General features: G+C 70.9%; 50 protein-coding genes (2 of these 50 only partly in view). 26 read left to right on the forward strand and 24 right to left on the reverse strand.

The annotated features are described in order from the left end of the window. The 7 genes from ACFV9W_RS09465 to ACFV9W_RS09495 all read right to left on the reverse strand — a co-directional run. Positions 1-745, reverse strand: the 5' portion of a protein-coding gene (locus ACFV9W_RS09465; RefSeq protein WP_385757240.1) for an FAD binding domain-containing protein. 104 nt of this gene lie to the left of the window's left edge; only the first 745 of its 849 coding nucleotides appear in the window; it begins with the start codon at positions 743-745; the stop codon falls past the left edge of the window. Further along, entirely contained in the window at positions 708-2,156 is a 1,449-nt protein-coding gene (locus ACFV9W_RS09470; RefSeq protein ID WP_385757242.1) for an MFS transporter, read from the reverse strand. Before ACFV9W_RS09470 ends, ACFV9W_RS09465 begins: the two co-directional genes overlap by 38 nt. Before the next feature lie 190 nt (positions 2,157-2,346). Then, the gene (locus ACFV9W_RS09475; RefSeq protein WP_385757243.1) at positions 2,347-3,105 is read right to left on the reverse strand and encodes an aspartate/glutamate racemase family protein; all 759 of its coding nucleotides are present in this window, start codon (positions 3,103-3,105) and stop codon (positions 2,347-2,349) included. 79 nt (positions 3,106-3,184) lie between these two features. Then, complete coding sequence (locus tag ACFV9W_RS09480) at positions 3,185-4,606, reverse strand: alpha/beta fold hydrolase (protein ID WP_385757245.1); 1,422 nt, start codon at positions 4,604-4,606, stop codon at positions 3,185-3,187. A gap of 4 nt (positions 4,607-4,610) precedes the next feature. Beyond that, positions 4,611-5,261, reverse strand: a complete 651-nt coding sequence (locus tag ACFV9W_RS09485) for an isochorismatase family protein (RefSeq protein ID WP_385757247.1) — start codon at positions 5,259-5,261, stop codon at positions 4,611-4,613. A gap of 38 nt (positions 5,262-5,299) precedes the next feature. After that, on the reverse strand, positions 5,300-6,571 hold the full coding sequence (locus ACFV9W_RS09490) for an FAD-dependent monooxygenase (protein WP_385757248.1): 1,272 nt from the start codon (positions 6,569-6,571) through the stop codon (positions 5,300-5,302). A gap of 42 nt (positions 6,572-6,613) precedes the next feature. Beyond that, positions 6,614-7,645 carry a hypothetical protein gene (locus ACFV9W_RS09495; RefSeq protein WP_385757250.1) on the reverse strand — a complete coding sequence of 344 codons (1,032 nt, stop codon included), beginning with the start codon at positions 7,643-7,645 and terminating at the stop codon, positions 6,614-6,616. A 357-nt stretch (positions 7,646-8,002) separates the two neighbouring features. Here ACFV9W_RS09495 and ACFV9W_RS09500 point away from each other — a divergent pair, with 357 nt between their 5' ends. Continuing rightward, a complete protein-coding gene (locus tag ACFV9W_RS09500; RefSeq protein WP_385757251.1) occupies positions 8,003-9,217 on the forward strand; it encodes a beta-ketoacyl-[acyl-carrier-protein] synthase family protein in 1,215 nt (404 codons plus the stop codon). A gap of 196 nt (positions 9,218-9,413) precedes the next feature. Continuing rightward, positions 9,414-10,055 (forward strand): maleylpyruvate isomerase family mycothiol-dependent enzyme, encoded by a 642-nt coding sequence (locus tag ACFV9W_RS09505; RefSeq protein ID WP_385757253.1) that lies wholly within the window; start codon positions 9,414-9,416, stop codon positions 10,053-10,055. Between the two features lie 58 nt (positions 10,056-10,113). On the opposite strand, the gene ACFV9W_RS09510 is transcribed toward ACFV9W_RS09505, so the two are convergent. From ACFV9W_RS09510 to ACFV9W_RS09520, 3 genes are all read right to left on the reverse strand, one after another. Continuing rightward, entirely contained in the window at positions 10,114-11,466 is a 1,353-nt protein-coding gene (locus ACFV9W_RS09510; RefSeq protein WP_385757255.1) for a phosphatase PAP2 family protein, read from the reverse strand. Between the two features lie 142 nt (positions 11,467-11,608). Continuing rightward, positions 11,609-12,310, reverse strand: a complete 702-nt coding sequence (locus tag ACFV9W_RS09515) for a GntR family transcriptional regulator (RefSeq protein ID WP_385757257.1) — start codon at positions 12,308-12,310, stop codon at positions 11,609-11,611. Further along, positions 12,307-13,812, reverse strand: coding sequence for a chlorohydrolase family protein (locus ACFV9W_RS09520; protein WP_385757259.1), 1,506 nt, complete (start codon positions 13,810-13,812; stop codon positions 12,307-12,309). Before ACFV9W_RS09520 ends, ACFV9W_RS09515 begins: the two co-directional genes overlap by 4 nt. A 263-nt stretch (positions 13,813-14,075) precedes the next feature. Here ACFV9W_RS09520 and ACFV9W_RS09525 point away from each other — a divergent pair, with 263 nt between their 5' ends. The 7 genes from ACFV9W_RS09525 (at position 14,076) to ACFV9W_RS09555 (ending at position 21,598) form a co-directional block, all read left to right on the forward strand. Next, positions 14,076-15,113, forward strand: a complete 1,038-nt coding sequence (locus ACFV9W_RS09525; protein WP_385757529.1) for an ABC transporter permease — start codon at positions 14,076-14,078, stop codon at positions 15,111-15,113. Between the two features lie 27 nt (positions 15,114-15,140). Next, positions 15,141-16,883, forward strand: coding sequence for an ABC transporter substrate-binding protein (locus ACFV9W_RS09530; RefSeq protein ID WP_385757260.1), 1,743 nt, complete (start codon positions 15,141-15,143; stop codon positions 16,881-16,883). Positions 16,884-16,889: 6 nt separating this feature from the next. Continuing rightward, the gene (locus tag ACFV9W_RS09535) at positions 16,890-17,891 is read left to right on the forward strand and encodes an ABC transporter permease (RefSeq protein WP_385757262.1); all 1,002 of its coding nucleotides are present in this window, start codon (positions 16,890-16,892) and stop codon (positions 17,889-17,891) included. Then, a complete protein-coding gene (locus ACFV9W_RS09540) occupies positions 17,891-18,910 on the forward strand; it encodes an ABC transporter ATP-binding protein (protein ID WP_385757263.1) in 1,020 nt (339 codons plus the stop codon). The genes ACFV9W_RS09535 and ACFV9W_RS09540 overlap by 1 nt, the downstream gene beginning before the upstream one ends. Then, complete coding sequence (locus ACFV9W_RS09545) at positions 18,907-19,914, forward strand: ABC transporter ATP-binding protein (RefSeq protein WP_385757265.1); 1,008 nt, start codon at positions 18,907-18,909, stop codon at positions 19,912-19,914. The genes ACFV9W_RS09540 and ACFV9W_RS09545 overlap by 4 nt, the downstream gene beginning before the upstream one ends. Positions 19,915-19,974: 60 nt before the next feature. Then, the gene (locus ACFV9W_RS09550; RefSeq protein ID WP_385757267.1) at positions 19,975-21,189 is read left to right on the forward strand and encodes an amidohydrolase; all 1,215 of its coding nucleotides are present in this window, start codon (positions 19,975-19,977) and stop codon (positions 21,187-21,189) included. 232 nt (positions 21,190-21,421) lie between these two features. Beyond that, entirely contained in the window at positions 21,422-21,598 is a 177-nt protein-coding gene (locus ACFV9W_RS09555) for a hypothetical protein (protein WP_385757268.1), read from the forward strand. A gap of 17 nt (positions 21,599-21,615) precedes the next feature. On the opposite strand, the gene ACFV9W_RS09560 is transcribed toward ACFV9W_RS09555, so the two are convergent. From ACFV9W_RS09560 to ACFV9W_RS09570, 3 genes are all read right to left on the reverse strand, one after another. Further along, positions 21,616-21,936, reverse strand: a complete 321-nt coding sequence (locus ACFV9W_RS09560) for a DUF6191 domain-containing protein (RefSeq protein ID WP_385757270.1) — start codon at positions 21,934-21,936, stop codon at positions 21,616-21,618. 25 nt (positions 21,937-21,961) lie between these two features. Then, entirely contained in the window at positions 21,962-22,759 is a 798-nt protein-coding gene (locus ACFV9W_RS09565) for a thioesterase family protein (protein WP_385757271.1), read from the reverse strand. 133 nt (positions 22,760-22,892) lie between these two features. After that, the gene (locus ACFV9W_RS09570; RefSeq protein WP_385757272.1) at positions 22,893-23,642 is read right to left on the reverse strand and encodes a class I SAM-dependent methyltransferase; all 750 of its coding nucleotides are present in this window, start codon (positions 23,640-23,642) and stop codon (positions 22,893-22,895) included. Between the two features lie 220 nt (positions 23,643-23,862). On the opposite strand from ACFV9W_RS09570, the gene ACFV9W_RS09575 reads away from it, so the two are divergent. From ACFV9W_RS09575 to ACFV9W_RS09600, 6 genes are all read left to right on the forward strand, one after another. After that, the gene (locus ACFV9W_RS09575; RefSeq protein ID WP_385757274.1) at positions 23,863-24,684 is read left to right on the forward strand and encodes a metalloregulator ArsR/SmtB family transcription factor; all 822 of its coding nucleotides are present in this window, start codon (positions 23,863-23,865) and stop codon (positions 24,682-24,684) included. A 117-nt stretch (positions 24,685-24,801) separates the two neighbouring features. After that, positions 24,802-27,402, forward strand: a complete 2,601-nt coding sequence (locus ACFV9W_RS09580; protein ID WP_385757276.1) for a PEP/pyruvate-binding domain-containing protein — start codon at positions 24,802-24,804, stop codon at positions 27,400-27,402. 61 nt (positions 27,403-27,463) lie between these two features. Continuing rightward, on the forward strand, positions 27,464-27,829 hold the full coding sequence (locus tag ACFV9W_RS09585; protein WP_385757278.1) for a hypothetical protein: 366 nt from the start codon (positions 27,464-27,466) through the stop codon (positions 27,827-27,829). A gap of 99 nt (positions 27,830-27,928) precedes the next feature. Then, the gene (locus ACFV9W_RS09590) at positions 27,929-29,164 is read left to right on the forward strand and encodes a MalY/PatB family protein (RefSeq protein ID WP_385757280.1); all 1,236 of its coding nucleotides are present in this window, start codon (positions 27,929-27,931) and stop codon (positions 29,162-29,164) included. Positions 29,165-29,299: 135 nt separating this feature from the next. Then, on the forward strand, positions 29,300-29,605 hold the full coding sequence (locus tag ACFV9W_RS09595) for a WhiB family transcriptional regulator (RefSeq protein WP_385757531.1): 306 nt from the start codon (positions 29,300-29,302) through the stop codon (positions 29,603-29,605). Between the two features lie 163 nt (positions 29,606-29,768). Beyond that, positions 29,769-31,142: an MFS transporter gene (locus ACFV9W_RS09600; RefSeq protein ID WP_385757282.1), complete on the forward strand. Its 1,374-nt coding sequence runs from the start codon at positions 29,769-29,771 to the stop codon at positions 31,140-31,142. A 13-nt stretch (positions 31,143-31,155) separates the two neighbouring features. Here ACFV9W_RS09600 and ACFV9W_RS09605 read toward each other — a convergent pair whose 3' ends face one another. The 9 genes from ACFV9W_RS09605 to ACFV9W_RS09645 all read right to left on the reverse strand — a co-directional run bounded on the left by ACFV9W_RS09605 (position 31,156) and on the right by ACFV9W_RS09645 (position 41,755). After that, positions 31,156-32,025, reverse strand: coding sequence for a bifunctional methylenetetrahydrofolate dehydrogenase/methenyltetrahydrofolate cyclohydrolase (locus ACFV9W_RS09605; RefSeq protein ID WP_385757284.1), 870 nt, complete (start codon positions 32,023-32,025; stop codon positions 31,156-31,158). Between the two features lie 64 nt (positions 32,026-32,089). Further along, entirely contained in the window at positions 32,090-32,968 is an 879-nt protein-coding gene (gene purU, locus ACFV9W_RS09610; RefSeq protein ID WP_385757286.1) for a formyltetrahydrofolate deformylase, read from the reverse strand. A gap of 13 nt (positions 32,969-32,981) precedes the next feature. Then, entirely contained in the window at positions 32,982-34,361 is a 1,380-nt protein-coding gene (locus ACFV9W_RS09615) for an L-serine ammonia-lyase (RefSeq protein ID WP_385757287.1), read from the reverse strand. Further along, positions 34,361-34,990 (reverse strand): sarcosine oxidase subunit gamma, encoded by a 630-nt coding sequence (locus tag ACFV9W_RS09620; RefSeq protein ID WP_385757289.1) that lies wholly within the window; start codon positions 34,988-34,990, stop codon positions 34,361-34,363. The genes ACFV9W_RS09615 and ACFV9W_RS09620 overlap by 1 nt, the downstream gene beginning before the upstream one ends. Further along, a complete protein-coding gene (locus ACFV9W_RS09625; RefSeq protein WP_385757291.1) occupies positions 34,980-37,841 on the reverse strand; it encodes a 2Fe-2S iron-sulfur cluster-binding protein in 2,862 nt (953 codons plus the stop codon). The genes ACFV9W_RS09620 and ACFV9W_RS09625 overlap by 11 nt, the downstream gene beginning before the upstream one ends. Beyond that, on the reverse strand, positions 37,838-38,146 hold the full coding sequence (locus ACFV9W_RS09630) for a sarcosine oxidase subunit delta (RefSeq protein WP_267073367.1): 309 nt from the start codon (positions 38,144-38,146) through the stop codon (positions 37,838-37,840). Before ACFV9W_RS09630 ends, ACFV9W_RS09625 begins: the two co-directional genes overlap by 4 nt. 20 nt (positions 38,147-38,166) lie before the next feature. Continuing rightward, positions 38,167-39,396, reverse strand: a complete 1,230-nt coding sequence (locus tag ACFV9W_RS09635) for a sarcosine oxidase subunit beta family protein (RefSeq protein ID WP_385757293.1) — start codon at positions 39,394-39,396, stop codon at positions 38,167-38,169. Then, on the reverse strand, positions 39,393-40,694 hold the full coding sequence (gene glyA, locus ACFV9W_RS09640; protein ID WP_385757295.1) for a serine hydroxymethyltransferase: 1,302 nt from the start codon (positions 40,692-40,694) through the stop codon (positions 39,393-39,395). Before glyA ends, ACFV9W_RS09635 begins: the two co-directional genes overlap by 4 nt. A 155-nt stretch (positions 40,695-40,849) precedes the next feature. After that, positions 40,850-41,755 carry a LysR family transcriptional regulator gene (locus ACFV9W_RS09645; protein WP_385757297.1) on the reverse strand — a complete coding sequence of 302 codons (906 nt, stop codon included), beginning with the start codon at positions 41,753-41,755 and terminating at the stop codon, positions 40,850-40,852. A 160-nt stretch (positions 41,756-41,915) separates the two neighbouring features. Between ACFV9W_RS09645 and ACFV9W_RS09650 the strand changes: the two genes are divergently transcribed. Further along, positions 41,916-44,228, forward strand: coding sequence for an FdhF/YdeP family oxidoreductase (locus ACFV9W_RS09650; protein WP_385757299.1), 2,313 nt, complete (start codon positions 41,916-41,918; stop codon positions 44,226-44,228). On the opposite strand, the gene ACFV9W_RS09655 is transcribed toward ACFV9W_RS09650, so the two are convergent. After that, the gene (locus ACFV9W_RS09655; RefSeq protein ID WP_385757301.1) at positions 44,216-45,013 is read right to left on the reverse strand and encodes an IclR family transcriptional regulator; all 798 of its coding nucleotides are present in this window, start codon (positions 45,011-45,013) and stop codon (positions 44,216-44,218) included. The genes ACFV9W_RS09650 and ACFV9W_RS09655 overlap by 13 nt on opposite strands. Before the next feature lie 304 nt (positions 45,014-45,317). Between ACFV9W_RS09655 and ACFV9W_RS09660 the strand changes: the two genes are divergently transcribed. From ACFV9W_RS09660 to ACFV9W_RS09705, 10 genes are all read left to right on the forward strand, one after another. After that, positions 45,318-46,715 (forward strand): MFS transporter, encoded by a 1,398-nt coding sequence (locus ACFV9W_RS09660; RefSeq protein ID WP_385757303.1) that lies wholly within the window; start codon positions 45,318-45,320, stop codon positions 46,713-46,715. Positions 46,716-47,024: 309 nt separating this feature from the next. Further along, entirely contained in the window at positions 47,025-48,110 is a 1,086-nt protein-coding gene (locus ACFV9W_RS09665) for an S-(hydroxymethyl)mycothiol dehydrogenase (protein ID WP_385757304.1), read from the forward strand. Positions 48,111-48,204: 94 nt separating this feature from the next. Then, on the forward strand, positions 48,205-49,347 hold the full coding sequence (locus ACFV9W_RS09670; RefSeq protein WP_385757306.1) for an aromatic ring-hydroxylating dioxygenase subunit alpha: 1,143 nt from the start codon (positions 48,205-48,207) through the stop codon (positions 49,345-49,347). A 28-nt stretch (positions 49,348-49,375) separates the two neighbouring features. Further along, a complete protein-coding gene (locus tag ACFV9W_RS09675) occupies positions 49,376-49,696 on the forward strand; it encodes a bifunctional 3-phenylpropionate/cinnamic acid dioxygenase ferredoxin subunit (RefSeq protein ID WP_385757308.1) in 321 nt (106 codons plus the stop codon). Beyond that, on the forward strand, positions 49,693-50,886 hold the full coding sequence (locus ACFV9W_RS09680; protein ID WP_385757309.1) for an NAD(P)/FAD-dependent oxidoreductase: 1,194 nt from the start codon (positions 49,693-49,695) through the stop codon (positions 50,884-50,886). The genes ACFV9W_RS09675 and ACFV9W_RS09680 overlap by 4 nt, the downstream gene beginning before the upstream one ends. A gap of 111 nt (positions 50,887-50,997) precedes the next feature. Beyond that, positions 50,998-51,672 (forward strand): GntR family transcriptional regulator, encoded by a 675-nt coding sequence (locus ACFV9W_RS09685; protein ID WP_385757310.1) that lies wholly within the window; start codon positions 50,998-51,000, stop codon positions 51,670-51,672. A gap of 211 nt (positions 51,673-51,883) precedes the next feature. Further along, positions 51,884-52,969, forward strand: a complete 1,086-nt coding sequence (locus ACFV9W_RS09690; protein WP_385757311.1) for an S-(hydroxymethyl)mycothiol dehydrogenase — start codon at positions 51,884-51,886, stop codon at positions 52,967-52,969. 67 nt (positions 52,970-53,036) lie between these two features. Further along, a complete protein-coding gene (locus ACFV9W_RS09695; protein ID WP_385757313.1) occupies positions 53,037-55,496 on the forward strand; it encodes an FAD-dependent oxidoreductase in 2,460 nt (819 codons plus the stop codon). Between the two features lie 170 nt (positions 55,497-55,666). Continuing rightward, entirely contained in the window at positions 55,667-56,251 is a 585-nt protein-coding gene (locus tag ACFV9W_RS09700; protein ID WP_385757314.1) for a sigma-70 family RNA polymerase sigma factor, read from the forward strand. Next, a complete protein-coding gene (locus tag ACFV9W_RS09705; protein WP_385757316.1) occupies positions 56,248-57,003 on the forward strand; it encodes an anti-sigma factor domain-containing protein in 756 nt (251 codons plus the stop codon). Before ACFV9W_RS09700 ends, ACFV9W_RS09705 begins: the two co-directional genes overlap by 4 nt. Positions 57,004-57,050: 47 nt before the next feature. Here the strand turns inward: ACFV9W_RS09705 and ACFV9W_RS09710 are convergent, their stop codons facing one another. After that, positions 57,051-57,671, reverse strand: partial view of a DUF1295 domain-containing protein gene (locus tag ACFV9W_RS09710; protein WP_385757318.1) — the 3' portion only. 180 nt of this gene lie beyond the right edge of the window; 621 of the gene's 801 nt are visible here — the last part of the coding sequence; the start codon falls outside the window, past its right edge — the gene reads right to left on this strand; it ends in the stop codon at positions 57,051-57,053.

Here is a 57,671-nt window from a genome sequence, read left to right on the forward strand (position 1 = left end):
CGGCCGCCGCCTCCGCGCAGTCGGCGACGGTGCCTCCGTCCGCGAGCACCGCCTCGGCCTCCGGGACCCGGACCACCGAGGCCGCGACCCCGCCGAGCGCCACCCGGCCGCCGCGCACCGAACCACCCTCCACATCCAGGTCGACGGCCGCCGCGACCAGCGCGAAGTCGCCCTGGCGCTCGGCGAACTCGGTGAGCGCGGCGTGCGGCGCCGGGTGCGGGAAGACGACCTCGACCAGCAGCTCGTCGGGGTCGAGCACGCTGGTGTAGTAGCCGAGGAAGAAGTCCCCGGCCGCGATGCGGCGCTCACCGCGCGGGCCGCGGGCCACGAACTCCGCCCGCAGTACGAGGGCGAGAAGACACCACTCGGCGGTGGCGTCGGCGTGCGCGATGCTGCCGCCGATGGTGCCGCGCGTACGGATGGGCAGGTGCCCGATCCACCGCATGGACTCGCGCAGCACCGCGAACTCCCGGCCGAGCACACCTTCCGGATCGCTCTCCACCGTGTGATGGGTGGTGAGCGCCCCGATGCGCAGGGCGCCCGAGGTGTCCCGGCGCATCCCGTCGAGTTCGCGCAGACCGGCGATGTCGACCAGGTGGCCGGGCCGTGCGAGCCGGAAGTTCATCATGGCGACCAGGCTCTGGCCGCCGGCGATGACCTTCGCGTCGTCGCCGAGCTCGGCCAGGAGCCGGGTGGCGCCGTCGACGTCACGAGCCCTGTGGTAGCCGAAGGCCGCTGGTTTCATGGTTCTCCTGGTCTTTCCGGTCTGCCTGGTTGTCCTGTCGCGCGGACGGCCCGCTGCCGCCGTCCTGGTCCGTGTCGTCCAGTTCCCGGCCCTTCGTCTCCGGCGCCGCCACGGCCATCCAGCCGACGGCGAGCAGCACGGCCGCGCCGAGCACCGCGAACGTCAGCGGCAGGCCCAGCAGGGGCCACAGCACCGAGCCGAAGAACAGCGGGGCGAATCCGGTGAGCGCCCGGCTGACGGAGGAGGCCCAGCCGAATCCGCTGGCCCGCAGTTCCGTCGGGTACAGCTCGGAGACGTACGCGTACAGGGCGGGGATGGCGAGCTGGGCGAGGAAGCCGAACACACCGATGGTCACGACCGAGCCGGTCGGCATGTCCCGCACGATCGCGAAGACCACGAGGGCGAGCGAGGCGACCGGGGCCGAGACACCGATCAGCCACTTGCGGCCGACCAGATCCACGAGGGCCGTCGAGACGAGCACACCGACGATGCCCACGCCGCTCATCAACGTCGTGCTCATGAACGCCGCGGTGTCACCCTGCCCCTCCTCCTTGAGGATGGACGGCATCCAGCTCAGCGCCGCGTAGTACACGAGCATGATGGTCGCGAACAGCAGCCAGGCCGTCGAGGTGATGCGCGGGCTGAACGTCCAGATGTTGCGCAGCTGTTGAGCGGCGGCGGCCACCCCGCGCGGGCCCTCGTCCGGCACCGCCTCAGGGATGACGTACGGCTCGACGGGCGCGCCCGTACGGGCCACCAGGTCGTCGATGACGGCCCGCGCCTCGGCCTCGCGGCCCTTCTTGGTGAGGTAGATGGGTGACTCGGGGATGCCGCGGCGCGCCCAGAACAGCAGCAGCGCGGGCAGCACCATCGTGGCGAGCATCCAGCGCCAGTTGCCGTCGAGGGTGAGCATGGCCGTGGACACGAGCCCGCACAGGGTCACCCCCACCGGCCACCAGGCGTCGAGCGCGGTGAGGATCCGGCCCCGGTACTTGCGCGGCGAGAACTCGCCCACCAGCGCGTAGTCGACCGGGATGCAGCCACCGAGCCCCACTCCCGCGAGGAAGCGAAGCACCAGGAAGACCCAGTACGTCGGCGAGAGCGCGCCGAGCACCGAGAACAGGGCGAAGATCAGCAGGGTGACACTGAACGCCTTCTTGCGGCCGATCCGGTCGGCGACCGCGCCCCAGGCGATGGCACCGACGGCCATGCCCACCAGGTTGGCGGTGGCGACGAGCCCTCGGGCGCCGAGGGAGAGATCGAAGTGCTGGCCCACGAGCGGCATGAGGAAGCCGTTCAGGGCGATGTCGTACGCGTCGAAGAGGTAGCCGAGACCTCCGATGATGAAGATCTTTCCCTGGACGTTCCATCTCCAGGGGAGATCCTGAACGATCTGATCGCCTGTTCTCACGTGCGCTCCACAGGGTCGTGTCGGGGACGAACCGCGACGGGAGGTGTGCGGGCGGTGCGGGGCGGTGCGGTGGGGATCGTCAGTGCGCGAACGGTTCGGGGCCGGTTCGGCACTGTCCGGGAATGAAGGTAATCCGAGCACGTACGATTGCCCTTGGCAAGGGGTCGCGCACGGAGTTAACGCGGTGGTTTCACGCGGCGGCAGGACCGGCCAGCAGGCTGCCCGCGTTCGGCGCCAGCGGCGGCAGGCCCAGCTCGGACAGGATCCGGAAGGCCGTGGCGGTGGCCGCCGACAGGACCGGGAGCCCCAGCTCGTCCTCGACCGGCTGGATCGCCGGCAGGGACGGCATCTGCACGCACGCGGACAGCACCAGCGCCTCCGCGTCGCCGAGCTTCAGGCGCTTGTAGTGTTCGCGCAGGTCCTGCGGGTCGAGCCGGGCGACGGCCAGGTTGTCCGGCACCTCCAGGCTCAGCGCGTCCACGACCTCGACGCCCGCGTCCTCGATGTAGTCGGCGACCTTGCGGGTCAGCGGCTTCATGTAGGGCGTGACGATGGCGACCTTCTTCGCGCCGAGCGCGGCGATCCCGTCGAGCAGCGCACCGGCGCTGGAGACCACGGGGACCAGCGCCTCCTGGCCGCGCAGCACATCCTTGATCTCGTCCTCGGCGGTGCAGTGGTGTCCTGGCCCCTGCGCCATGATGGCGACGAGGCAGGCCGTGGCCACGACGTCGGGCCGGGCGTCCGCCAGCTCCGAGGCGGCGCGCTCCGTCTGCGCGTTCATCGCCCGCAGCTCCTCGGGGGTGACGTGCTTCATGCGCATCCGGCTGCTGTGGAAGACGAAGCGGTCCTCGGGGGAGACGGCCTCGCGCGCCCGCATCAGGCGGGGGAGTTCGGTCTCCATCGTGAGGTTCGAGCTGGGGACGATCATCCCTATGTGGTGGTCCGGCACGGTTTGCTCCAAGTTTTGAGGCATGCCTGAGGAAGGCGGGGCCTACGGGTGTTCTTCGGGCGGTGCGGTCGCGGAGGTGTCAGTGCTCCTGGCCGAGCCGCTCCCAGTGGTCGGCGAGGACCGCGAGGTGTCGCAGGACGTCGGCGCGCTGCTCGGCCGGGATCGGCCGCAGCAGCTCCTCGTCGAGCTTGCGGGCCCGCAGGTTCGCGTCGTGCACGGTGGCGCGGCCCTCGTCGGTGAGGTTGAGGAGCTTGCGCCGCGCGTCGGCGGGGGAGGGCGTGCGGGACAGCAGGCCCCGGTTCTCCAGGCGGCGGGCGACGTCGGCCATCGTCGAGGTGTCGAGCGCGACCAGATCGGCGATGGAGCGCTGGTCGCAGCCGGGGTTCTCGCCGGTGATCTGCAGGACGGCGAACTGCGGCCCGGTCAGCGTCGCGTCGACGTCGTGCAGCCAGGCCGCGAGGTACGCCTGGTGCAGCCGGCGGGCCAGGAAGCCCGGGGCGTGGCTGAGTTCGTCGGGCGTGGCGACGTCGTCGGCCCGGTCGGGGGTGGAGGGCGAGGTCATGGCACCGCTGTCGTGTGGAGGGATCGAAGGGGCGTCCGGCTCCGGTGCGAGGGTCTGCCGCAGCGCGGTGCGCAGCAGGTCCAGGGCCGGTGCCGGGTTGTCCCAGAAGACCATATGTCCCGCCGCCGGGATGCGAACCATGCGCGCCGCCGGGTTCGCGGCGGCGGCCTCCGCGGCGCCCTCGGCGGTGACGACCGGGCTGTTCGCCCCGTACAACAGCGTCGTGGGAGCCGGTACCCGCGGCCACCAGTCGAAGAAGTCCTCGCTCTCGAAGCCCTGGTGGGCGCGTTCGATGGCCTCCAGGCCGCAGCTGGCGAGCCAGCGGGCCCGCAGCTCCAGCTCGCGGCGCGGCCAGGTCGGCCAGAAGCCGCCGACCTCGTCGGCGTCCGTGCCGCGCCGTGCCTGCATCAGCTGGCGCGTGAAGGCGGCGAGCGTCGTCGGGTACGGGCCCCGGCCGGGGCCGCTCATCGGCGGGTCCACCAACAGCGTTCCACCGAGCGGGACCTGGCTCCGTACCGCGGTGGCGGCGGCGATCCGGGCGCCCATGGAGTGGCCGAACAGCACGGGGTCCGCCAGCTCCAGCTGCTGGATCACGGCCTCCGTGTCGGCGGCGAGGGCGTCGAGGCAGTGGTCGTCGGCGTCGTCGCTGAGGCCGCGGCCGCGGATGTCGAGGACCAACGGCCGTGCCAGGTCGGTGAGTTCGCGGGCGACGAAGTCCATGGTGACCGCCGGGCTGGTGATGCCGGGCAGGATCAGCAGCGGCACGCCGTCGCCGCCGTAGTCCAGGACGTGCAGCCGTACGTCCCCGCTGCGGACCCAGCGGCTGACGGCCGGGATGTCGGCGAGGTCCGCGAGGCCGGGCTGCGTCAGGAAACGCTCCCGCCGTCGAGCGTCGCGGTCGGGTGCGGCATCCTGCGCGGCTCCGGAAGACGCGTCCATGATCTCAAACTCCCTTCGTCGTCAGGTACTTCACCATGTCCTCGTGGCCCACGACATCCCCGTACTTGGCCTGGATGTCGAAGAGCGCCGCATCGTGCGGCCCCGCGGCCCGGTCGCCGCACGCCTCGGCGGGCACGAGCACCGGCCAGCCGTACTGCACCGCGTCCACCGCGGTGGCCCGCACGCAGCCGCTCGTCGTGGCGCCGCAGACGACTGCCGTGTCGCAGCCGAGTCCGGTGAGCAGGGAGGCCAGCGCCGTGCCGAAGAACGCGGAGGCGCCCTTCTTCACGATGAACTGGTCCCCCTCCTCGTACGGCAGCCGGGGATCGAGGGCGACGGCCTCGCCGCCCTCGCGCAGGGCCCGCATGCCGGGCGCCTTGGCGAGCCAGGTGACCGAGTCGCCGTCGGCCTCGGCGGGTGTGTAGGCGATGACCGTCCACACCACGGGTACGCCGCCGGCGCGGGCCGCGCGCACCAGCTCCGCCGTGGCCTCGACGGGGGCGGTGAGATCGCTGCCGGTGGCGAAGCCCGGCTCGGTGAAGCCGCGTGTCAGGTCGACCACGATCAGGGCGGGACGGGTGCCGCGGGCGACGGCGGCGCCGAATCCGGCGCGCTCGTAGACGCGGTCGGTGGCGGGGTCGTACGGGGTGGGCACGGGGCCTCCAAGGCGCGGTAGCCGGCCGGGGGTTCGGCTCAGTGGTGGTGGCGGTAGGCGAAGGACTCGTCGTCGGAGGTGTCCAGCGGGGTGCCGCGCCACAGCCAGTCGTAGGAGACATCGGACTCGCCGTCGTAGCGCTCGCCGAGCTTGGCGTCGCGGGCCTGCTGCTCGGGGCCGTCGGGGAAGCGGTAGAAGACCTGGTTGCGCAGCGAGGCCTGCTGCACCATCCCGGCGTGCCGGGCGCGGCGGTTGACGTAGCGCTGCAACGCCCCGGCGATGCCCTCGCGGGTCACCGCGCCCAGCTCCTCGGCGAGCACGGCCCCGTCCTCCATGGCCTGCGAGGCACCCTGCGCCTGGTACGGCAGCATCGCGTGGCACGCGTCGCCGAGGAGGGCCACCCGGCCGTCGACCCAATTCGGGTCGCGGCGGCGGTGGTAGAGGGGGAAGCAGGTGATGTCGCCCTTGGCCTTGGCGAGCATGGCCGGGGCGCGGTCGTCCCACTCCGCGTAGGCGTCGACGAGCATCTCGGTGGTGCCTGAGAAGGTCGTCCTCTCGCCGTACTCGTCCTTCCACGGGACGCAGCCGACGATGTTGAGCCACTCGCCGCCGCGGATCAGGTAGTGCACGAGATGGCGTCCGGGGCCGTACCAGATGGTGCTCTGGTAGCGGTCGAAGAGGAAGCGGGTCGCCGGGTCGGCCTGCAGCAGTTCGCCGGGGATCAGGGTGCGGAAGGCCATGTCGCCGGAGAAGACCAGGGTGTCGTCGGCGCCGATGAGGTCGCGGACGCGGGAGTGGATACCGTCGGCGCCCACCAGGACGTCGGCCTCGTGCCGGGCGCCGTCGTCGGTGACCGCGACGGGACGGTCCGGGGACGTACGGTCGAGTTCGACGACGCGGGCGCCGGTGACGATCTCGACGGCGGGGCCCGGGCCCATCGGGTCGGTGCACGCGTCGAGGATGGTGCGGTGCAGATCGGCGCGGTGGTAGTGCCAGTACGGGGCGTTGAACTCCTCCTGGACGCGGCGGCCCAGCGGGGTGAGTCCGATGATGCTGCCGTCCTGCCAGCGGCGGCGCACCTGGTCCTGCGGCTCGGTGCGGATGGCCTCCAGCTGCTTGCGCAGGCCGAGGCGCATCAGGACCCGGCTGGCGTTCGGCGCGGTCTGGATGCCGGCGCCCACCTCGCCGAGCTCGGGGGCCTGTTCGAGGACGGTGACGCGCAGTCCCTTGTGGCGCAGGGCCAGGGCGGCGGTGAGGCCGCCGAGACCGCCGCCGACGACGGTGACTTCGTAGGACTGGCTGAGAGGCAAGACTCCTCCAGGGATGCGGCGTTGGGGGATCGGGGGCGGATCTCAGCCTTCGACGAGGCGGCCGTCGGTGACGACGTCCGTGCCGTCGAGGCTGACCGTGCAGCCGCGCATCGCGATGTCGAGGTGGGCGTAGGAGTCGCGCTGGAGGTGCGGGTGCGGGCCCGTGGACCACAGGAAGTTGCCGGCGAAGGCGCGGGCGTCCATGCCCATCAGCTCGTCCTTGCCGTACATCGCGGTGGCGAACCAGTCCGCGGACTTCATCAGGCCCCAGCCCATGTGCGAGAGGCTGCGCGCCCACTTGTCGTGCGAGTCCTCGAAGAAGGTGTTCAGGAGCTTGGCCTCGGCGCCGCCGGTGACCTCCTGGATGTGGCCGCCCGAGACATGGAGCGTGACGGGGCGCTGCACGTACTCCTTGAACGGCAGCAGGATGTCGCCCTCGGCGAGCACGATCCGCCCGTCCGAGATCTCCGGCCAGCACAGCACCATCGTGCTCGGCCAGTGGTCCCAGCGGCCCGGGTCGTCGGCGAAGCCGGTCTGGAACTCGGGGTGGGAGTCGGCCAGTTGGACCGTCAGGTCGGTGCCGGCCTCGGAGGTCACACGCATGACGGACGAGGTGCGGACCCGGTCGACACCCTCCTGGACGCGCACCTTGTCCTGCTCGGTCGGCAGGTTGCGGATGAGGACGTCGGGGGCGTCGCAGACGAAGATGATGCGGGTGCCGGTCTTGAGGATGTCCTGTTGCAGCGGGGCGTGGATGAAGCCCTCGCGGGTCAGGTCCACGACCAGGTCGGCGGCCTTCAACAGCTCCTGCGCGGCGGTGTCGTTGAGGACGGAGACGAGGCCGGGGCCCGCGCCGGTGTGGGTGCTGGGCAGCGGGGCCGGGCTGCCGCCGGGGACCGTGGCGGACACGACGTGGGCGCCGAGGCTCTTGGCGGCGCCGAACGCGGCGGCGACGTAGTCACCACGGCTGCCGGGCTCGGAGAGCACGACGACGTGCTCTCCCTCGCGGACCTTGCACAGCTGCAGTTCACGGGTGAAGGCGTCGAGGACGTCGACGGACGAGAAGTCGAACATCGGGTGTTCCTCCGGGATGCGAGCGCGGACGTACGGGGCACGTGCGGGTGGTGCGGAGGGTGCGAAGGCATGCGGGATCGCCGCGGCGGGACGCCGTACGAGGCGCCGCCCGGGGTTCTCCCGAACCCGCCTGCCGAGATAATCCGAGCACGTACGATCTGGGAAATCAAGGGGTCGGGTGCGGGGGAGGGGGGCCGGGAGGCTCCGAGGGTGCCACGAGCCACTTGTGGCAACCCCACAATGTCTCGCGCGGGAATCGGTCGACTCCTCGCCTGATAGAGCCACTGATCGTTGACATCATCGCCGGGAGAGCGGATCGACAGCTATGTAGCATCTGAACAATGCGAGGAGGCTCAGGTGACTGGGAACGGTCATGTGCAGGTGACGGGCATCGGCGCGATGACGCCGCTGGGAGCCGACGCCCCGGCGTCGTGGGCGGGGCTCCTCGACGGCAAGTCGGGGGTCCGGCTCCTGGAGGAGGAGTGGGCCGAGGGGCTGCCCGTGCACGTCGCGGCCGGGCTCACGGTGGACCCGGCCTCCCTGCTTCCGCGCCCCGAGGCGAGGAAGCTGGACCGCGGTGAGCAGATGGCGCTCCTCAGCGCGCGCGAGGCATGGCAGGACGCCGGCGCCCCGCAGGTCGAGCCGGAGCGCCTCGCGGTCGTGATCGGCACCGGCACCGGTGGTGTGCTCACCACGCTGGGGCAGGACGACATCTTCGAACGCTCGGGAGCCCGCCGGCTGTCACCGTTCGCGGTGCCCATGCTGATGCCGAACGGTCCCGCGGCCTGGGTGAGCATGGACCTGGGCGCCAAGGGCGGCGCAAGGACCCCGGTCAGCGCGTGCGCTTCCGGCGCCGAGGCGCTCGCCATGGGGCAGGACCTGATCCGTGCCGGGCGGGCGGACGTGGTGGTCGCCGGTGGTGTGGAGGCGTGCCTGCACCCCTTCACCCTCGCGGCGTTCGCCCAGATGAAGGCCCTGTCGACGCGGTCCGACGACCCGGAGGCGGTGTCCCGCCCCTTCGACACCGAGCGGTCCGGGTTCGTCATGGGCGAGGGCGCCGGGATGATGGTGCTCGAACGCCCCGAGTTCGCGAAGGCCCGCGGCGCACGCACCCACGGCACACTGGCCGGCAGCGCCGTGACGTCGAGCGCCGACCACATCACGGCCTCCGACGCGGACGGCCAGTCCTTCGCCATGAACCTGGCGCTGCGCGACGCCGATGTGACCCCGGCGGACATCGGCGTCGTGCACGCCCACGCCACCTCCACGGAGTCCGGTGACGTGGCCGAGGCCGAGGCGATCGGCCGCGTGATCGGCAGGCACGCCGCGGTCACGGCGACCAAGTCGATGACCGGTCACATGCTGGGCGCGTCCGGGACGGTGGGCGCCATGGCCGCCCTCCTCGCCCTGCGGGACGGCGCCGTGCCCGCCACGCGCAACCTCGACACACTCGACCCGCGCGTGGACCTGGACGTGGTCCGCGGCGAGCGACGCCCGGGGCAGTGGCCGGCGGCGCTGGCCAACTCGTTCGGCTTCGGCGGACACAACGTGAGCCTGGTGTTCACGAGCTGAGTGGCCCTGCGTGGCGTTTGCGCGGCGCACGTGATCGGGATCGCGGAGTCCAGCGGCGCCCTTCGTACGTCGGCGATTCCTCACCGGCAAGGGCGCTCGCGGGCGATGATTCTCGTTCCGTGCAGGGGTCATTCCTTGGCACACCGTGTGCCGGGTGCCGGGCACGCGCCCCGCCAGTGACAGGAGACCTTCCCCCATGGCCGACAGAACCGATGCGCTCTGGCCCCTGATCCATCAGGAGCGCTCCGCGCTCGCCGCCGATCTCGACGGTCTGACGAGTGCGCGGTGGGACACGCCCTCGCTGTGCGCCGGGCTCAGCGTCCGTGAGGTGCTGGCGCATCTCACGGCGGGCGCGAGCCTCAACGCGGTGCGGTGGCTGGCGGGGGTGATCCGCTGCCGGTTCGACTTCGACAAGCAGGTGGCCGTGCGGCTGGCCGAGCAGTTGGGCGCGAGCCCCGCCGAGACCCTGGAGCGGTTCCGCCGCACCGTGTCGAGCACGACGAAGCCTCCCCTGCCCGTCGTCGCGATGCTGGGGGAGACGATCGTGCACGGGGAGGACATCCGGCGCCCGTTGGGGATCCGCCGCGAGTACCCGGTCGCGACCCTCACGCGCGTGGCCGAGTACTACCAGGGGTCGGACCAGGTGGTGGTGGCGAAGGGGCGGATCGGCGGGCTGCGCCTCGTCGCCGACGACGGGCCCTTCGAGAGCGGTTCCGGCGCGCTGGTGACGGGCGGCACCGTGGCCCTGGTGATGGCGATGACGGGCCGCGCGACCTACTGCGACGACCTGAAGGGCGAAGGCGTCGAGGTGTTGCGCGGGCGCTGCGGGAGCGCGTGAGGTCAGGGACGGGCCGGACACGCCTCGACGGCGTGCCGCACCCGTCCCCGACCCGGCGCTACGCCAACTCCGGCTGCGCCTCCGCCGAACCCGTCTTCGACGGGCGTGGCGGAGGCGGCGGCGTGGCCTGCGGGCCCCACAGCCGCGCCGTCCGTACGTAGAGGAGCACCACGGAACCCGTCAGCAGGATGAGCAGCGGACCGAAGGCCCACGGGTGTGCGGCCATGTGGCTCGGCAGGTAGCGGTAGGACACCAGCAGCATCGTGAGGACGGCCGTCCCGTAGCTCACCATCAGCGTGGCGTGCCGGTCCCAGCCGCGGGCGAAGGCGCGCATCGCGGCCTCGATGGACAGCGCGAAGACCGTGCCGGCGAGCAGGTCCACGCCGTAGTGGTAGCCGAAGCCCAGCGTCGCGGTGAGCGTGCCGACCAGCCAGAAGGTGCCCGCCCACCGCATGGCACGGGAACCCTCCCGGGTGTGGATGAAGAGCGTGATGGCCCACGCGGTGTGCAGGCTCGGCATGCAGTTGCGCGGGGTGATCTCGTCGAACGGGAAGGGCTGCGGGGCGCCGATCGCCGGGAACGTGTCCGGCCAGATGTTCGTCACCGCCCAGTGGCCGCCGTCGGGGCCGAAGGCGTAGAGCGGGCCGACGACCGGGAAGATCATGTAGATGGCCGGGCCGAGGAGGCCGATGGCCAGGAAGGTGCGCACCAGGTGGTGGGCCGGGAAGCGGCGCTCCGCCGCCACGTGGCGCAGCTGGTAGAGGCCGACGAGGGCGGCTGCCAGGGGCAGTTGGCCGTAGACGAGGTGCAGGAAACCGCTGCTGACCGGAGAAGTGGCCTCGACGAGCCGGCCGACCAGCCACGACGGGTTGGCGAGCGCGTGATCGGCCATGGCCACGTACTGGTCGAGGACCGTCGGGCGGGTCTTGGACGTGATGAGCAGCCAGGTGTCGCCCGTCTTGTGGCCGAACACCAGCAGCAGGCCGAGCCCCGAGCCCTTGAGCAGGACGGATCTCTCCCGGCCCGTGCGGCGTACGAGGGCGAAGACCGCGACGCCCAGGGTCACCCACAACGCGCCGTTGCCGAAGTTCAGGTCGGCGCCGACGATCAGCCGCACCAGCAGGAAAACGATGTCGACGGCGATCGCCACGCACGCAGCGATCAATCGCTGCCGCCAGGTGAGCACCACCATCGTGAGCGCCAGGCCGGCGTAGAGCAGCGGCCCCGAGTGCGGCGCGAAGATCACCTCCTGGGCCTCTACGGTGATCGGCCCGGGGTGCCCGTAGCGGCGCGCCACGAACTCCAGGGCGATGTGGAAGCCGAGCGTCGCCAGTCCGGCCGCGATCCACAAGAGGGTGCGCGGCTGTCGCCAAACGGGCGGCCGGGGCTCGGCGCCGCGCTGGTGCGGCACGGGTATGGGAGGTGGTGTGGTCTTCAATTGTCCGACTTGGTGGCTGGGCTCGGGCTGCGGGCAACTGCGACGATCTGGATGATCGTCGCAGTTCGAACATGCTAACGGTGGGTGGCCCCGGGAGGTAGAGGAACGTCCCGGGCTACTCCGCGGGCAGCACCTTCGCCAAGGACCGCAGCACCGGCTCCCGTCGGACGTCGATGTGCGCGTAGGTGAGCGCCTCGGCGAGCCGGGGACGGCCGTCGCCGATCGCCCGGCAGATCTGCTCGTGCTCGGCGCGGTGCTGTTCGGCGCCGCGCTCGGTGGCCGTGATCCGGAACAGCCAGTGCATCAGCCCGAGCGAACGCTGGAACGAGGACTGGAGCAGCCGGTTGCCCGTCATCGTGATCAGCTCGGCGTGGAAGGCCGTGTTCGCGGCCGCGATCCCGGCCTGGTCGGCGCTCCGGGTCGCCGCGTCGGCCTCGGCCATCACGGTCCGCAGGCTGGCGTGGCCGCCCCCTGCGGCGACGATCTCCGCCGACCGGCGCGCCGCGAACACCTCCAGACTCAGGCGCAGGTCGAATAGTTCCTCGACGTCCCGCAGGGTCAGCCGGCGCACGCGCGCGCCCCGGCGCGGCTCCAGCTCGACGAGCCCCTCGGCCGCGAGCCGCATCAGCGCCTCGCGGACCGGGACCCGCGAGACACCGAGCGCCTCCGCCAACTCGCGCTCCCGCAGCCGCGAGTCGGGCGGGTGCGCGCCGGAGTGGATGCCGGCCCGGATCAGCTCCTCGGTGCGCTCCACCTGCGAGGCGGTTCCAGTCCCGGTGCCGATCCCGGTTCCTGCGCGCTCTGCCGTGAGTGTCACGCGGGGGACCCGGTCCCGGGTGCGGCGGAGCCGGTGGCGCGGAACGCGGGGAACGTCGGCGGGAAGAGCGTGCCGGTGTCACGGCGCTCGGTGTCGCGCTCGCTGTAGGCCGCCCGCATCTTCTCGAACAACGCCTGTGCGTCGCGCGCCAGTCGCGGCAGGTCCGTGCCGGGCAGCACGCCGTCGACCAGGACCGGGTTGCCCGCGACGACCGAGTTGGTGGCCTGCCGCGCCGTGCCGTTGAGCAGGAACGTACGGACCGGGTCGTCCATGACCCCGTCGCGGATGTCGTCGAGGGAGAAGGCCACCAGGTCGGCCTGCGCGCCGACGGCGATCCGGCCCAGGTCGGCGCGGCCCAGGGCGCGGGCCCCGCCCAGGGTGGCCGCCTCCACGTAGTGCTCGGCGGGCGCGGCGTCCGAGCGGCCCTCGGCGATCTTCGCCAGGTGGACGCCGACGTCCATGCCCCGGATCAGGTCCGGCGGGAAGGAGTCGGTGCCCAGGCACAGGTTGACGCCGGCCTCGCGGTAGGCGCGGAACGAGTGCAGCATCTCGCTGTAGCGCAGCGACGTCTGCGGGCAGTGGATCACCGAGATGCCACTTGCGGCGAGCAGCGCCAGGTCGCCGCGGTCCTCGCCGTGGACGGACGGGTGCCGGTCGAGCAGCACCGTGTGCGGGATGAGCAGGTTGGGGCTCAACAGGCCGTGCTTGTCCAGGAGTTCGAGCGGCGTCAGGCCGTCGTGCCGACGCTGGATGATCTCGCGCTCGGCGAGGCCCTGGAGCGCGTGCAGCCGGATCAGGGTGCCTCGCTCGCGCCCGATGCGGGCCGTCTCGCCGAGCAGTTCCTCGGTGAGTGTCTCGATGCGGCAGGGGAGCAGGACCCCGGTGAGCAGCGGGTCGTTCAGCTCGTCGAGATGGTCGAGGAAGCGGACGGCGTCGCGCAGTCCTGTGCGGCCCTCCTCCTCGTCGAAGGCGACGTCGCGGGTGCCGTCGGGCAGCACGATGTTGACCCCGGAGCGGTAGGCCGGGCCCAGGTAGCCGCGCAGGCCGATGCGGCGTGCGGTGGCCGCCATGTCGACCAGCTCGTCGAAGGGCTCCGCCCAGCGGCTGTGCACCTCCGAGGCGATCGGCATGAAGGTGGTGATGCCGTGCAGGGCGAGCTGGGCGAGCGCGTACTCGCGGATGGTGGCCCGCTCTTGCGGCGTGAACACGTCGTGGCGGCGGTGGGTGAAGTAGTCCAGGGACCACTGCAGACCCTTGCCCCGCTCGGGCCCGGCCCAGGAGTCGAGGACGAGGTGGTCCACGTCGGTGAGCGCGTCGAGGTCGATGAGGCCCGGCATCACCAGGGACTCGCCCAGGTCGCGCTCCTCGTCGACCTCGCCCTCGTAGCGCGGCCCGACGTAGATCACGGTGTCGTCCTGCCACACCACCTCGCCGTCCCGCAGCAGCGCGTGGCCGCCGTCCTGGTGGGCGAGGACGTGTCGGGCGCGCCAGCGGGTGCGCATAAGTGCCTCCTGTGGTGGGGGTGTTGTGGACGGGGTGATCGTACGAGCTGGTATACCGGCTTGGGAAGAGGTGCCCGTGGCGATGTCCGTCGGATGACAACGGGCCGCACATGTGCAGCGATATGTCCGGTGGAGCGGCTTAGTTGAGGCGGTCGGTATACCAAAATGCGTTTACCTCTACCGCTTCCCGATGGAGCTGGTATACCGTCCCGCCAACCTTCCCCCTTGCGCCGAATGGATCACGCGACGTGACGGATTCCCCAGTGCTGCCCGCTCGGCCGCCCTCCGACGCCGATGGCGATGCCCTGCCCAACTCGCCCTCCGCAGCGCCGACTTCGGGCCCGCCCGTGGTCGCCGCCCGCTCCCTCCTCGGCACCGCCTGGCTGCGCATCCGCCGCAGCAAGGTCGCCCTCGCCGCGCTCGCCGTGGTGGTGCTCATGATCCTGTTCGCGGTGCTCGCCCCCGTGCTCACCGCGATCGAGGGCCAGGACGCGTACACCACGAGCACCAGCCCGGACGTCCTCGACGACTACGGCACCCCGGGCCTGCCGCTGCCCTACTACCGCTACCCCTCCGGCGACCACTGGCTCGGGCTCGAACCGGGCCTCGGCCGCGACATCTTCGCGCGCATGGCGCACGGCGCCCAGGTCTCCCTGGTCATCGCGCTCCTCGCGACCCTCGTCTCCGTCGTCCTCGGCACGGTGCTCGGCGCCGCCGCCGGCTACTTCGGCGGCAAGGTCGACATGGTGATCAGCCGGATCATGGACCTGTTCCTGGCCTTCCCGCACCTGCTGCTCGTGCTCTCCCTGACACCGATCCTGCAGTCCCGGCTCGGTGACACCGCGCTGGGGAACGGGAGCCTGCTGCCGATCGCCTCGCTGGTGATCATCCTCGGCTTCTTCGGCTGGGCCTATCTCGCCCGCGTCGTGCGCGGACAGGTGCTGTCCATCAGGGAGCAGGAGTTCGTCGAGGCCGCCCGCGCCTACGGCGCCTCGCACCGCTCGATCATCCTCAAGCAGATCGTGCCCAACGTGATGGGTGTCGTCCTCGTCTACGCCACGATGATGATCCCCACCAACATCACGGCCGAGGCCGCGCTCTCGTTCCTCGGCGTCGGCGTCAAGGACCCCACCCCGTCCTGGGGGCAGATGCTCAACGCCGCCCAGCAGGGCAACTGGTACCTCACCGACCCGTGGTTCCTCGCCGTACCGGCCGGCGCCCTCGTGATCACCGTCCTCGCCTTCAACCTGCTCGGCGACGCCGTCCGTGACGCCCTCGACCCCAAGTCCTCCCGTGGCTGACCGCGCACCGGAACAACAGGAGCAGCAGTGAATCGACGCACCACGGCGGCGCTCGCCCTGACGGTGACCGCCGGGCTGGCCCTCACCGCCTGCGGCGGCCCCAAGCCCGCGCCGGGATCCGGCTCGCGCGCCCCCGCCGACGCCTTCGACCCGGTCAAGGTCGGTGACGGTGACACCACCAAGGGCGGCAACGTCAACGTCCTGATGTCCACCGACTTCCAGACCCTCGACCCCGGCAACAGCAACTACGTCCAGACCGCCAACGTGGGCCAGCTGTACTACCGCACGCTCACCATGGCCAAGGAGGAGGCCGGCAAGCCGCCGAAGGTGGTCCCCGACCTCGCCACCGACCTCGGCAAGGTCTCCAAGGACGGACTGACCTGGACGTACACCCTGAAGAAGGGCCTGAAGTTCGAGGACGGAAAGCCCATCACGGCCAAGGACGTGAAGTACGGCGTCGAGCGCACCTATGCCCGCGACGTCTACACCCAGGCCCCGCAGGAACTGAACGCCGCCCTCTCCGACGACGGCTACAAGGGCCCCTACGTGAAGGGCGCGGCCCGCGACTTCAAGGGCATCGAGACACCCGACGACCGCACCGTCGTCTTCAAGCTCAAGCAGCCCTTCGCCGAGTTCCCCGCCCTGGTCTCCCGCTCCAACACAGCGCCCGTGCCGCGCGCCAAGGACACCAGGCTCGACTACACCAACCACCCGGTGTCCACGGGCCCGTACAAGATCGAGTCGTACCAGCGCGGGCGCGCCATGAAGCTCGTCCGCAACAAGCACTGGGACCCGGCCACCGACCCGAACCGCAGCGCCCTGCCGGACACCTTCACCTTCAGCCTGTCCACCGCGCAGTCCACCATCAGCCAGCAACTCCTCGCGGACTCCGACCCCACCGCCATCACCCTCGACAGCGCGGGCGGGCTCCAGGCGTCGGACGCGGCCAAGCTCGACCAGCCGAGCGTCGCCCGGCGCACCGCCTCAGGGATGATCGGCTGCACGGACGTCCTCAACTTCAACACCGAGACCATCAAGGACCCGGTCGTCCGCAAGGCCCTCGCGCTCGCCGTCGACCGCAAGGCCATCCACCTCCAGTACGGCGGCGCCCGCTTCGGCAAGCTCACGCAGTCGTACATCAACCCCCAGCAGCGCGGCTACGTCGAGCAGCACACCGACCTCGACCCGGCGGGCCAGCCCAAGCTGGACGAGGCGAAGAAGCTGCTCGAGGGACGCTCGTACCCGAAGAAGCTCGTCTACGGCTACGCGGACGCGACGCCCCGCTACAAGAACATGGGCACCTCGCTCCAGGAGAACCTCCGCCCGCTCGGCATCGACCTCGAACTGCGCCCCATCCCCGCGGCGAACTACTTCACCACCCTCGCCGGCAAGGCGATGCCCGACCTCGCCCGCAGCGGCTGGTGCGGCGGCGCCGACAGCGGCTCGGTGCGCACCACCATCGACCCCAACCTGGGCCCGAGCGTCGACGGCAAGACCTTCGGCTTCTCCAACATCCCCCGCTTCCACGACCCGGAGATCTCCAAGGCCATGTACGCGCTGCGCGGTGAGAACGGCACGAGCGAGGAGCTGGGCCGCAAGTGGTCGAAGCTGTTCGACCGCGCCATGCAGGACTATCCGATGGTGCCGCTGATCAGGAACGTCACCCGCAGCGTCGTCGGCTCCGACGTCAGGGGCGCGCAGGTCGGCTACTTCTTCGGCGCCATCGACCTGTCGACGGTCTCCGTCGCCTCCGGCCCGGGAAAGGGGTGACCTGACATGCTCGTCTTTCTGACGCGGCGCCTGATCGCCACCGTCGTCCTGCTCGCCGTCATCAGCTTCGTCACCTTCACGCTCTTCCAGTTCGGACCCGCCGACCCGGCGGCCGCCGCCTGCGGCCAGGAGTGCACCCCCGAACGCGTCGCCGAGGCACGCGTCGCCCTCGGCATGGACAAGCCGTTCCTCACCCAGTACGTGAACTACATGTCGGGCCTGTTCCACGGCCGGACGATCGGCGCGCCCGGCGCCCAGACGATCTGCGAGTGGCCCTGCCTCGGCAAGTCCTTCCAGACGAACGAGAACGTCGCCGCCGTCCTGGAGCGCGCCCTGCCGTACACGGTGTCGGTCGCCGTCGGCGCCATCGTGCTGTGGACCGTCGCCGGTGTCACCCTCGGCACGCTCGCCGCGCTGCGCAAGAACAAGCTCACCGACAAGCTGATCGTCGGCGCCGCGTCCATCGGTGTCTCGCTGCCGATCCCGGTCACCGGACTGCTCCTGCTGCTCGTCTTCGTCTCGACCTTCGACGTGCTGCCGTTCACCACGAACGCCATCACCTCGCCCTTCGGTCCGGCCGGGTTCGACGGCTGGTTCCTCAACTACCTGCTGCCGTGGGTCGCGCTGGCGGTGCTGTTCAGCGCCCAGTACATCCGTGTCACCCGCAGCTCCATGCTGGAGACCTTCGGCGAGGACTTCATGCGCACCGCCCGCTCCAAGGGCCTGTCCAAGCCCGCCATGGTCGTACGGCACGGCGCCCGCGCCGGACTGACCCCCGTCGTCACCATGCTGGGCCTCGACATCGGGCTGCTGCTCGGCGGCGCCGTCCTCACCGAGCAGATCTTCTCCGTGCCCGGCATCGGCTTCACCGCCGTGCGCGCCGCCCAGGCCGGCGATCTGCCCGTGACCATGGCGATCACGCTGCTCGCCGCCTTCTTCATCATCATCGCCAATGTCGTCGTCGACGCCGTCTACGCCGTCATCGACCCGCGAGTGAGGGCCGCCTGATGACCGATTCTTCGAAGGAATCGCTGTTGCGGATCAGGGATCTGCACGTCGCGTTCCCCACCGACGACGGGCTCGTGCACGCCGTCAACGGCATGGACCTCAGCCTCGCGAGGGGCGAGACCGTCGGCCTCGTCGGCGAGTCCGGCTCCGGCAAGACGGTCACGAGCCAGGCCCTGATGGGCCTGCTCAAGGAGACCCGCGCCCAGGTCACCGGCGAGATCCTGCTCGACGGCACCGACCTCAACACCCTCACCGAGGACCGGATGCGGGCCTGGCGCGGCAAGAAGATCGCCATGATCTTCCAGGACCCGCTCTCCGCCATGCACCCCTTCCACGCGGTCGGCGACCAGATCGCCGAGGCCTACCGGGTCCACAACAAGGTGTCCAAGCGGGCCGCGCTCGCCGTCGCCGTCGACATGCTGGGCCGCGTCGGCATCCCCGACCCGAAGCGGCGCTCCCGCGCGTACCCGCACGAGTTCTCCGGCGGCATGCGCCAGCGCGCGATGATCGCCATGGCCCTCGTCTGCGAGCCCGAACTCCTCATCGCCGACGAACCCACCACCGCCCTCGACGTCACCGTCCAGGCGCAGATCCTCGACCTGCTCGGCGAACTCCAGCAGGAGACCGGGACCGCCATCGTCATGGTCACCCACGACCTCGGTGTCGTCGCCGAGGTCTGCCACCATGTCGCCGTGATGTACGGCGGGCAGTGCGTGGAACGGGGGAGTGTGCGCGAACTGTTCCGCGATCCGCGCCACCCGTACACGCAGGGCCTGCTCGCCTCCATGCCGACACTCGGCGACGACGGCGAACGGCTGCGGCCCATCCCCGGGTTCCCGCCCTCGCTCACCGCGCTGCCCGCAGGGTGTCTCTTCGCCGACCGCTGCCCGCAGACCCACCTCGTCCCCGACGACCTGTGCCGCAGCGAGCGCCCGGTGTTCCTCGCGAACACCGGTGCCGACCACCCCTCCCGGTGCCACCAGGAGAACCTCGCCACCGCCGAGGAGGCCGCGCGATGACATCAACTCCCTTGCTGGAGGCCGAAGGGCTGACCAAGCACTTCCCTGGACGCGGCGGATTCCTCGGCCGGGGCGGCGCGCCCGTCAAGGCCGTCGACGGGGTGAGCTTCTCCGTCGGGGCCGGGCAGACACTCGGCCTGGTCGGCGAGTCGGGCTGCGGAAAGTCCACCACCGGGCGGCTGCTGATGCGCCTGCTCGACCCGACGGCCGGAACCATCCGGCTCGACGGACAGGACCTCGGCTCGATGAACCGGGCCGAGGCGCAGGAGTACCGCCGCCAGGTCCAGATGGTGTTCCAGAACCCGTCCTCCTCGCTCAACCCCCGCCAGTCCGTCGGCAGCGCCATCGCCGCGCCGCTGCACGCCCAGGGCATCGACCCGGCAGGCGGCGTCAAGGCACGGGTGCGCGAGCTGATGGACCGTGTCGGCCTGCGCCCCGACCACTACAACCGGTTCCCGCACGAGTTCTCCGGTGGCCAGAAGCAGCGTGTAGGCATCGCCCGCGCCCTAGCCCTCGAACCCCGCCTCATCATCTGCGACGAACCGGTCTCGGCCCTCGACGTCTCGGTCCAGGCGCAGGTGGTCAACCTCCTTCAGGACATCCAGGCCGACACCGGTGTGTCGTACGTCTTCATCGCCCACGACCTGTCCGTCGTACGGCACTTCGCGGAGCGGGTCGCCGTGATGTACCTGGGCCGGATCATGGAGAGCGGGCCGACAGCGGAGGTCTTCGACGATCCGCGCCACCCCTACACCCGCGCCCTGCTCTCCGCCGTCCCGCAGCCGGACCCGGACGCCGACCGCGGTCGCAGGATCCGTCTCACGGGCGACCTCCCCACGCCCGCCGATCCGCCCTCCGGATGCGTGTTCCGTACGCGGTGCCCGCTGCGGCCGACCCTCGACGAGGCCGAACAGGCGCGGTGCGCGGGCGAGGTGCCACCCACGGCGGACACCGAGGGCCCCGCGTGCCACTTCGCGGACAGGACCCTCGCGGCGGCGCACTGACCGAGCCACCCACCCACACCCCCATCATTGACACCACCGAACAGAAAGAAGTCGCACCACATGCTCATCCGTGACGTCCGCCCCTGGGGCGGCGAGCGCAGTGACGTACAGCTCGACGGCGCCCGCATCGCCGCGATCCGCCCGCACGACCCGCAGTCCGAGCCCGTCGGGAACACCGTCGAGGGCCGCGGCCGGCTCCTCTTCCCCTCCTTCAGCGATGTGCACGTCCACCTGGACTCCACCCGCATCGGCCTGCCGTTCCGCCCGCACACCGGAGGCCCCGGCGTGTGGACGATGATGATGAACGACCGCGAGAACTGGCGCGACGCCGAGGTCCCGCTGAACGAGCGGGTGGCCGGCACCCTGGAGCGCATGATCGCGCGCGGCACGACCCGAGTGCGTACGTACGCGCAGGTCGATGTCGACTGCAAGCTGGAGAAGTTCGAGGCCGTGGTCGCGGCCAAGGAGAAGTACGGGCACCTCGCCGACGTCCAGATCATGACGTTCCCGCAGGCCGGCATCCTGCGCGAGCCCGGGACCGAGGAATACCTGGAGGCGTCGCTCAAGGCAGGCGCGGACGTCATGGGCGGCATCGACCCGTGCACCCTGGACCGGGATCCCAAGGGGCACCTCGACGTCGTCTTCGGGCTCGCCGAGAAGTACCAGGTCGAGGTCGACATCCACCTCCACGAGCCGGGCGAGCTGGGCGTGTTCTCGACCGACCTGATCCTGGAGCGGGTCCGCGCCCTCGGCATGCAGGGCAAGGTGACGATGTCGCACGCCTACGAGCTCGGCTCCGTCAACGAGTCCACCAGCCGCCGCCTCATCGAGGAGTTCGCGGAACTGGACATCGCCATGGCGACCGTCGCCCCCGCCGCCAAGAACCAGCTCTCCCTCGTCCAGCTCACCGAGGCGGGCGTCCGCGTCGGCCTCGGTGAGGACGGGCAGCGCGACTACTGGAGCCCGTACGGCAACTGCGATCTGCTCGACCGCACCTGGCAGCTGGCCTTCACCAACAACTTCCGCCGCGACGACCACATCGAGATGTCCCTCGCCGTGGCCACCATGGGCGGCGCCTCCATCATGAGCCACGAGGTGCCGCGCCTGACCGGTGTCACCGACCGGCCGGGCCTCGCGGTGGGCGACCGTGCGGACCTGGTCCTGGTCGACGGCGAGACACCGAGCAGCGCGGTGATGGACCGGGGCCGCGACCGTACGGTCCTGCACGACGGCCGTGTCGTGGCCGAGGGATTGGAGCTGGTCGCCGGGGTGTGACCGGTGGTGGTGCGTGCGCGGGGCCCGGTCGCAGTGTGCGGCCGGGCCCCGCGCGTGGTTCGGGAGGGATCAGGGGGCGGGGAGGGGCTGTCTGCCATAGCGGAGTCCCTCCATCCGGATGGCCCAAGTTCCGGCGTCGGAACCCGGTCTGGGCGTCGAGTGTGTGGCACAGCACGTCCGGTCGGGCGCAATTCGCGTGCCCGTTGTCAGTGGCTGCCACTATTCTCTTCACATGATCCCCACACCCGAGCATGGTCCCGCCCGGTCCGCCGAAGAACTCAATGAGCGGATCCGCGACCTGATGCTGCGCTCCGGTGGCCGGTTGAGTGCGGAGCAGCGTCGGGAGTACGAGGTGCTGGTCGCGGAGTGGGCGGCCGCCGAGCGTGGCGGGATTGTGAAGGCCGCGTAGGCGGCGCCCCGGCTCCGCTAGCCGTGAGCCCGGGGGAGGCGGACGACCGCGGTCCCGCCCTCCAGGTTCACCGTCGTCCTGTGGGGCGGCGCCCCGTCGTCCTCGTTGTCCGGCATGACCAGCGCGGACTGGCGCTCCTTGGGTTCGTGCTGTTTGCCGGGCGACAGCGCGCCGTGCAGTTGCTCGAACCCGGTCGCCGACACCTGGCCCTGCCGGGTGCCAGGGCGCCAGGGCAGCACCCCGGCCCGGCCGGCGCGCAACAGCAGCTGGTCGACGAAGGCCAGCAGCGTCAGCACGATGACCAGCCCGGGCAGTGTCATGAAGAAGACGAACTCCATGACACTCCCAACCCGCGGCGGGTGTTCAGAGTTCCCGGGAGGGCTGGGGGCGGACGGTGAGTATCTGCTGCGCGTGACCCACGGGGCCGTTGGTGTCGTGGAGGACCGAGGTGGTGACTCCCTGGCCGGTGGGGCCGAAGACGACCGTGGTGTCGAGGCCGGTCCAGCCGCCTGCGGGGAGGCGGTGGAGGTGAATCGTCAGGTCGACGTTGGGGAACATCCAGTCCGTGGGTGACTCGCGTACGGCGATGCCGTTGGCGGTGTCGACCAGCGCGACGTACGAGGCGAGCGGGCCGGCCTCCTCCCCGGCGACCAGGTCGAGCCCGGTCGCGATCCACGCGGTCGTACGGCCCGGCTGCGGGGGCGCGACCGGACGGACGTCGAGCGAGGCGATGTAGCCGCCCGGCCACACGGACGCCATCGGCCACGGGGCGAGCCCCTCGGGCGCCGGGAGCCGCTCGTCCGCGCCACCGGCCACGGCCGCCGTGTCACCGGCGGCGAGCAACCAGGCCCGGGCTCGTACGACGGGCCTGCCGGAGATGAGCACGACCGCTTCGAGGAGTTCGATGGTGCGGCCGGGCCGTACGGTCTCGATACGGATCTCGCACTCGTCCAGGGCGAGACGGCCGAGGATGTCGAAGCTGAGCCGGGACACCAGGAGCCCGCGGTCCGGTCGGCCGACGAGGTGGCGGTCGAGCGCGTGCACGACCAGGCCGCCGAGGGGACTGAAGTGCATCTCGTCGGGGTCCCAGGCCCCGCTCGCGTGGGCGGTGGGCTTGTAGCGGTGCTCGTCGATGCGTTCGAAGTAACCGGCCGTGCTCAACGGGTGCGTTCCTTCCAGGGGTTCATGGCGGGGGACGGGGTCAGGCAGCGAAAACGGTACTGGCCGGCAGGGCGTGGACCGCGGTGCCCTCAAGTCCGGCGGCTGAAGTGCGGCCCCGAGCGGCCCCGAAAGGTCACCGGCGCAGGCACATCACGTAGCCGGAGCCGTCCGGATCCCGGCGCAGGGTCTCCAGGGTCCACGGGGACGCGTCGATGAGGGCCGTGAGCTCGTCCGGTGCCGCCAGCCAGTAGTCGAACCATGGTGACGCCGTCGCCTCGTCCCTGACGCGGAGACGGAGTTGGCCCCGCGCCCGCCCGTGCCGGAGGTTGCGGGCGTGGTACGCCGCGTGGTCGACCCCGCCGTCGCCGGGGTCCGAGCCGGAGCCGATGAGGAGGGCGCTGGGGGAGGCCAGGGCGGCGAGGGCGGACAGGACGCCTGGCGCGCGGTCAGGGCCGCCCAGCAGGCCGAAGTTGTTGCCCATCATGGCGATGGTGTCGAACCGGCCCAGACCGTCGGGGAATTCGGGAACCTCGCCCACCAGCGCCTCGACGCCGCGCTCGCGGGTGATCCGGACGGCCCCGGGGGACGGGTCGATGCCCACGACGCGATGTCCACGGCCCACCCACTCGACCGCGTGCCGCCCGCCGCCGCACCCTAAGTCCAGAATCCGCCCACCGGCCTGCCCCCACGCCCACCGCTCCAGCGCGGGCCACTGCTCCAGCGTGCTGAAGTACCGCGCGGCATCGTTGGCCCTGATCAGCCCGTCGTCGCGCTCGATCACCTCGACGGCCGACCACGGGGCGGCGCCGGCCTGCCAGCAGCGGGCGAGAACGCCACCGAAGGCGTCGCCGGGGCGGGGAGCTTCCGGAGGTGGTGGCTGCATGGGGCAACGATGGCATCAACGGCCGTACCGCGCACGTGAATTGGAGTCGCCAGCCGCCACGGGAGGGGTGGGCGTGGCCACCCCGGACCACCGCGGACCTTCCCGGACCATGCCGGACCATCGAACCTCCCCGATTGACATGCAGCCAATCAGCTGCCTATCGTCGAATAAGCAGCCAATCGGCTGCATGTCGAGTCGACCGAAAGAGGGCACGACCCCCGTGGACGCGATATTCAAGGCGCTCGCCGACCCCGGCCGCCGACGGCTGCTCGACAGCCTCAACGACCGGGGCGGCCAGACGCTGGGCGAACTGTGCGGCGAGCTGGACATGGCCCGGCAGTCGGTCAGCAAGCACCTCGCCGTCCTCGAGGCCGCGGGGCTTGTCACGACCGTGCGCCGGGGCCGCGAGAAGCTGCACTACCTCGACGCCGCGCCCCTCAACGCGGTCGCCGACCGGTGGCTGAGCCGCTACGACCGGCATCGCGCCGCCGCCCTCGACGACCTCCGTACCGCACTGGAAGAGGAATCCCCCATGAGCAACGCCACCCCCGGCGGCGCCGCAGCAACGCCCTTCGTTCACACCAGCTACATCCGCACCACCCCCGAGCGGCTGTGGGAGGCGCTCACCTCACCCGCGTTCACCCGCCGCTACTGGGGCGTCGCGTTCGAGACCGACTGGAAGCCCGGCTCGCCCATGGTGTGGGCGGAGGGCGGCAACCGCACCGAGCATCCCGACCAGGTCGTCCTGGAGGCCGAACCGCCGCGCCGGCTCGCGTACACCTGGCACACCTTCACTCCCGAGTGGGCGCAGGCCGCCGGGGTCGACGAGGAGCTGCGCCGGCGCATCGCGGGGGAGGGCCGCTCGAAGGTGGCCTTCGACCTCGAGCCGATGGGGGAGACCGTGAAGCTCACCGTCGTCCACGACGGCTTCGACCCCGACAGCACCGTCCGCGGCATGATCGGCGACGGCTGGCCCGCCCTGCTGTCCAGCCTCAAGACACTCCTGGAGACCGGGGAGCCGCTGCCGGAGTCGCAGGGCTGAGGTCGTTGGCCGGGTTCCCGGCGTTGACGACCGTGCTTTATTCATCGCATGATGAATAAAGCACGGTCCGACGTCACCAGGCGCGTCGGGCGGTCACCGCAGGCAGGAAGGAACGCCATGCCGCTCGTCCTCGACCTCCGTTCCATCGACGCGACGATGCTCGACACCGTCGGCGGCAAGGCGGCCAACCTCGGCGAACTGGCCAGAGCCGGGCTGCCCGTGCCGCACGGCTTCTGCGTCACCACTGACGCCTACCGGAGGATTCCGGCGACGGACGGCCTCGCGGGGCTGCGCCCCGACAAGGCGCGACGCCTGATCGTCGAGTCGGAGGTGCCCGCGGAGCTGCGGGAGGCGATCCTCGCGGCGTACGCGGAGCTGGGCGCGGACTCTGGAGGCGACGCGGCCGTCGCGGTGCGCTCCAGTGCCACCGCCGAGGACCTGCCGTTCGCCAGCTTCGCGGGACAGCAGGACACGTACCTGAACGTCGTCGGCGCCGACGCCGTCCTCGACGCGGTACGCCGCTGCTGGGCCTCGCTGTGGACCGACCGCGCGGTCAGCTATCGCGAGAGCAACGGCATCGACCACGGTCGCGTCCAACTCGCCGTCGTCGTCCAGCGGATGGTGGACTCGGCGGTGTCCGGCGTGATGTTCACCGCGAACCCAGTCACCGGCAGGCGCGACCAGACGGTCATCGACGCGAGCCCCGGGCTCGGCGAGGCCGTCGTCTCCGGGGCGGTCAATCCGGACCACTTCGTGGTCGACGGCCGGGAGATCGTGGAGCGGCGGCTCGGTGACAAGAGGTTCCTCGTCTGCTCGCTGGCCGGTGGCGGCACGGAGAAGGTCGACATCGGCGAGAACCCGGCGCCCTGTCTCACCGACCGCCAGATCCTCCGGCTCGCCGCGCTCGGCGCCAGGGTGCAGGCGCACTACGGCAGCCCGCAGGACACGGAGTGGGCCATCGACGCCCAGGGGGAAGTCCACCTGACCCAGTCGAGGCCCATCACGACGCTGTTCCCGCTGCCGGAGCGCGGCGTCGCGGGAGCCGTCGCGCGCGACGCCGAACGGGACAGCACACGCGACGACCTCCGCGTCTACTTCTGCTTCAGCCTCGCCCAGGGCCTGGAGCGGCCGATCACTCCGGCCGGGCGCGCGGCCATCCGTGAGATCGCCCGAGCCGCCGGCGAGATCGTCATCGGCGACCCACGCTCACAGGGCTGCACCGAGGCGGCCGGACGCGTCTTCATCGACGTCACCGGCGTCCTGCGCAGCAGGACGGGAAGAGCTGTCTTCCCGCGCGTGCTCGACGTCATGGAGGCCCGCTCGGCGCGGACCCTGCGCGGCCTGTACGACGACCCGCGCCTCGCCCTGACGCAGACGTCGCCGTGGCCCGCCGTCCGGCGGGTGGCGCGCCTCGCCCGCAGGTTCCACGCCCCGTCCACCGTGCTGCGGGCGGTTGTCGACCCGAAGGCGGCGGTGCGGCGCGCACGGCGTACCGAGACACGCGTCCTGGAGGCGGCGCAGGCGAAAACCGTGGAGCAAGCGCTGCGCGACTGCGTGATCCCGGTGCTGCCGACCGTCGCCCCCGCGGCCCTGGTCGGCTTCGCGATGCTCGCGCTCACGAGCAGGCTCGTCCGTACCGAACCCGGCGAACTGCAGACCGTCCTGCGCAGCCTGCCGAACAACGTCACCACCGAGATGGACCTCGACCTGTGGGGTCTCGCGCGGGCGATCCGCGCCGAGCCGGACGCCGTGGTGCTGTTCCAGGACGCGGACGTGCGGAAACTGGTCGCCCGCTACCGCGCCGGTGAACTGCCGCCGGTCGCGCAGGACGGGCTCCACGCCTTCCTGCGCCAGTGGGGCCACCGGGCCGTCGCCGAGATCGACCTCGGCCTCCCGCGCTGGTCCGACGACCCCGCGCACATCATCGGCATCGTCCGCAACTACCTGCGCCTGAACGACGAACAGGCCGAGCCGGACGCCGTGTTCGCGCGCGGGGCCGCCGAGGCGGAGGCGATGATCGAGCGGCTCGCCCGGCGGGCCAAGGGGCGCGGCCCGATCGTCCGCTTCGCCCTGCGTCGCACCCGGCTGCTCGCGGGGCTGCGCGAGTACCCGAAGTACCTGGCGATCACGCTGTTCGGGGCATTGCGTGAGCGCATCGCCGAGCGCGGCGCCGAACTCCACGCACAGGGCCGCCTCGACGCCCCGCAGGACGTCTTCTTCCTCGACTTCGACGAGATGCGCTCGCGGGAGGGCGACCTGCGGACGGCGGTCGGTGAGCGCAAGGAGGAGTACGAACGGGAGGTGCGCCGCCGCCACATCCCGCGGGTCCTCCTCTCCGACGGAACGGAACCCGAGGCCACTCAGCGCACGCGGGCCGTATCCCACGCGTCCGGCGACCTGGTCGGCACCGCGGCCTCCGCGGGCGAGATCACCGGGCACGCGCGCGTGGTGACCGATCCCGTCGGCGCGCACCTGGAGCCGGGCGAGATCCTCGTCGCCCCGTCCACCGACCCGGGCTGGACCCCACTGTTCCTCACCGCGGGCGGCCTCGTGATGGAGATGGGCGGCGCCAACTCCCACGGCGCGGTCGTGGCCCGCGAGTACGGCATCCCGGCCGTGGTCGGCGTACCGGACGCGGTGACGCGCATCGAGACCGGCGACGTCGTCACGGTGGACGGCGGCACGGGGGTGGTGCGGGCGCGCCGGGAGGGCGCGTAGCCGTGGTGCGGCGCCTATCCTGTAGGTCACCGCACGCGCATCCGGGGGGAAGGGGCGGTCGATGAACTGGTTCTGGGCGGTTCTCATCTTGTTCTGGACGGGCGCGTTCGCCTGGGTGGCGGACACCGCACGCGGCGCGCTGCGCAACCGGCACGAGCGGAGGCTGGAGCGGCTCGAGGCCGCCAAGCAGGCCCGCCTCGCGGTGGAGGCGGCGAACAAGCCGCCGGAGCCGGTGTGCGGCTGCACCCACCACCTCGCGAAGCACGACAAGGCGGGCCGCTGCCACGAGCGCGTGGAGGTCCCCACGGCCTGGGACGAGAACAAGAAGCCGACCCACTACGAGGCGGGTCAGTGCGACTGCCAGCAGTACGTGGGACCGCAGCCGCTCTCGCAGGTCTACGCGGAGGAGCTGACGGACCGGATCTAGGCCCGGTCGTGGCAACTGGACCTGATCCAGGCCCGATCGCGGCGCCCGTCCCGGATCTAGGCCCGGTCGTGGCAGCCGGACCGGATCTAGCATCCAGGCATGGCATCCGAGACGACTTCAGGATCAGGCCCGGCAACCGAAAGCACCTCGCTCTTCGACACCGTCGTCGACCGCACGCGCTCGAACTCCATGAAGTGGACCTTCGCCGACTCCCTCCTGGCCCCCGACGAGGCCGCGGCGGAGCCCCTGCCGATGTGGGTCGCCGACACCGACTTCAAGGCTCCGCAGGCGGTCCTCGAAGCGCTGCACGACGCCGTCGACCACGGCGTCCTCGGCTACCCCGGTGGCGCGACCGACAGCTACCTCGACGCCGTCGTCAACTGGCAGGCCAAACGCTTCGGTTGGGACGTGTCGCGCGACTGGGTGGTCCCTGTGGCAGGCGTCATCACCTCCCTCAAGACCATCGTCCAGGCCTTCTCCGCGCCCGGCGACTCCGTCCTGATCCAGCCGCCCGTCTACGTGCACTTCCACGAGGACGTACGCCTCAACGGCCGGCACCTCGCGCACGCGCCGCTGGAACGCACCGGCGACGGCTACCGGTTCAATGCCCGCACCTTCGAGGACGCCATCCGCCCCGACACCAAACTGTTCATCCTCAGCCACCCCCACAACCCCACCGGCAACGTCTGGACCGAGGAAGATCTGCGCACCATGGGCGAGATCTGCGCGCGGCACGGTGTCCTGGTCGTGTCCGACGAGATCCACCAGGACCTGGTCCTCAACCCGGCCCGCAGACACATCCCGTTCGCCTCCCTCGGCCCGGAGTTCGCCCGCACGAGCATCACCTGCACGGCGCCGAGCAAGACGTTCAACCTCCCCGGAATGCAGTGCGCGAACATCCTGATGCCGGACCGCCGGCTGCGCGAGGACTTCGCCCGCCAGTACGAGCGCAATGTGTTCCCGCTGGTCAACGTACTGGGCATGGTCGCGGCCGAGGCGGCGTACACACACGGCGAGCCCTGGCTCGAGCAACTGCTCGGCTATCTGCGCGGCAACCACGAACACTTCGCGAAGGCGGTCCACGCCGCCACACCGAAGCTGCGCGTGCTGCCCGCGGACGCGCTCTACCTGGCGTGGATGGACTGCCGGGGACTCGGTATGGACGCCGAGGCGCTCGACAGGTTCATGCTCACCGAGGCGCGCTTGTGGCTGGACCGGGGGCAGAAGTTCGGGGCCGAGGGCCACGGCTACATGAGAGTGAACCTGGGCTGTCCGCGCGCCACGGTGGACGAGGCGCTCCGCAGGCTCGGCGACGCGGTGGCGGGGCTCGGCTGACAGCCCGAAACCCTCGGTGACTCACCGTTCAACTCCTGGTCATGGGCTGCCTGTTGAGGATCTATGGCGTACGGTCGCGAATCGCACCTGAGACGGACCGAATTTGCCAGGAGCAAGGAGCAGACAGTGACGGACATCTTCAACTCGTGGTGGGACAAGGCGGCATGCAAGACCACGGACCCCGAGGAACTGTTCGTGGAGGGCGCGGCCCAGTCCCACGCCAAGCGGTTCTGCGACACGTGCGTGGTGAGGACCGAGTGCCTGGCGCACGCCCTGGACGAACGCATCGAATACGGCGTCTGGGGCGGCGCCACGGAACGCGAACGCCGCGCCCTGCTGCGCCGCCGCCCCACCGTGACGTCCTGGCGCAACCTCCTGGAGGCGGCCCGCGCGGAACACGCCCAGGACGGCGGACGGACCGGCGCGGTCAGGGCGTCGTGAACGCGGGTGCGCCGCGCGGGCCGCTCGCCGTGGGCGGCCTCGCCCTCGCCCGGTAGTTGGACCTCGCCCGATTCCTTGACATGGACGCGACCAGAGAGCACTCTCGCGTAAGTTTTCGTTCCCGTGTGCCGTGGCTCGGTCGACGGCAGGGCAGGGAGGCGTCGTGGCGACGCAGGATGCAGGGGCTGGGGCTGGGGCGGGGCGGTCCGCCGTGCGCGGGGACCGGAATCGCGCGGTCGTCGCCAGTACCGTCGGTACCGCCATCGAGTGGTACGACTTCTTCCTCTACGGGACGGCAGCGGCGCTCGTCTTCCCGCAGCTGTTCTTCCCCGGGCAGTCCGAGTACACGGGCGTGCTCGCCTCCTTCGCCACCCAGTTCGTCGGGTTCGCCGCCCGGCCCCTGGGGGCCGCGATCTTCGGGCACTTCGGCGACCGGGTCGGCCGCAAGTCCACGCTCGTCATCACCCTGCTGCTGATGGGTGTGAGCACGGTCCTGATCGGATGTCTGCCCACCTATGCGTCGATCGGGCTCGCCGCGCCGATCCTGCTCGTGGTGCTCCGTGTCTTCCAGGGCATCGGAGTGGGCGGCGAGTGGGGCGGGTCCGTGCTGCTGTCCATGGAGTGGGGGACGAAGAAGCGCCGTGGGCTGATGGCCAGTTGGCCGCAGATGGGGGTGCCGCTCGGGCTGCTGCTCTCGACCGGAATGGTCAAGTGGCTGAGCGATGCCTCCGGTGACAGCTTCGAGAGCTGGGGCTGGCGCGTGCCGTTCCTGGCGAGCGGAGTGCTCGTCGCCGTCGGCCTCTACGTACGTCTCAAGGTCCTGGAGAGCCCCGACTTCACCGCGGTGAAGCGGGAAGAGGCCGTCGTGCGCATGCCGTTGTGGGAGGTGCTGCGGTTCCAGTGGCGCGAGGTGATCGCCGCCGCGTTCGTCCGTCTCTCCGAGCAGGCGCCGTTCTACCTCTTCATCACCTTCGTCCTGACGTACGGGACCTCCCACCTCGGGCTCGACCGCGGCGATCTCCTGAACGACACGCTCGTCGCCGCCGCGATCGGGCTGGTCACCATCCCCGTGTTCGGGCACCTCTCCGACCGCTACGGGCGCCGACTGGTGTACGGCGTCGGCATCGTGTGCGTGGGCGCGTTCGCGTTTCCGTACTTCGCTCTGCTCAACACGAAGACACCGGGGCTCGTACTGCTCGCCATCGTGCTGTCACTCGTCTTCCATGACATGCAGTACGGGCCCCAGGCCGCTCTCATCGCCGAGGGCTTCGGCGCCAACGTCCGCTACAGCGGCGCCGGGCTCGGCTACCAGCTCGCCTCGGTCATCGCCGGCGGCCCCGCCCCGCTGATCGCCGCCGCCATCCTGGAGGACACCGGGTCCAGCACCGGCATCAGCCTCTACATCGTGGGGTGTTGTGTGCTGTCCATGGGGGCGTTGTTCCTCATTCCGAAACGGACGGAGAGCGGACCGGAGATCGGGGAGGGACGCGCCGAGGTTCCCCGGCAGGGCTCCGCGGGCTCGACCAGGGCCCGGTAGGCACTCGTCCCGTCTATGTGGCGTCCAGGCCTGCCGCCCCTCGTTCCGCCGCCTCCACCACGTTCGTGAGCAGCATCGCCCGTGTCATCGGGCCGACGCCGCCGATCTTGGGTGCCATCCGGCCCGCCACCCCGGCGACGTCGGGGTGGACGTCGCCGAGGATGCCCTCGATGGTGCGGGTGATGCCGACGGAGAGGACCGTGGCGCCTGGTTTGATCCAGTCGGGGCGGACCAGGTGGGCCGAGCCGGCGGCCGCGACCACCACGTCCGCCGCGCGGGCGTGGGCGGCGATGTCCTCCGTGCGTTCGTGGCACATGGTCACGGTGGCGTGTTCGCTGCTGCGGGTCAGCATCAGGCCGAGCGGACGCCCGACCGTGATGCCGCAGCCGATGACGCAGAACGTGGCACCGGTGATGCGGACATCGCTCAGGCGCAGCAGTTCGATGATGCCGCGCGGGGTGCAGGGCAGCGGGCCCGGTGTGCCGAGGACGAGGCGGCCCAGGTTGGTGGGGTGCAGGCCGTCGGCGTCCTTGGCCGGGTCGATGAGTTCGAGGACGGCGTGCGTGTCGAGGTGCGGGGGCAGCGGGAGCTGGACGATGAAGCCCGTGCAGGCCGGGTCGGCGTTGAGGGTGAGGACCGCGGCCTCGACGTCGGCCTGGGTGGCGTCGGCGGGCAGCTCGATGCGCTGGGACTCGATGCCGACCTCGGCGCAGTCACGGTGCTTGCCCGCTACGTAGACGTGGCTGCCGGGATGGTCCCCGACGAGGATCGTGCCGAGGCCGGGTGTCACGCCGCGGGCCCGCAACGCCTTGACACGGGCGGCCAGTTCGGTCTTGATGTCGGCCGCGGCTCTGGTGCCGTCGAGCTTGACGAGGGTGGTCACGGTGGGAACTGCCCTTCTGCCGGGCTTGGTTGAACGGGCTCGGTCGAGGCTCGGTCGAGCGGGTTCAGTTGAAGATGACCGTGCGGTTTCCGTGCAGCAACACGCGGCTCTGGCAGTGCCAGTTGACCGCGCGGGCCAGTGCCAGGCGTTCCGCGTCGCGGCCGACGAGGACGAGTTCCTGGGCGCTCTGCCGGTGGTCGACGCGGATCACCTCCTGCTCGATGATGGGCCCCTCGTCCAGGTCGGCGGTGACGTAGTGGGCGGTCGCGCCGACGAGCTTGACGCCCCGCGCGTGGGCCTGGTGGTACGGCTTGGCGCCCGCGAAGCTCGGCAGGAACGAGTGGTGGATGTTGATGGCCCGCCCCTCCAGCGCCTTGCACAGGTCGTCCGAGAGGATCTGCATGTACCGGGCGAGGACCACCAGATCGATGGCGTGCTCGTCGACCAGGCCCAGCAGCCGCTCCTCGGCCGCCGCCTTGGTGTCACGGGTGACCGGCACGTGCACGAACTCCACGCCCGCCTGCTCCACTTGTTCGCGCAGGTCGGCGTGGTTGGAGACGACGAGCGCGATGTCACCGTCGAGGGTGCCGCTGCGCCACCGGTAGAGCAGGTCGGCGAGGCAGTGGTCGAACTTCGACACCATGACGAGGACCCGGGGCTTGGCCGCCGCGTCGCGCAGCCGCCAGTCCATCGCGTACGCCTCGGCCGTGGCGGCGAAGCGCTCCTCCAGCTGGGCGGTGTCCGTACCTGTCGGCGCGGTGAAACTCGTCCGCAGGAAGACGGTGCCGTTGTCGGGGTCGTCGAACTGCTGGTGCTCGGTGATGTCGCAGCCCTCGCCGACCAGGAACGAGGTGACGGCGTGCACGATGCCGGGCCGCTCCGGGCAGTTGAGGGTGAGGATGTGCTGGTTGACTGCGGTGCGTGCGCTGCGTGTGGTGGTCACGACAGGTGTCTCCTCAGCATTCGACGACGTTGAGGGCGAGGCCTCCGCGTGCGGTCTCCTTGTACTTGTCCTTCATGTCGGCACCCGTCTCGCGCATCGTCTTGATGGCCTTGTCGAGACTGACGTGGTGCCGGCCGTCGCCGTGCACGGCCATCCGGGCGGCCGTGATCGCCTTGAGCGCGGCGACGGCATTGCGTTCGATGCACGGGATCTGCACCAGGCCGCCCACCGGATCGCAGGTCAGACCGAGGTTGTGCTCGATGCCGATCTCAGCGGCGTTCTCCACCTGTTCCGGGGTGCCGCCGAGGACCTCCGCGAGCCCGGCCGCCGCCATCGAGCAGGCCGAACCGACCTCGCCCTGGCAGCCCACCTCGGCACCGGAGATCGAGGCGTTCTCCTTGAACAGGACGCCGACCGCGCCCGCGGTGAGCAGGAAGCGCACGATGGCGTCGGCGTCGGCGCCACGCATGAACCGGTCCACGTAGTGCAGCACTGCCGGGATGATGCCCGCCGCCCCGTTGGTCGGCGCGGTGACGACCCGGCCGCCCGCCGCGTTCTCCTCGTTGACGGCGAGGGCGTACAGCGTCACCCATTCCATGGCGTACAGGGAGTCCGTCTCCGCGGTGTCCTGCGCCGCGTCGAGCTTGCCCTTGAGGGCGGCCGCCCGGCGGCGCACCTTCAGGCCGCCGGGCAGCGTGCCGTGGGCCGCGCAGCCGGTCCGCACGCACTCCTGCATGACGGACCAGATGTGCAGCAGCCCGGCCCGCACCCCTTCCTCGCTGCGCCAGGACAGCTCGTTGGCCAGCATGATCGAGCTGATCGGAAGGCCGGTGTCCCGGGTGTGGGCGAGGAGTTCCTCGGCGGTGGTGAACGGATGGCGCACCGGGGTGCGGTCGGGCACGATCCGCGGGCCGTGCGCCTCGTCCTCGTCGAGGACGAAGCCGCCGCCGACCGAGTAGTACGTACGACGCGACAGGCTCGCCCCGTCCGTGCCCCACGCCTCGAACGTCATCGCGTTGGAGTGGAACTCCAGGCGTTTGTTCCGGTGGAGCACGATGTCGGTGTCGAGGGCGAAGGGGACGGGCTGCTTGTCGAGCAGCCGCAGCAGGCCCGTCTCCCGCACCCGGTCCACGGCCGGGTCCGCGAGGCCCGGATCCACGGTCTCCGGTGCATGGCCCTCCAGCCCGAGCAGGACGGCTTTGACGCTGCCGTGGCCGTGCCCGGTCGCGCCGAGCGAGCCGAACAGCTCGGCGCGGACGTGCCGCGTGCGGGACAGCAGCCCGTCCCGCTCCAGCGCGTGGGCGAAGGTGTGCGCCGCGCGCATCGGGCCGACGGTGTGCGAACTCGAAGGACCGATGCCGACCTTGAACAGGTCGAAGACGCTGATGCTCATCAAGTGGCCCCGGCGTACTCGGAACGGTACTCGGTGCGGTCCTCGGCGCCGTATTCGGTGCACGCGTCGGTCAGCCACGCCGCGAGGTACCCGGCGAACGACGACCTGACCAGCAGCCAGACGGCCGCAGGACCCGCCTCGCGCACGACCAGCGTGACACCGGCCTGCGCGAGCAGCGTGGTGTGGCAGGCGCCCGCGTGCGCCCTGCCCGGAGAGAGGTCCAGCGCGCAGCCCTGCGACAGGATCTCCGGCAGCAGCGGCCCCGACAGGGCGAGGACCGTGCGCTGCGCCGAGGTGTCGGTGACGGTGGCGAACTCCTCGCCGATCGCCGACCGCAGCCCGGCCGTCAGCTCCGCCGCCCGCCCGGCGGGCGCCACCAGGAGCCATTCGTCGGGGCCCAGCCAGAGGGCCTTGACCTCCGCGTCCAGATGGGCACGGCAGGCGTCGGGCAGCGCGTACCCGAGGTACCCCTCGACGGCGGTGGCCGCCGCGCTGCCCGGTGTCACGCGGAGGGTGAGCTGGGTGAGGAAGGGGAGTTCCCGCGCGCCGAGGCCGGCCGGCAACTGCGGGGCCCAGTCGGCGAGCGGACTGAAGCGTGCGGGCGTGGGAGTGTGGGTGTCAGCCGTCACGGCGGGCTCCCTCCTTGTCGAAGAGGACGGGTTCGGCGACGGTCACCGGCACGGTGGCGCCGTCGAGCGGGACGTAGAGGGTCTCGCCGACACGCGCGGTGCCGGAGCGCACGAGCGCCAGGGCGAAGGTGCGTTGCAGGGCGTCGCTGCGGTAGCTGGAGGTGACATGTCCGAGCATCGTGACCGGCGGCTCGGGCACCGCCTCGGTGGCGATGATCTGCGCCCCCTCCGGGAGCAGTGTCCGCTCGTCGGTGGGCAGCAGCGCGACGAGCTGCTTGCGGTCGGCGCACTGGTTCTCGGGCCGGGCGAAGGAGCGCTTGCCGACGAAATCGGGCTTCTTCTTGGAGATCACCCAGTTCATGCCGAGGTCCTGCGGGGTGACCGTGCCATCGGTGTCCTGCCCGATGATCGGGTACGCCTTCTCGGCGCGCAGCACGTGCATGGTCTCGGTGCCGTACGGGGTGAGGCCGAGCGGCTGACCGGCGGCGTACAGCGCCTCCCAGACGTGTGTCCCGTACCAGGCCGGGACGTTGACCTCGTAGGCGAGCTCGCCGGAGAAGCTGATCCGGCACACCCTGGCCTCGACACCGGCGATCACCGTGTCGCGCCAACTCATGAATGGGAACGCCTCGTTGGACACGTCCAGGTCGTCGCCGACGACCGCGGCGAGCACCTCGCGCGAGCGCGGACCCACGAGCGGGATCGTCGCCCAGTGCTCGGTCACCGACGTGAGGTGGACGCGCAGCTCGGGCCACTCGGTCTGGAGCCACTCCTCCATCCATTCGAGGACCTTGGCGGCGTTGCCGGTGGTGGTCGTGACGAGGAACTCGTCGTCGGAGACGCGGATGACCGTGCCGTCGTCGATGGCCATGCCGTCGACCCCGCACATCACCCCGTAGCGGATCCGGCCGGGCTTCAGGTTGGCCATCATGTTCGTGTAGAGCCGGTTGAGCAGCTCGCCCGCGTCGGGGCCCTGCACGCTGATCTTGCCGAGCGTCGAGCCGTCCATCATGGCCACGCCGTTGCGCGCCGCGCGGCACTCGCGCTGCACCGCGTCGTCCATGGTCTCGCCGGGCAGCGGGTAGTACCAGGGCCGCTTCCACTGGCCGACGTCCTCGAACAGCGCGCCGTGCCGCTCGTGCCAGGCGTGCAGCGCGGTCACCCGCACCGGGTCGAACAGCTCGCCCCGGTTGCGGCCCGCGAACGCGGCGAACGCGATGGGCTGCACGGGCGGCCGGAAGCCGGTGGTGCCGAGATCGGCGATGTCCGTGCCGAGTCCCTCGGCGACGATGCCCGAGGTGAGGATCCCGGACGTACGGCCCTGGTCGTGCGCCGTGCCGATGGTGGTGTACCGCTTGACGTGCTCGACGGAGCGGAGCCCGGCGCGGGTGGCCCGGAACACATCGCTGACGAGCGCGTCGCGCTGGAGGTCGACGAACTGCGCGGTGCCGTCCGTGCCGTCCTGCGGGCTGGGCACGCGCCACAACACGGCGACGGGGGAGGGGAGTTCCGTGGCTGCGGCGGGGACGCCGACCGGCGCGGACGTCACGCCGAGCGCGTCGAGCGCCGTGGCCGTCGCCGCGATGCCGCTGCCGAGGCACTCCCCGAGGGTGCGCAGACCGTCCGCCGCGCCAGCCGTCCGTACGGTCGAGAGGGCCTTGGTGGGTACGAACGTGGCGAGTTCCGCGTCGTAGCGCAGCTTTCCGCGCGCCTGGCTGAACAGGGCCACGGCCGGGTTCCAGCCGCCGGAGACGAGGAGTACGTCGCAGTCGACGCCGTGCCGCCGGGCGTCGTCCGCGGAACGCTCGGCGATGTGCACGCGGGAGAGGCGCTCGACGCCACTGGTGCCGGTGACGACGTGGTCGCGGTGGAGCGGGATGCCGCGCTCGGCCAGCGCCCCGGCGAGTCGCCCGGGCACGGTCGGCCGCGCGTCGACCACGGCGGCGAACTCCACGCCCGCGTCGGCGAGTTCGAGCACAGCGTCGTACGCGGAGTCGTTCGTCGTGAAGACGGCGACCCGGCGGCCGACGAGGACGCCGTACCGATTCAGGTACGTGCGGGCCGCGGAGGCCAGCATGATGCCGGGCCGGTCGTTGTCGTCGAAGGCGATCGGCCGCTCGGTGGCGCCGGTCGCGTGCACGACCTGCTCGGCCCGGATGCGCCACACCCGCTGCCGGGACAGGTGGCTCGGGGCCGCGGCGCCGAGGTGATCGGTGCGCTTCTCCAGGGCCAGGACGAGGTTGTCGTCGTAGTGGCCGAAGGCGGTGGTGCGGGTCAGGACGGTCACGTTCCCGGACGCCGCGAGTCGGCTCGTGGCCGACTCCACCCACTCCTGCGCGGGCCGGCCGTCGATGGTCTCGCGCGTGCCGAGCAGGCTCCCGCCCAGCTCCGGCGCGCTGTCGACGAGGACGACCCGGACACCCGCGTCGGACGCGGCGAGCGCGGCGGCGAGACCGGCCGGGCCCGCGCCGACGATCAGCAGCTCGGCGTGCAGGTGCCTCGCGTCGTACCGGGCGGGGTCGGCCTCGGCGGCGAGCCGCCCCTGGCCGCCGAGGCCGCGCGCCACCAGACCGTCGTAGAGCTCGACCGTCGTGGCGGTGAGCATCGGCTCGGGGAACGGGGCCTCAATCTGGACGAGCGCGTTGGGCTCCTCGACCCCGGCGGCCAGGATGCCGCGCGGCCGGCCGTACTTGATGCTCGTCGCCACGCGGTGCACACCGTTCGCGAGCAGCGCGGAGGCGAGGGTGTCCCCGGGGTGCCCCGTGTAGGGCGTGCCGTCGAATTCGAAGTCCAGCGTGGTGGAGCGGTCGATGCGGCCGTGTGCGTCGGGGGCGCGGAAGGGAGTTGTCATGCGGTCGCCTCCTGGCGCTCTCGCGTGCCGGTGCCGAGCGGGTTCGGGGAGCCCACGGGGTACACGGTCAGGAACTCGTAACTCACGGTGTCGCGAACGGCGTTGAACCAGCGGCGGCAGCCCGCCGTGTGCGCCCACCGCTCGGCGAACGGGCCCTTCGGGTTGTCGCGGAAGAACACGTACTGGGCCCACTGCTCGTCGTCGAGCGCGTGCGGGTCGGCGGGGTGCTCGACGTGTGCCTGGCCGCCGTAGTGGAACTCGGTCTCCTCGCGCGGCCCGCACCAGGGGCAGGGGATGAGCTGCATGGATGTCTCCTAGGAAGGGCTCAGTGCGCGACGGCGGCGGCGCCGTGCTCGTCGACGAGGGCGCCGGTCGTGAACCGGTCGAGGGTGAACGGCGCGTTGGTGTCATGGGGTTCACCGGTCGCGATGGTATGCGCGTACGCCCAGCCGACACCCGGTGTCGCCTTGAAGCCGCCGGTGCCCCAGCCGCAGTTGAGGTACAGGTCCTCGACGGGGGTGAGGCCGACGATGGGGGAGGCGTCCGGGGTGGTGTCGACGATGCCGCCCCAGGTGCGCAGCATGTGGGCGCGCGCGAACACCGGGAACAGCTCCAGGGCCGCCGCCATCTGCCGCTCGATGATGTGGAAGGCGCCGCGCTGCCCGTACCCGTTGTAGCTGTCGATGCCCGCGCCCATGACGAGCTCGCCCTTGTGCGCCTGCGACACGTACACGTGCACCGCGTTGGACATCACGACGGTGGGGTGCACGGGTTCGAGCAGCTCGGAGACGAGTGCCTGGAGCGGGTGGCTCTGCAGCGGCAGCCGCAGGCCGACCATCTGCGCGAGCACGGAGGTGTGTCCTGCCGCCGCGAGTGCCACCTTCCCGGCGGCGATCCGGCCCCGCGTGGTCTGCACACCGGTGACCCGGCCCCCGCTCACGTCGATCCCGGTGACCTCGCAGTTCTGGATGAGGTCGATGCCGTACGCGTCGCAGCGGCGGGCGAAGCCCCACGCCACGTAGTCGTGCTTGGCGATGCCCGCGCGCGGCTGGTAGGTGGCGCCGTGCACCGGGTAGCGGACGTCCGGGCTGGTGTTGACGATCGGACACACCTTGGCGACCTCGTCGGGCTCCAGCCACTCGGCGTCGATGCCGTTGAGCTGGTTCGCGTACACCCGGCGCTTGCTGTCGCGGACGTCCTGGAGGTTGTGCGCGAGGTTGAGGACACCGCGCTGGCTGAACAGGATCGGGTAGTCGAGGTCCTGCTCCAACGTCTCCCACAGCTTGAGCGAGCTCTCGTAGATGCCGGAGCTCTCGTCCCACAGGTAGTTGGAGCGGATGATGGTGGTGTTGCGGGCCATGTTCCCGCCGGCCAGCCACCCCTTCTCCAGGACGGCGATGTTCGTGATGCCGTGGTTCTTGGCGAGGTAGTACGCGGTCGCCAGTCCGTGCCCGCCGCCGCCCACGATCACGACGTCGTAGGACTTCTTCGGGGCGGCGTTGCGCCACAGGAAGTCGGGGTGGTCGGGCAGGGCGTCGCCGGGCGTGGTGGTCATCGCCGGCCTCCTTCTTCCTGGGCGGTGGCCGCGAGGGTGGGGTAGAGGGGGAAGCGCTCGGTGAGTGCGGTGACCCGCTTGCGCAGGCCGGTCGCCGTCTCGTCGTCGAAACCGGGCAGGAACGCGGTGGCGACGATGTCGGCGACCTCGGTGAACTCCGCGGCGCCGAAGCCGCGCGCGGCGAGCGCCGGTGTGCCGATGCGGACACCGGAGGAGACCATCGGCGGCCGGGGATCGTTGGGGACCGCGTTGCGGTTCACGGTGATGCCGATGCGGTGCAGCCGGTCCTCGGCCTGCTGCCCGTCCAGATCGGAGTGGCGCAGGTCGACGAGGACCAGATGGACGTCGGTGCCCCGGGTGAGGACATCGATCCCGGCGGCCCGGGCATCGTCCCGCAACAGCCGCTCGGCCAGAATGCGCGCGCCCTCCAGGGTGCGGCGCTGCCGGTCGGCGAACTCCGGCTCGGCCGCCAGCTTGAACGCCACCGCCTTCGCCGCGATCACATGCTCCAGCGGACCGCCCTGCTGACCCGGGAAGACCGCCGAGTTGATCTTCTTGGCGAGCTCGGCCGTCGACAGGATGACACCGCCGCGCGGACCGCCCAGCGTCTTGTGCGTGGTCGTCGTGACGAGGTGGGCGTGCGGCACCGGAGAGGGATGCAGGCCCGCGGCGACCAGGCCCGCGAAGTGCGCCATGTCGACCATCAGATACGCGCCGACCTCGTCGGCGATCCGCCGGAACTGCGCGAAGTCCAGGTGCCGGGGGTACGCCGACCAGCCCGCGATGATCAGCTTCGGCCGGTGCTCACGGGCGAGACGGGCGACCTCCGCCATGTCGACGCGGTGGTCGTCCGCGTCCACGTGGTACGCGACCACGTTGTAGAGCCGGCCCGAGAAGTTGATGCGCATGCCGTGTGTGAGGTGGCCGCCGTGCGCGAGGTCGAGGCCGAGGATGGTGTCGCCCGGCTTGAGGAGCGCGGCCATGGCGGCGGCGTTGGCCTGCGCCCCCGAGTGCGGCTGCACGTTCGCGGCCTCGGCGCCGAACAGCTCCTTGACCCGGTCGATGGCCAACTGCTCGATGACGTCGGCGTGTTCGCAGCCGCCGTAGTAGCGGCGGCCCGGATACCCCTCGGCGTACTTGTTGGTCAGGACCGAGCCCTGTGCCTGCATGACGGCGAGCGGTGCGAAGTTCTCGCTGGCGATCATCTCCAGGGTGTCGCGCTGGCGGGACAGCTCCGCGTCGAGGGCGGCGGCCACGTCCGGGTCGGCGGCGGCCAGGTCGCGTGCGTCGGGGGTCATGAGGACTCCTTGAAAACCGACTGGTGACGCTCTGATATATCAGTGGCGGGTCGTCGTCACGGTAGCCACGCGTTCAGGCGCGCGTCAATGGTGTGCGGGGGACGAAACCCGGGGGTAACCGCTGCGTCGGAACGGCGAGTTGCGCGGGCGGCCGCTCAGCCCGGCAGCACGTCCAGAACGGTGTGCATCCGCGAGACGCGGGCCAGGTCCGCGAGCGCCTGCTCCATCACCGACAGCGGATCGCGCGGCGGCAGCAGCAGACCGATCCGGGCGCTGCGCCGGGGCCCGATCAGCGGCACGGCCTCCATCCCGGACGGGATCCCGAAGACGTGCAGCCAGGTGTGCGGGATGATGCTCGACCACTGGCCCGTGCGGACATGCGCGATCAGCGAGGCGATCGAATCCGTCTCCACGCGCGGCGCCACCGACAGCGACAGCTCCGCGAACACGTCGTCCAGGACCCGGCGCCCCAGCATCCGCGGATGCAGCAGACACAGCGGCAGCGCCGCCGCCTCCGCCCAGCTGATCTCCTGCGCCGTCCGGCCCGGATCCTCCTGGGTGAGCACGACATAGCGCTCCCGGTACAGCGGCACGAACGGCAGATCCAGGCTCCGGCTGTGGTACGAGACCGCGCCGTGCAGCTCGAAGGAGCGCAGCCGGCGCACAATGTCGTCGCCCTGGAGGTCGGCCTGCACGTTCACCGTGGTGTGCGGGTTCGCCGCGCAGAACGGCTGCGTCAGCAGGGCGACCGCGCCGACCGCCGTGGGCACGGCGCCGAGCCGCAGCTCCCCGCTCAGCCCCTCACGCAGCGCGGCGAGCCCCGACTGCATGGCGTCCCGGTCGGCGAGCATCCGCCGGGCCCACAGGACGACCTGCTCGCCCTCCGCCGTCAGCCCCTCGAAGCGCCGGCCGCGCCGCACCAGCGGTACACCCAGCTCGGTCTCCAGCTTGCGGATGCCCTCGGACAGCGTCGGCTGCGACACGTAGCACTGCTCGGCGGCCTTCGCGAAGTGACCGGCGTTGGTGAGCGCGACCAGGTATTCGAGCTGGCGCAGCAGCACGGTCCCACCCCTTTCCCGGCCGACTTCGGTGGACGACGCCCGCCCATGATCGTAGCTGCCTATCAACGATCGGACTTTCCGCTTTGACCGCCGGCCGAGGCGGACGAATGCTGGGCGCCGGGGGCGTGCCGGCTCCCGTCGAGTCGGAAACACAGAGGTGATGGGCGTGCGCGCCGTCGAAGAGCCCGAAGAGGATCTTTCCCTGAGCAAGCCCAAGACCTGGGCCACGGGAGCGCCCGCGGTGGCCCACGCCTTGCAGTACGCCCTCAGCCAGACCTCGCCCAAGCGCACCGCCCTGACCCTGCTCAACATCAACCAGGACGGCGGCATCGACTGCCCCGGCTGCGCCTGGCCCGAGGGCGCCCCGGACAAGCGGCACCGCAACGAATACTGCGAGAACGGCGCCAAGCACATCGCCGACGAGGCCACCACGCGCCGCGTCACCCGCGAATTCTTCGCCCAGCACCCGGTCAGCGAGCTGGCGGACGCTTCCGACTACTGGCTCAACCAGCAGGGCCGGCTGACCGAGCCCATGGTCAAGTACCCGGACAGCGACCACTACGAGCCGATCGGCTGGGACGGCGCGCTCGGGCTGCTCGCGGACGAGCTGAACCGGCTCGACAACCCCGACGAGGCGCTGTTCTACACCTCGGGGCGGCTCGCCAACGAGCCCGCGTTCCTGCTCCAGCTCTTCGCGCGGGCCTACGGCACCAACAACCTGCCCGACTGCTCCAACCTGTGTCACGAGTCCAGCGGCTCCGCCCTCAACGAGACGCTGGGCATCGGCAAGGGCAGCGTCAGCCTCGACGACCTGCACAACAGCGACCTGGTGTTCGTCGTCGGCCAGAACCCGGGCACCAACCACCCCCGGATGCTCACGGCCCTGGAGGAGACCAAGCGGCGCGGCGGAAAGATCGTCGCCGTCAATCCGCTGCCCGAGGCGGGACTGCTGCGCTTCAAGCACCCGCAGAAGGCGCGCGGCGTCATCGGCCGGGGCACCGAGATCGCCGACCAGTTCCTGCAGATCCGGCCGGGCGGCGACCTCGCCCTGTTCCAGGCGCTCAACCTGCTGCTCCTGGAGGCCGAGGACAAGGCACCCGGCACCGTCCTCGACCGCGAGTTCATCGACACCCACACCTCGGGCTACGAGGTCTTCACGGACAACATCCGCGGCCTCGACTGGGCCGAGGTCCTCGAGGCCACCGGACTCACCCGCGAGGAGATCGAGGAGGTCCACCAGCGGGTGCTCGGCGCCAGGAACGTCATCGTGTGCTGGGCCATGGGCCTCACCCAGCACAAGCACGGCGTCCCCACCATCCGCGAAGTCGTCAACTTCCTGCTGCTGCGCGGAAACATCGGCAAGCCCGGCGCAGGCGTCTGCCCGGTCCGCGGCCACAGCAATGTGCAGGGCGACCGCACCATGGGTGTGTGGGAGCGGATGCCGCAGTCGTTCCTCGACGCCCTGGAGAAGGAATTCGACTTCGCCCCGCCCACCCGGCACGGCGTCGACGCCGTCGACGCGATCCGGGCCATGCGCGACGGCCGGGCCCATGTGTTCGTCGGCGTCGCCGGCAATTTCGTCCGCGCCACACCGGACAGCGATGTCACCGAACAAGCCCTGCGCAATTGCCGGTTGACGGCCCACATCTCCACGAAACTGAATCGCTCGCACGCCGTCTGCGGACGCACCGCGCTGATTCTGCCCACGCTGGGGCGCAGCGACCGCGACATTCAGTCGGGCGGTGAGCAGTTCATGACCGTCGAGGACTCGATGAGCGATGTGCACGCCACCCGCGGCCGGCTCGCGCCCGCCTCACCCGCGCTGCTCAGCGAGGTGTCCATCATCAGCCGCCTCGCCCGCAGGACACTGGGGGAGCGGCACGGCATCACCTGGCAGGAATTCGAGAACGACTACGACACCATTCGCGAGCACATCGCGAACGTCGTGCCGGGATTCGACGACTTCAACCGGCGCGTGCGCGAACCGGGCGGCTTCAACCTGCCCAACCCCGTCAACAAGCACGTCTTCCAGACGGCGAGCGGCACCGCCGTCTTCACCGCGAACACCTTCACCGGGCTCACCGCGCCGCCCGGCCACCTGATCCTGCAGACGCTGCGCTCGCACGACCAGTGGAACACCATCCCGTACGCGATGGACGACCGCTACCGCGGCATCAAGGGCGCGCGGCGCGTCGTCCTGGCCAACGCCGAGGACCTCGCCGAACTGGGCATCGCGGAGGGTGCGTTGGTCGACCTGATCAGCGTGTGGACCGACGGCAGCGAACGCACGGCCCCCGCGTTCCGCGTCGTCGGCTATCCGACGCCCCGGGGTTCCGCCGCCGCCTACTACCCGGAGACCAACGTCCTCGTGCCGCTGGACAGCGTCGCCGAGAACAGCAACACCCCCACGTCCAAGGCCGTGATCATCCGGATGGAGCCGGCCGAGGGGGAGATTCCCGCTCAGTCCAGGTAGCCCATCTTGCGGCTGATGTCGTGTGCGCTCCGCAGCAGCGTGGGGGAGAGCTCGTGCATCCGCGCCTCGGTGAACCGGTAGGCGGGACCCGAGGCGCTGATCGCGGCGATGACCTCACCCTGGGCATTTCTGATGGGTGCGGCCATTCCGTGCAGGCCGAGCTCCAATTCCTCGAGCGTCACCGCATATCCGCGCTCAAGGGTCTGCGCGAGATCCTTCTCGAGCTTTCCCTTGGCGGTCAGGGTGTGCGGTGTCATCTTTTTCATGTGGGAGGCCGCGAGCATTTCCGTGCGCTCCTGCTCGGGCACATGAGCGAGGAGCACCTTTCCACTGGATGTGGCATGCATCGGGGTGAGCTGGCCGACCCAATTGTGCGTGCTGACCGCCATCGGTCCGCGGACCTGGAGGACGTTCACCGCGTAATGTTCCTGCAGTATGGCGATGTTGACGGCCTCGCCGAATTCCTCCGCGAGTTGCTCGCAGAAGGGGCGGGCCTGTTGGGTCACATCGAAATTGTCGGTGACCGAGCTGGCCAGGCGTACGATGCCGAATCCGATCCGGTACTTTCCCCGGTCGCCCGACTGCTCGACCAAATCGCGCGCCTCGAGCGCGCCCAGCAGACGGAAGGCCGTCGACTTGTGCACGTCGATTTCCGCGGCGATCTCACTGACGCCCGCTTCCCCGCGCCGGGCGAGAATCTCCAGAACGCTCACGGCGCGGTCGACGGACTGCACTCCGGCGCCCGACGAGCCCGTTGTCTCACTGTCTGCGTCATGCTTTCTCATGGCGCGACTATAGGCGCTGTCCGCGGACGGGCGGCAGGGCGATGCGGAAGCGGATCTTCGACTCCATCTTCACGCTCGTCTCCGATAACTGGTGTCTCCTGAATTAGGGCATACACAGCCCGCATTGCCGGTCCTGCTACCCGGGTCGGCGGGAGTCATGCTCCCTCGTACGACGTCTTGACGCGGACACATGAGGGCATGTTCTGTTGCGCGTTGAGCGATGCGTTCCGTAGAGCGCAACCGAGTGTTCTCCTGCGCGTGACGATGCCGCGCGGTCCTCAGTCCCCCACCTCCGGGAGATGCGATGTCCATTCGTGCTGTCGACGAGGCACCACTGAACCGGTTCCACCGAAAACTCACCTGGGCCTGCGCGGGCGGCCCGTTCCTGGACGGCTATCTGCTCAGCATCATCGGCGTCGCGCTGATCGGTATGAAGAGCGAACTCGACCTGAGCACCGGCGAGCTGAGCCTCATCGGCACCTCCGCCCTCGTCGGGATCTTCGTCGGCGGGCTGTTCTTCGGCGCCGTCACCGACAAGCTCGGCCGGGAGGTGATGTACACGATCGACCTCGGGGTCCTGGTGGCCGGCTCCGTGATCTCCCTGTTCGCCACCGAGGCCTGGCAGTTCGTCATCCTCCGGTTCGTCATCGGCGTCGCCGTCGGCGCGGACTATCCGATCGCCACCTCGCTGCTGGCCGAGTGGGCACCCAGCAAGCACCGCGGCCGGCTCCTCGGCATCCTCATCCTCGCCTGGTACGTCGGCGCCGCCGCGGCCTACGTCGTCGGGTACGCGCTCGCCGAGCTCGGAGGCGCCGAGGCCTGGCGCTGGATGCTCGGCTCCAGCGCCGTGGTGAGCGTCGCGGTACTGCTATTGCGGGTGGGAACCCCCGAGTCGCCGCTCTGGCTGGTGAACAAGGGGCGTACGGAACAGGCCCAGCAGAGCGTCGAGAAGGTGCTCGGCACCCGGGTCGCCCTGGAGGAACTCATGGCCGCGTCGGCGGCCGAACAGCGCGTGGACAGCCGCTTCCGCACCCTGTTCCGGGGCATCTATCTGCGCCGGACCCTCTTCTGCGGGATCTTCTACCTCTGCCAGATCACGCCAATGTTCGCGCTCTACACCTTCGGGCCCACGATCCTCGGGGCGTTCGGGCTCGCGGAGGGCAACTCGGGCAACCTCGGGTCCGCGCTGATCAGCATCGTGTTCGTGCTCGGCTGTCTGCCCGCCCTGCGCCTCGTGGACCGGGTCGGCCGCCGGCCCATCATGATCTGGTCCTTCGTGCTGATGGCGATCCCGCTGGCGGTCCTCGGCGGCGGCTCCGCCCTGCCCGTCGCCGTCGTGATCCTGTGCTTCTGCGCCTACGCGCTGGCCTCCGGCGGCCCCACGGTCCTGGAGTGGACCTACCCCAACGAGCTGTTCCCCACGTCGATCCGCGCCACCGCCGGCGGCGTCGCCACGTCGATCAGCCGGATCGGGGCCGCGGTGGGCACCTATCTGCTGCCCCTTTCGCTGAGTGAGCTGGGCACGGGCCCCACCATGCTGATCGGCGCCGGCATCACCTTGGTGGGCTGGCTTGTTTCGTTCGCCTGGGCGGAGGAGACGCTCGGCCGCGGGCTCGCCGAAACGAGCGCGGACCCGACCGCGGGAGCGACCGGCGACGGGGCCGGTACCGCTGTACGCAGGGAGGATTTCGAGCGCTCCTGAAACCCGGCTGAAACACCGCCCCAACTCCCGTGCCCCGCACCGTAGTTGGCGCCGCTCGCGCGGTGCCTTCGAACGGTGCGGGGCACGGGATTTTTGTGTGACGGGACAGTTCTCAGATTCCTCTTGACACGCGCCGTCGACGGAGACGACAGTTTGGGCGTTGCGTAGAACGCGTCAAGGTTCTTCATGCGCAACAGAGTTCGGTGCTTCAACTCATCTTCAAAAGCTCCCCTTCGGCTCTTCTGCCTCCCTCAACAGACTCCGCCGGGTCCCCGTTGCCCGGCCGTCCCCGCAGCAAGGAGCTCAACCGTGACTCACGAGGTTCGCGCAGTGGTCGCCCGCAAGCAGGGCGCCCCCGTCTCCGTGGAGACGATCCTGGTCCCGGAGCCCGGACCGGGGGAGGCGCTGGTGCAGGTGCGGGCCTGCGGCGTCTGCCACACCGATCTGCACTACCGGGAGGGCGGGATCGGCGACGAGTTCCCGTTCCTGCTCGGTCACGAGGCCGCCGGCGTCGTCGAGTCCGTCGGTGACGGGGTCACCGATGTGGCGCCCGGCGACTTCGTCATCCTCAACTGGCGTGCGGTGTGCGGCAGTTGCCGGGCCTGTCGGCGCGGCAGGCCCTGGTACTGCTTCGCGACGCTCAACGCCACGCAGCCGATGACCCTCCTCGACGGCACGCCGCTCTCGCCGGCCCTCGGCATCGGCGCGTTCGCCGAGAAGACCCTCGTCGCCGCAGGTCAGTGCACCAAGGTCGACCGGGCCGCCCCGGCCGCCGCCGCGGGTCTGCTCGGCTGCGGCGTCATGGCGGGCTTCGGCGCGGCGGTCAACACCGGCGGCGTCGGCCGCGGCGACTCGGTGGCCGTCATCGGCTGCGGCGGCGTCGGCATCGCGGCGATCGCCGGGGCGAAGGTGGCGGGCGCGGCCCGCATCATCGCCGTGGACATCGACGAGCGGAAGCTGGCGAAGGCCGAGCGGTTCGGCGCCACGGACACCGTCGACTCCTCCAGGACCGACCCCGTCGAGGCCGTGCGCTCCCTCACCGGCGGCTTCGGCGCCGATGTTGTGGTCGAGGCGGTCGGCCGCCCCGAGACCTACCAGCAGGCCTTCTACGCCCGCGACCTGGCGGGCACCGTCGTCCTCGTCGGGGTGCCCACCCCCGAGATGAAGCTGGAACTGCCGCTCGCCGACGTCTTCGGCCGCGGCGGCGCCCTCAAGTCCTCCTGGTACGGGGACTGCCTGCCCTCCCGCGACTTCCCCGCCCTCATCGACCTCTACCTCCAGGGCCGCTTCGACCTCGGCGCGTTCGTCAGCGAGGAGATCGGCCTGGACGAGGTGGAGTCCGCCTTCGACGCCATGCGCCGCGGAGACGTCCTGCGCTCAGTGGTGACGCTGTGAGCGCGGGGGCGGTCTGAGCCCCCACACCACACACGACTCGCATCGCTTCGGCACCTGCCGCATGTCCGCACGACATCTACCGAGGTGACATCTGATGAGCACCACCAGCCTGCCCCCGAGCCTGATCTCCACGCTGCCCGGCGACTACTACACCGACCCGCAGATCTTCACGCGGGAGCAGGAGCACATCTTCGAGTCCATGTGGTTCTGCGTGAGCCGCGCGGCCGACCTCACCAAACCCGGCAGCTTCCGCACCTACCAGGTGGGCCGGGAGAGCGTCCTCGTCTCGCGCTCCCGCGACGGCTCGGTCCGCGCCTTCCTCAACATCTGCCGGCACCGCGGCGCCAAGCTGTGCACCGAGGAGTCCGGCGAGGTCAAGCGGAACTTCCAGTGCCCCTACCATGCCTGGACGTACGGACTCGACGGCAAGCTGGTCGCCGCACCCAACCTCACGTCCATGCCGGACATCGACCGCACCGAATACGGCCTGGTCAACGTGCACGTCCGGGAATGGCTCGGCTACGTGTGGGTGTGCCTGGCCGAGCAGCCGCCCTCCTTCGAGGACGAGGTGATCGGCGCGGTCAGCGAGCGCCTCGGCGGCGCCGACGCCATCGAGAACTACGCGATCGAGGACCTCGACCTCGGCCGGCGCATCACGTACGACGTTCAGGCCAACTGGAAGCTCATCATCGAGAACTTCATGGAGTGCTACCACTGCGCCACCATTCACCCCGAACTCACCGAGGTTCTCCCGGAGTTCAAGGACGGCCTCGCCGCCCAGTACTTCGTCGGACACGGCGCCGAGTTCGCCGAGGAGGCACAGGGCTTCACCGTCGACGGCTCCGAAGGACTCGACCGCATCCCCTCGGTCGCCGAGGACCAGGACCGTCGCTACTACGCGATCACCGTGCGGCCCCAGGTGTTCATCAACCTGGTCCCGGACCACGTGATCCTCCACCGGATGTACCCGATCTCCCACGACCGCACGATCGTCGAGTGCGACTGGCTGTACCTGCCGCACGTCGTCGAGAGCGGCAGGGACGGCAAGGACATGGAGCGTTCCGTCGAACTGTTCCACCGGGTCAACCAGCAGGACTTTGACGCCTGCGAGCGGACCCAGCCCACGATGAGCTCGCGCGCCTACGCCAAGGGCGGCGTCCTCGTCCCGAGCGAGCACCACATCGGAGAGTTCCACACCTGGCTCCAGGCCAGGCTCGGCACACAGCACGCCAATTGACCGTCCATTTGTTTCCTGGAGGTTCCCCATGATCCCGGTGTGCCGCATCGAAGATCTGCCCCCTGGTGAGTCCATCCGCGTGACCGAGGGCGTGCCGGCCCCGGTCGCCGTCTTCAACGCGGACGGCACGGTGTACGCCATCGACGACACCTGCACCCACCAGGACGCCTCGCTGGCCGACGGCTTTCTCGAGGGCTGCTTCGTCGAATGCCCGCTGCACGAGGCGTCGTTCGACCTGCGCAACGGCCGCCCGACCTGCCCGCCCGCCAAGACGCCCGTCCGCACCCATCACGTCACCGTCAAGGACGGCCAGGTCCTGCTTCACGTCACCGTTGGGGAGCCCGCATGAAGCACATCACCGTCGTCGGAGCCTCGCTCGCCGGCCTCAGCGCCGTCCGGTCGCTGCGCGCCGAGGGCTACGAGGGAGAGATCACCGTCGTGGGGGAGGAGCTGCACCGGCCCTACGACCGTCCGCCCCTGTCCAAGGCCTACCTCAAGGGCGACATCACGGCCGACGCCCTCGAACTCGGGGACGCCGAGGAGTACGAAGCGCTCGACATCCACTGGGAGTTGGGCGACCGGGCCGTGCACCTGGACTGCTTCAACACCTCGGTCATCCTCGGCAACGGGCGCCGGATCGAGACGGACGGCGTCGTCGTCGCCACCGGCTCGACCGCCCGCCGGCTGCCCGGCACGGACGGCCTCGCGGGCGTGCACACCCTGCGCACCCTCGACGACGCCCGGAGCCTGCGCACCGAACTGGTCAGCGGAGTGCCCCGGATGGTCGTCATCGGCGCCGGATTCATCGGCGCCGAGGTCGCCGCCACCGCACACCACCTGGGCCTCGACGTCACCGTGGTCGAGGCGCTCGACACCCCGCTGGAACGCCAGCTGGGCGCCGAGATGGGCCGCCTCTGCGCCTCCCTGCACACCGACCACGGCGTCCGCCTGCTCTGCGGGACCGGGGTCGCGGAACTGGAGAGCGGCGGCGGCCGGGTCACCGCCGTGCGGCTCACGGACGGGCGGCTGCTGCCCGCGGACATCGTGCTCGTCGGAGTGGGGGCCAGGCCGGTCGACGACTGGCTCGCCGACTCCGGTGTGTGGGTGGACAACGGCGTGGTCTGCGACGCGGGCGGCGCCTCCAGCGTTCCCAACGTCGTCGCGGTCGGCGACGTGGCCCGCCGCCCGCACCCCTTCACCGGCCGGCACGCCCGCATCGAGCACTGGTCGAACGCCGCGGAGTCGGCCGCCACCGCGGCCCGCACCCTGCTCACCGGCGAGACCGCCGTGCCCCGGGCCACCCCGCCCTCCTTCTGGTCCGACCAGTACGACGTCCGGATCCAGCTCGCCGGTGTCGTGAACCCCGGAGCCGAGCTCGAACTCGTCGAGGGCAGCTACGAGGACCGGTCCTTCGCGGCCCTCTACAAGGAGGACGGGGTACCCACCGCGGTCCTCGCCATGAACCGCGCCAAGATCTTCAACCGGCTGCGCCGCACCCTGGTCCCCGCCACCGAAAGGATCGAGCCCGCCGCCGTCTGACGGGCCAGCCACCATGTCTTCGCCTCTCCCGCCGTGCCGCACCCCTGATATATCAATGCATGGATGCGGTACGGTGAGGTCCCATCGGGGACACGTCAAGGGAGGGGCGAGATGGCATCTGTGCCTGCCGCCGGGGGCCAGTCGCACGGCGCGACACTGGCCGACCAGGCGTACCAGGAGATCACGGACCGGCTCGTCACCCTGCAGATCCGCCCCGGCGAACCCGTGCACGACGGACGGCTCGCCGCCGACCTCGGCCTCGGCCGCACCCCGGTCCGCGAGGCCCTCAAGCGCCTCGAGACCGAGCGGCTCGTCGTCGCCTTCCCCCGGCGCGGCACCTTCGCCACCGAAGTACAGATCGCCGACCTCGGCCACATCTCCGAGGTGCGTCAGGAGCTCGAACCCCTCGCCGCCGCGCGCGCCAGCAAGCGGGCCACCGCGGCGGACCGGGAGCGGCTGCGCGCCCTGCTCACCCGCGTCGAGGAGGAGTCGCAGACCGCGCCGGAACCCGGCGACGTCGCCCTGCTCCGCCTCGACATGGCGGTGCACCGCGCCGTCTACGCGCTCACGTACAACCCGTACCTCGAAGCCACACTGGTCAACTACGACAACCTCGCGACCCGCATCTGGTGCCTGTTCATCGACCGCCTTGCAGGACTCGAGCAACACGTCCACGAGCACGGGCAGTTGCTGCGGGCCGTCATCGAGGGCGATGCGGCCAAGGCGTCGGCCGTGTCCGCGGAGCACGTGGAGAACTTCGAGCGCGCCATCCGCTCGATCATCTGAGGTCGCCCACCGCCCCTCAACCATGGGGAAAGCGGGGCCCATTGACGCCCGCCACGCCGCGGTTCTAGTGTGCCGATCGCTGGTATATCAATCACGTTCAACTGTCGTGTCAATTACACGTGAACACGCGGCCGCCGCTTCGAGGCGGGCGGTCCGCACTTCTCCCGAACGCCACAAGCCCCAACGGCGGGCCGCTGCTCGGAGGATCCCCATGCCCCATCAGGTCAAGGCCGTCGTCGCCCGCGCGGCAGGCGCACCGGCGACCCTGGAGACCGTGACCGTGCCCGATCCGGGCCCCGGTGAGGCCCTCGTCGACATCCAGGCCTGCGGCGTGTGCCACACGGACCTGCACTACCTCCAAGGCGGCATCGGCACGGAATTCCCCTTCCTGCTCGGACACGAGGCGGCTGGCGTGGTCTCGGCCGTCGGCCCCGATGTGACCGACATCGCCGAGGGTGACTTCGTCATCCTCAACTGGCGAGCGGTGTGCGGAAGTTGCCGGGCCTGCCGACGCGGACGACCCTGGTACTGCTTCGACAGCCTGGGCGCCACGCAGCCCACCACCCTGGACGACGGCACACCCCTGGTCGCCGCCCTCGGCATCGGCGCCTTCGCCGAGAAGGCACTGGTCGCCGCCGGACAGTGCACCAAGGTCAACGCCGCGGCGCCGGCCGCGGCCGCCGGACTGCTCGGCTGCGGCGTCATGGCAGGTTTCGGCGCCGCCGTGCACACCGGCGGCGTCTCGCGCGGCGACTCCGTCGCGGTCATCGGCTGCGGGGGAGTCGGTATGGCGGCCCTCGCCGGCGCCGAACTGGCCGGAGCCACCCGGGTGATCGCCGTCGACGTCGACGCACGCAAGCTCGACCTCGCCGGAAGATTCGGCGCGACCCACACCGTCGACTCCACCGCGACCGACCCCGTACAGGCCGTCCGCGAACTCACCGGCGGCCACGGCGCCGACGTCGTCATCGACGCGGTCGGCCGCCCGGAGACCTACCGGCAGGCCTTCTACGCCCGCGATCTCGCCGGAACCGTCGTGCTCGTCGGTGTGCCGAGCGCCGAACGCACCGTGCAACTGCCCCTCCTCGACGTCTTCGGACGCGGCGGAGCCCTCAAGTCCTCCTGGTACGGCGACTGCCTGCCCTCCCGGGACTTCCCGCAGCTCGTCGACCTCCATCTGCAGGGCCGGTTCGACCTGGACCGGTTCGTGAGCGAGACGATCGACCTCACCGATGTACAGGGCGCCTTCGACCGGATGAGCCGCGGCGAGGTGCTGCGCTCGGTCGTCCGTCTCTGACGACACCACCCGAACCCCTCCCACGTCACGCCACCCTCGTGCACCCATGAACTCCCGGAGGCCCCACATGACCTCGCAGTCCTCGCAGCCCAAGGTGGTCATCATCGGAGCCGGCATCGTCGGCTGCTCCCTCAGCGACGAACTCACCGCCCTCGGCTGGACGGACGTCACCGTCGTCGAACAGGGACCCCTCTTCGCGACCGGCGGATCCAGCTCGCACGCCCCCGGCCTGGTCTTCCAGACCAGCCCCTCCAAGACCATGACCGAGTTCGCCCGCTACACCGTCGAGAAGACCAGCGCCCTCGACCTCGACGGCGACTGGTGCTACCGGCAGGTCGGCGGCCTGGAGATAGCCACCACCCCCGAACGCCTCGCGGAACTCGAACGCAGGCACGGCTGGCTCACCTCCTGGGGCGTCGAGAGCCACCTCCTCGACCCCGCGGAATCCGCCAAGCTGCACCCGCTGATCGACCCCGACGCCATCCTCGGCGGCTACCACATCCCCAGCGACGGCCTCGCCAAGGCGCTGCGCATCGGCGAGGCACAGGCACGCCGCGCCATCGCCCGCGGTGCCACCTTCCTCGGCCACCACACCGTCACCGACATCGAGACATCGGGCGGAGCCGTCAGCGCCGTCGTCACCGACCGCGGCACCTTCCCCGCGGACATCGTGGTGTCCTGCGCCGGATTCTGGGGCCCGCGCATAGGCCGCATGGTCGGCCAGCACGTGCCGCTCGTCCCGATGGGCCACCAGTACGCCACCACCACTCCGCTCACCGAACTAAAAGGCCGCAACAGCCAGTTGGACGAGGCGAACCTGCCGATCCTGCGCCACCAGGACGCGGGCCTGTACTGCCGCGAGCTCGTCGACCGGATCGGCATCGGCTCGTACGCCCACCGCCCCATGCCGATGTCCGCCGACGACGTCGCCCACCCCTCCGACAGCCCGGACCAGCCCTCGAAGCTCGACTTCACGAAGGCCGACTTCGAAGGCGCCTGGGCCGACACCCGCAGGCTGCTGCCCGCCCTGAACGACGCGGAGATCGCCGACGGATTCAACGGCCTGTTCTCCTTCACGATCGACGGCATGCCCCTGATCGGCGAGTCCCCGGAGGTGTCCGGGTTCTGGCTGGCCGAAGCGGTGTGGGTGACCCACTCGGCGGGCGTCGCACGGGCCGTCGCGAAGTGGATGGTCGAGGGCAGGCCCGGCATCGACCTCCACGGGTGCGACATCAACCGCTTCGAGGACGTGCAGCTCGCCCCCGACTACGTGCACGAGCGCAGCTGCCAGAGCTTCGCCGAGGTCTACGACATCATCCACCCGCTCCAGCCGCCGAACCGGCCCCGGCCGCTGCGCGTGAGCCCCTTCCACACCCGCCAGCAGGAACTCGGCGCCGTGTTCCTGGAGGGCGGCGGCTGGGAGCGCCCGCACTGGTACGAGGCCAACGCCGAGCTGCCCGAGGTGTCCCGCATCAGCGACCGCAACGAGTGGGCCTCCCGCTTCTGGTCACCCATCGCGGGCGCCGAGGCCCTGGTCACCCGCGAGCGTGTGGCGATGTACGACATGACCCCGCTCAAGCGCCTGGAGGTCACGGGCCCCGGCGCCCTGGCGTTCCTCCAAGGGCTGTCAACAAACCAACTGGACAAGGCAGTGGGCGCGGTCACCTACACACTCATGCTCGACGAGGCAGGCGGTGTCCTGAGCGACCTCACCGTCGCCCGCCTCGCCGAGGACCGCTTCCAGGTCGGCGCCAACAGCAACCTCGACCTCGCCTGGCTCCGCCGCCACCTGCCCGCAGACGGCACCGTGCAGGTCCGTGACATCACCGCAGGCACCTGCTGCATCGGCGTGTGGGGCCCGCGCGCCCGCGACCTCGTGCAACCGCTCACCGACGCCGACTTCTCGCACGAGAACTTCGGCTACTTCAAGGCCAAGCAGGCCTTCATCGGCGACGTCCCGGTCACCGCGATGCGCCTGTCCTACGTCGGCGAACTGGGCTGGGAGATCTACACCACCGCCGACCTCGGCCAGCGCCTGTGGGACACACTCTGGGCCGCCGGACAGGACCACGGCGTCATCGCCGCGGGCCGCAGCGCCTTCAACTCCCTGCGCCTGGAGAAGGGTTACCGCGCGTGGGGCCACGACATGACCAGCGAGCACAACCCGTACGAGGCGGGAGTCGGCTTCGCCGTCCGTAAGAAGAAGGGCGACTACCTGGGCCTCGACGCGATCCGCGACCTCACCAAGGACACCGTGGACCGCCGCCTCACGGCCCTCCTCATCGACGACGACCACTCGGTGGTGATGGGCCACGAACCGGTCTTCGTGAACGGCCGCCCCAGCGGCTACATCACCAGCGCCGCCTACGGCTACACCCTCGGCCGCCCCATCGCCTACGCCTGGCTCCCCGCCGAACACGCGGAACCCGGCACACAGGTCGAGATCGGCTACTTCGGCGACCGAGTGCCCGCGACGACGGCCGCGGAGCCGTTGTTCGACCCGGAGATGACACGTATCCGGCGGTGACACGGGGTGACACGGGCGTGGCCGTCGTGGGGCCGCCGCCGATTCCCTCGCCGATGTGCATCCATCGCATCGGCAGACGGGGAACAGGAGGCGGCGGTCTCGGCGGGACCAATCCGCGGCCGCGCCGGGTCCGGATTACATCCGGACAGTTCCCGAGCCCGGAGGGCCCCGTGAAGGAAGCCGTACACATCGGCAGAAACCCGTCCACCGAACCGGATCTCCAGGAGTTGGTGGGACGTGTGGCCCTCGGCGACGAGAACGCGTTCGCCACGGTGTACGACATGGTGATGGGACCTGTCCTCGGCACCGTACGCGCCGTGCTGCGCGACCTGGCCCAGTCGGAGGAGGTCGCGCAGGAGATCATGGTGGAGGTCTGGCGCACCGCTCCCCGCTACCGCGCCGACCGTGGCACGGCGATCAACTGGATCCTCACCCTGGCCCACCGGCGCGCCATCGACCGGGTCCGCTCCGTCGAGGCCGCCGCGGCGCGGGACCAGAAGGCCGCACTCCTCGACCACATGCCTGATTTCGACCAGGTCACCGAGCAGGTCGAGGCACGCCTCGAGCGCGAGCAGGTACGCCGCTGCCTGCGCACCCTGACCGAGATCCAGCGCCAGGCCGTCACCCTCGCCTACTACCGCGGGCTGACCTACCGGCAGGTCGCCGAGTCCCTGACACTGCCTCTGGGCACGGTCAAGACCCGGCTGCGCGACGGTCTCATCCGGCTCCGCGACTGCCTGGGGGTGACCGCGTGACCACAGCCGACCTGCACACGCTGACCGGCGCCTACGCGCTGCACGCGCTGTCCGACGAGGAGCGTGCCGACTTCGAGCGGCACCTCGCGCACTGCGAGGCATGCGCCCAGGAGTGTGCCGAACTCACCGCGACCGCGGCCCGTCTCGGCCTGGCCGCCACCGTCGCGCCCCGCCCCGATCTGCGCGGTCAGGTACTGCGCCGGATCACCACGGTCCGCCAGGACTCGCCCCGTGAGCCGGCCCTGTCCCGGGCCGGACGCACGGCGGGCACCAGGCCGCGGCTGCTGTCGCGGTGGGCGCTCGCCGCCTGCTTCGCGGCCGCCGCCGCGCTCGGCGGCACCGCCGTGTGGCAGCACCAGCGCGCCGAGGACGCCCAGGAACAGGCCCGGCAGGCGGACCAGGCCAACGACCGGATCGCCGCCGTGCTCGCGGCGCCGGACGCCAGGACCGGCTCGGCGGAACTGGGCGACGGCGCGAGCGGCACCGTCGTCGTCTCCAAGAGCCAGGACCGCGCCGTGTTCATCGCCTCGGGGATGGCGCACCCGCCGCGGGGCAAGGTCTACCAACTCTGGTACGACGACGACGGAACCATGCGTTCGGCAGGGCTCATGAACACCGACCGCAGCGACCAGGCCGTGCTGCTGAGCGGTGCCGTGGACGGGGCATCGGGCATGGGTATCACCGTGGAGCCGGCCGGTGGCTCGGAGCAGCCGACGACCGACCCGGTGGCGCTGATGCCGCTGCCCGCCTGAGCCGTCGGCCGCTGGGACCCCGCCCGGCGGCGGGGTCCCCGCCCGAGTCAGCGGCGGGGCGGCAGCGGAAAGAAGCCGCTGGTGCGGGCCGCGTACCCGGCATAGCCGGGACGCTCGGCCATGTGCCGTTCCAGCAGCCGTTTTCCGCTGCCCTTGGTCAGCAACAGGCTCATCACCAGCGGAGACACGACACAGACGGCCGCCGCGCCGAGCGAGTCGCACACGATCAGGAACAGGCCCCACCAGACGCAGAAGTCCCCGAAGTAGTTCGGGTGACGGGTGTACCGCCACAGCCCCCGGTCCATGATCCGGCCCTTGGCCGCGGGATCCGCCTTGAACCGGGCCAGCTGCGCGTCCCCCACCGCCTCGAAGAACATGCCCACCGCCCACAGCAGCGTCCCGGCCCACGCGAAGCCGGTCGTGGGCCCCGTCACGTACTGCGCGGCCTGCACGGGCAAGGACACGAGCCAGACCAGCGCGCCCTGGAGGAGATACACCATGCGCAGGGCGTACAGATTCCGGTTTCCGGGGGCCTGGGACAGCATCCGCTCGTAGCGCGGGTCCTCGCCGTGACCGCGCCCGCGCCGCGCGATGTGCACGGCAAGGCGCAGACCCCACATCACCGTCAGTACGGTCACCAGAACCCGCCGCCCCGGATCGCCGGTGCC

The organism is Streptomyces sp. NPDC059897 (assembly GCF_042730865.1).
Lineage (GTDB): Bacteria > Actinomycetota > Actinomycetes > Streptomycetales > Streptomycetaceae > Streptomyces.

Bases quoted from the DNA above. Each gene is read 5' to 3' on its own strand.
- ACFV9W_RS09480 (WP_385757245.1), bottom strand. From the start codon at position 4,606: ATGGACGCGTCTTCCGGAGCCGCGCAGGATGCCGCACCCGACCGCGAC.
- ACFV9W_RS09495 (WP_385757250.1), bottom strand. From the start codon at position 7,645: ATGTTCGACTTCTCGTCCGTCGACGTCCTCGACGCCTTCACCCGTGAA.
- ACFV9W_RS09505 (WP_385757253.1), top strand. From the start codon at position 9,414: ATGGCCGACAGAACCGATGCGCTCTGGCCCCTGATCCATCAGGAGCGC.
- ACFV9W_RS09520 (WP_385757259.1), bottom strand. From the start codon at position 13,812: ATGCGCACCCGCTGGCGCGCCCGACACGTCCTCGCCCACCAGGACGGC.
- ACFV9W_RS09535 (WP_385757262.1), top strand. From the start codon at position 16,890: ATGCTCGTCTTTCTGACGCGGCGCCTGATCGCCACCGTCGTCCTGCTC.
- ACFV9W_RS09540 (WP_385757263.1), top strand. From the start codon at position 17,891: ATGACCGATTCTTCGAAGGAATCGCTGTTGCGGATCAGGGATCTGCAC.
- ACFV9W_RS09545 (WP_385757265.1), top strand. From the start codon at position 18,907: ATGACATCAACTCCCTTGCTGGAGGCCGAAGGGCTGACCAAGCACTTC.
- ACFV9W_RS09550 (WP_385757267.1), top strand. From the start codon at position 19,975: ATGCTCATCCGTGACGTCCGCCCCTGGGGCGGCGAGCGCAGTGACGTA.
- ACFV9W_RS09555 (WP_385757268.1), top strand. From the start codon at position 21,422: ATGATCCCCACACCCGAGCATGGTCCCGCCCGGTCCGCCGAAGAACTC.
- ACFV9W_RS09560 (WP_385757270.1), bottom strand. From the start codon at position 21,936: ATGGAGTTCGTCTTCTTCATGACACTGCCCGGGCTGGTCATCGTGCTG.
- ACFV9W_RS09570 (WP_385757272.1), bottom strand. From the start codon at position 23,642: ATGCAGCCACCACCTCCGGAAGCTCCCCGCCCCGGCGACGCCTTCGGT.
- ACFV9W_RS09580 (WP_385757276.1), top strand. From the start codon at position 24,802: ATGCCGCTCGTCCTCGACCTCCGTTCCATCGACGCGACGATGCTCGAC.
- ACFV9W_RS09585 (WP_385757278.1), top strand. From the start codon at position 27,464: ATGAACTGGTTCTGGGCGGTTCTCATCTTGTTCTGGACGGGCGCGTTC.
- ACFV9W_RS09590 (WP_385757280.1), top strand. From the start codon at position 27,929: ATGGCATCCGAGACGACTTCAGGATCAGGCCCGGCAACCGAAAGCACC.
- ACFV9W_RS09615 (WP_385757287.1), bottom strand. From the start codon at position 34,361: ATGAGCATCAGCGTCTTCGACCTGTTCAAGGTCGGCATCGGTCCTTCG.
- ACFV9W_RS09625 (WP_385757291.1), bottom strand. From the start codon at position 37,841: ATGACAACTCCCTTCCGCGCCCCCGACGCACACGGCCGCATCGACCGC.
- ACFV9W_RS09630 (WP_267073367.1), bottom strand. From the start codon at position 38,146: ATGCAGCTCATCCCCTGCCCCTGGTGCGGGCCGCGCGAGGAGACCGAG.
- ACFV9W_RS09635 (WP_385757293.1), bottom strand. From the start codon at position 39,396: ATGACCACCACGCCCGGCGACGCCCTGCCCGACCACCCCGACTTCCTG.
- glyA (WP_385757295.1), bottom strand. From the start codon at position 40,694: ATGACCCCCGACGCACGCGACCTGGCCGCCGCCGACCCGGACGTGGCC.
- ACFV9W_RS09650 (WP_385757299.1), top strand. From the start codon at position 41,916: ATGGGCGTGCGCGCCGTCGAAGAGCCCGAAGAGGATCTTTCCCTGAGC.
- ACFV9W_RS09655 (WP_385757301.1), bottom strand. From the start codon at position 45,013: ATGAGAAAGCATGACGCAGACAGTGAGACAACGGGCTCGTCGGGCGCC.
- ACFV9W_RS09660 (WP_385757303.1), top strand. From the start codon at position 45,318: ATGTCCATTCGTGCTGTCGACGAGGCACCACTGAACCGGTTCCACCGA.
- ACFV9W_RS09670 (WP_385757306.1), top strand. From the start codon at position 48,205: ATGAGCACCACCAGCCTGCCCCCGAGCCTGATCTCCACGCTGCCCGGC.
- ACFV9W_RS09675 (WP_385757308.1), top strand. From the start codon at position 49,376: ATGATCCCGGTGTGCCGCATCGAAGATCTGCCCCCTGGTGAGTCCATC.
- ACFV9W_RS09680 (WP_385757309.1), top strand. From the start codon at position 49,693: ATGAAGCACATCACCGTCGTCGGAGCCTCGCTCGCCGGCCTCAGCGCC.
- ACFV9W_RS09685 (WP_385757310.1), top strand. From the start codon at position 50,998: ATGGCATCTGTGCCTGCCGCCGGGGGCCAGTCGCACGGCGCGACACTG.
- ACFV9W_RS09690 (WP_385757311.1), top strand. From the start codon at position 51,884: ATGCCCCATCAGGTCAAGGCCGTCGTCGCCCGCGCGGCAGGCGCACCG.
- ACFV9W_RS09695 (WP_385757313.1), top strand. From the start codon at position 53,037: ATGACCTCGCAGTCCTCGCAGCCCAAGGTGGTCATCATCGGAGCCGGC.